The organism is uncultured Marinobacter sp. (genome assembly GCF_913055835.1).
Classification (GTDB): domain Bacteria; phylum Pseudomonadota; class Gammaproteobacteria; order Pseudomonadales; family Oleiphilaceae; genus Marinobacter.
In genome coordinates, this window is sequence record NZ_CAJXKQ010000022.1 from 1 (window position 1) to 57,105 (window position 57,105).

At 59.8% G+C, this 57,105-nt stretch carries 53 protein-coding genes; 21 read left to right on the forward strand and 32 right to left on the reverse strand.

All coding sequences use genetic code 11. The features are described from left to right. Positions 1 to 191 precede the first annotated feature (191 nt). From QZ534_RS12500 to QZ534_RS12530, 7 genes are all read right to left on the reverse strand, one after another. The gene (locus tag QZ534_RS12500; protein WP_296934801.1) at positions 192 to 2,180 is read right to left on the reverse strand and encodes an acetoacetate--CoA ligase; all 1,989 of its coding nucleotides are present in this window, start codon (positions 2,178 to 2,180) and stop codon (positions 192 to 194) included. 16 nt (positions 2,181 to 2,196) lie between these two features. Beyond that, positions 2,197 to 2,976, reverse strand: coding sequence for a 3-hydroxybutyrate dehydrogenase (locus QZ534_RS12505; protein WP_296934802.1), 780 nt, complete (start codon positions 2,974 to 2,976; stop codon positions 2,197 to 2,199). A gap of 13 nt (positions 2,977 to 2,989) precedes the next feature. Further along, on the reverse strand, positions 2,990 to 4,354 hold the full coding sequence (locus tag QZ534_RS12510; protein WP_296934803.1) for a TRAP transporter large permease subunit: 1,365 nt from the start codon (positions 4,352 to 4,354) through the stop codon (positions 2,990 to 2,992). Continuing rightward, complete coding sequence (locus QZ534_RS12515; RefSeq protein ID WP_296934804.1) at positions 4,354 to 4,992, reverse strand: TRAP transporter small permease subunit; 639 nt, start codon at positions 4,990 to 4,992, stop codon at positions 4,354 to 4,356. The genes QZ534_RS12510 and QZ534_RS12515 overlap by 1 nt, the downstream gene beginning before the upstream one ends. A 116-nt stretch (positions 4,993 to 5,108) precedes the next feature. After that, complete coding sequence (locus tag QZ534_RS12520; protein ID WP_296934805.1) at positions 5,109 to 6,161, reverse strand: TRAP transporter substrate-binding protein; 1,053 nt, start codon at positions 6,159 to 6,161, stop codon at positions 5,109 to 5,111. A gap of 323 nt (positions 6,162 to 6,484) precedes the next feature. Beyond that, positions 6,485 to 7,930, reverse strand: a complete 1,446-nt coding sequence (locus QZ534_RS12525) for a sigma 54-interacting transcriptional regulator (protein ID WP_296934806.1) — start codon at positions 7,928 to 7,930, stop codon at positions 6,485 to 6,487. Positions 7,931 to 8,039: 109 nt separating this feature from the next. Further along, the gene (locus QZ534_RS12530; protein ID WP_296934807.1) at positions 8,040 to 10,148 is read right to left on the reverse strand and encodes a 3-hydroxybutyrate oligomer hydrolase family protein; all 2,109 of its coding nucleotides are present in this window, start codon (positions 10,146 to 10,148) and stop codon (positions 8,040 to 8,042) included. Between the two features lie 358 nt (positions 10,149 to 10,506). Between QZ534_RS12530 and QZ534_RS12535 the strand changes: the two genes are divergently transcribed. After that, positions 10,507 to 11,418: an alpha/beta hydrolase gene (locus QZ534_RS12535; protein WP_296934808.1), complete on the forward strand. Its 912-nt coding sequence runs from the start codon at positions 10,507 to 10,509 to the stop codon at positions 11,416 to 11,418. An 11-nt stretch (positions 11,419 to 11,429) separates the two neighbouring features. On the opposite strand, the gene QZ534_RS12540 is transcribed toward QZ534_RS12535, so the two are convergent. Continuing rightward, on the reverse strand, positions 11,430 to 11,792 hold the full coding sequence (locus tag QZ534_RS12540) for a DUF6164 family protein (protein ID WP_296934809.1): 363 nt from the start codon (positions 11,790 to 11,792) through the stop codon (positions 11,430 to 11,432). Between the two features lie 96 nt (positions 11,793 to 11,888). On the opposite strand from QZ534_RS12540, the gene QZ534_RS12545 reads away from it, so the two are divergent. Genes QZ534_RS12545 through QZ534_RS12560 form a run of 4 tightly spaced genes read left to right on the forward strand, consistent with a single transcriptional unit; the run spans position 11,889 to position 16,386 of the window. Continuing rightward, entirely contained in the window at positions 11,889 to 13,298 is a 1,410-nt protein-coding gene (locus QZ534_RS12545; RefSeq protein ID WP_296934810.1) for a DUF2868 domain-containing protein, read from the forward strand. Then, entirely contained in the window at positions 13,295 to 14,725 is a 1,431-nt protein-coding gene (locus QZ534_RS12550) for a GTPase/DUF3482 domain-containing protein (protein WP_296934811.1), read from the forward strand. Before QZ534_RS12545 ends, QZ534_RS12550 begins: the two co-directional genes overlap by 4 nt. A gap of 50 nt (positions 14,726 to 14,775) precedes the next feature. Next, entirely contained in the window at positions 14,776 to 15,171 is a 396-nt protein-coding gene (locus tag QZ534_RS12555) for an ectoine synthase (RefSeq protein ID WP_296934812.1), read from the forward strand. 12 nt (positions 15,172 to 15,183) lie between these two features. Next, positions 15,184 to 16,386: a CynX/NimT family MFS transporter gene (locus QZ534_RS12560; protein WP_296934813.1), complete on the forward strand. Its 1,203-nt coding sequence runs from the start codon at positions 15,184 to 15,186 to the stop codon at positions 16,384 to 16,386. A gap of 189 nt (positions 16,387 to 16,575) precedes the next feature. Here the strand turns inward: QZ534_RS12560 and QZ534_RS12565 are convergent, their stop codons facing one another. Together QZ534_RS12565 and QZ534_RS12570 are read right to left on the reverse strand one after the other, a co-directional pair. Next, positions 16,576 to 17,751 (reverse strand): type III PLP-dependent enzyme, encoded by a 1,176-nt coding sequence (locus QZ534_RS12565; RefSeq protein WP_296934814.1) that lies wholly within the window; start codon positions 17,749 to 17,751, stop codon positions 16,576 to 16,578. 180 nt (positions 17,752 to 17,931) lie between these two features. After that, on the reverse strand, positions 17,932 to 18,750 hold the full coding sequence (locus tag QZ534_RS12570) for a hypothetical protein (RefSeq protein ID WP_296934815.1): 819 nt from the start codon (positions 18,748 to 18,750) through the stop codon (positions 17,932 to 17,934). A gap of 143 nt (positions 18,751 to 18,893) precedes the next feature. On the opposite strand from QZ534_RS12570, the gene QZ534_RS12575 reads away from it, so the two are divergent. Then, positions 18,894 to 19,748, forward strand: coding sequence for an initiation factor 2B (locus QZ534_RS12575; RefSeq protein ID WP_296934816.1), 855 nt, complete (start codon positions 18,894 to 18,896; stop codon positions 19,746 to 19,748). On the opposite strand, the gene hrpB is transcribed toward QZ534_RS12575, so the two are convergent. The 6 genes from hrpB to QZ534_RS12605 all read right to left on the reverse strand — a co-directional run bounded on the left by hrpB (position 19,702) and on the right by QZ534_RS12605 (position 26,431). Further along, complete coding sequence (gene hrpB / locus QZ534_RS12580; RefSeq protein ID WP_296934817.1) at positions 19,702 to 22,182, reverse strand: ATP-dependent helicase HrpB; 2,481 nt, start codon at positions 22,180 to 22,182, stop codon at positions 19,702 to 19,704. The two genes, QZ534_RS12575 and hrpB, sit on opposite strands and share 47 nt — an antisense overlap. Positions 22,183 to 22,203: 21 nt before the next feature. Further along, positions 22,204 to 22,875 carry an SCO family protein gene (locus QZ534_RS12585; RefSeq protein WP_296934818.1) on the reverse strand — a complete coding sequence of 224 codons (672 nt, stop codon included), beginning with the start codon at positions 22,873 to 22,875 and terminating at the stop codon, positions 22,204 to 22,206. Positions 22,876 to 23,019: 144 nt separating this feature from the next. Further along, complete coding sequence (gene cyoE / locus QZ534_RS12590) at positions 23,020 to 23,940, reverse strand: heme o synthase (protein WP_296934819.1); 921 nt, start codon at positions 23,938 to 23,940, stop codon at positions 23,020 to 23,022. Continuing rightward, entirely contained in the window at positions 23,937 to 24,998 is a 1,062-nt protein-coding gene (locus QZ534_RS12595; protein WP_296934854.1) for a heme A synthase, read from the reverse strand. The genes cyoE and QZ534_RS12595 overlap by 4 nt, the downstream gene beginning before the upstream one ends. Before the next feature lie 64 nt (positions 24,999 to 25,062). After that, positions 25,063 to 25,701 carry a hypothetical protein gene (locus tag QZ534_RS12600; RefSeq protein ID WP_296934855.1) on the reverse strand — a complete coding sequence of 213 codons (639 nt, stop codon included), beginning with the start codon at positions 25,699 to 25,701 and terminating at the stop codon, positions 25,063 to 25,065. Continuing rightward, positions 25,694 to 26,431: an SURF1 family protein gene (locus tag QZ534_RS12605; protein ID WP_296934820.1), complete on the reverse strand. Its 738-nt coding sequence runs from the start codon at positions 26,429 to 26,431 to the stop codon at positions 25,694 to 25,696. The genes QZ534_RS12600 and QZ534_RS12605 overlap by 8 nt, the downstream gene beginning before the upstream one ends. Positions 26,432 to 26,511: 80 nt before the next feature. Between QZ534_RS12605 and QZ534_RS12610 the strand changes: the two genes are divergently transcribed. After that, positions 26,512 to 26,715, forward strand: coding sequence for a twin transmembrane helix small protein (locus tag QZ534_RS12610; protein WP_296934821.1), 204 nt, complete (start codon positions 26,512 to 26,514; stop codon positions 26,713 to 26,715). Between the two features lie 10 nt (positions 26,716 to 26,725). On the opposite strand, the gene QZ534_RS12615 is transcribed toward QZ534_RS12610, so the two are convergent. The 4 genes from QZ534_RS12615 to coxB are packed head-to-tail and all read right to left on the reverse strand — an operon-like array spanning position 26,726 to position 31,013. Next, positions 26,726 to 27,613 (reverse strand): cytochrome c oxidase subunit 3, encoded by an 888-nt coding sequence (locus tag QZ534_RS12615; protein WP_296934822.1) that lies wholly within the window; start codon positions 27,611 to 27,613, stop codon positions 26,726 to 26,728. Positions 27,614 to 27,629: 16 nt separating this feature from the next. Continuing rightward, on the reverse strand, positions 27,630 to 28,232 hold the full coding sequence (locus QZ534_RS12620; RefSeq protein WP_296934823.1) for a cytochrome c oxidase assembly protein: 603 nt from the start codon (positions 28,230 to 28,232) through the stop codon (positions 27,630 to 27,632). 15 nt (positions 28,233 to 28,247) lie between these two features. Beyond that, complete coding sequence (gene ctaD, locus QZ534_RS12625) at positions 28,248 to 29,831, reverse strand: cytochrome c oxidase subunit I (RefSeq protein WP_296934824.1); 1,584 nt, start codon at positions 29,829 to 29,831, stop codon at positions 28,248 to 28,250. Positions 29,832 to 29,888: 57 nt separating this feature from the next. After that, a complete protein-coding gene (coxB, locus tag QZ534_RS12630) occupies positions 29,889 to 31,013 on the reverse strand; it encodes a cytochrome c oxidase subunit II (RefSeq protein ID WP_296934825.1) in 1,125 nt (374 codons plus the stop codon). Between the two features lie 203 nt (positions 31,014 to 31,216). On the opposite strand from coxB, the gene QZ534_RS12635 reads away from it, so the two are divergent. From QZ534_RS12635 to QZ534_RS12665, 7 genes are all read left to right on the forward strand, one after another. After that, complete coding sequence (locus QZ534_RS12635; RefSeq protein WP_296934826.1) at positions 31,217 to 32,545, forward strand: MATE family efflux transporter; 1,329 nt, start codon at positions 31,217 to 31,219, stop codon at positions 32,543 to 32,545. Between the two features lie 206 nt (positions 32,546 to 32,751). Then, on the forward strand, positions 32,752 to 33,402 hold the full coding sequence (locus QZ534_RS12640; protein ID WP_064229410.1) for a hypothetical protein: 651 nt from the start codon (positions 32,752 to 32,754) through the stop codon (positions 33,400 to 33,402). Between the two features lie 16 nt (positions 33,403 to 33,418). Next, positions 33,419 to 34,084, forward strand: a complete 666-nt coding sequence (locus tag QZ534_RS12645; RefSeq protein WP_296934827.1) for a methylamine utilization protein — start codon at positions 33,419 to 33,421, stop codon at positions 34,082 to 34,084. Beyond that, positions 34,084 to 36,438 carry an EAL domain-containing protein gene (locus QZ534_RS12650; RefSeq protein ID WP_296934828.1) on the forward strand — a complete coding sequence of 785 codons (2,355 nt, stop codon included), beginning with the start codon at positions 34,084 to 34,086 and terminating at the stop codon, positions 36,436 to 36,438. The genes QZ534_RS12645 and QZ534_RS12650 overlap by 1 nt, the downstream gene beginning before the upstream one ends. Next, complete coding sequence (locus QZ534_RS12655) at positions 36,435 to 37,310, forward strand: DUF3034 family protein (RefSeq protein WP_296934829.1); 876 nt, start codon at positions 36,435 to 36,437, stop codon at positions 37,308 to 37,310. Before QZ534_RS12650 ends, QZ534_RS12655 begins: the two co-directional genes overlap by 4 nt. Positions 37,311 to 37,312: 2 nt before the next feature. Beyond that, positions 37,313 to 37,762 (forward strand): group 1 truncated hemoglobin, encoded by a 450-nt coding sequence (locus QZ534_RS12660; protein WP_296934830.1) that lies wholly within the window; start codon positions 37,313 to 37,315, stop codon positions 37,760 to 37,762. A 15-nt stretch (positions 37,763 to 37,777) separates the two neighbouring features. Continuing rightward, positions 37,778 to 38,164 carry a DoxX family protein gene (locus QZ534_RS12665; RefSeq protein ID WP_008176705.1) on the forward strand — a complete coding sequence of 129 codons (387 nt, stop codon included), beginning with the start codon at positions 37,778 to 37,780 and terminating at the stop codon, positions 38,162 to 38,164. A gap of 15 nt (positions 38,165 to 38,179) precedes the next feature. On the opposite strand, the gene QZ534_RS12670 is transcribed toward QZ534_RS12665, so the two are convergent. Next, positions 38,180 to 39,976 (reverse strand): diguanylate cyclase, encoded by a 1,797-nt coding sequence (locus QZ534_RS12670; protein WP_296934831.1) that lies wholly within the window; start codon positions 39,974 to 39,976, stop codon positions 38,180 to 38,182. Positions 39,977 to 40,133: 157 nt separating this feature from the next. Here QZ534_RS12670 and QZ534_RS12675 point away from each other — a divergent pair, with 157 nt between their 5' ends. After that, positions 40,134 to 40,364, forward strand: a complete 231-nt coding sequence (locus QZ534_RS12675) for a DUF1653 domain-containing protein (RefSeq protein WP_296934832.1) — start codon at positions 40,134 to 40,136, stop codon at positions 40,362 to 40,364. Between the two features lie 116 nt (positions 40,365 to 40,480). Beyond that, positions 40,481 to 41,803: a Na+/H+ antiporter family protein gene (locus QZ534_RS12680; protein WP_296934833.1), complete on the forward strand. Its 1,323-nt coding sequence runs from the start codon at positions 40,481 to 40,483 to the stop codon at positions 41,801 to 41,803. 93 nt (positions 41,804 to 41,896) lie between these two features. Here QZ534_RS12680 and QZ534_RS12685 read toward each other — a convergent pair whose 3' ends face one another. From QZ534_RS12685 to prlC, 3 genes are all read right to left on the reverse strand, one after another. Next, a complete protein-coding gene (locus QZ534_RS12685; protein WP_296934834.1) occupies positions 41,897 to 42,088 on the reverse strand; it encodes a hypothetical protein in 192 nt (63 codons plus the stop codon). A gap of 40 nt (positions 42,089 to 42,128) precedes the next feature. After that, a complete protein-coding gene (locus QZ534_RS12690; RefSeq protein ID WP_136630982.1) occupies positions 42,129 to 42,383 on the reverse strand; it encodes a YheV family putative zinc ribbon protein in 255 nt (84 codons plus the stop codon). Positions 42,384 to 42,560: 177 nt separating this feature from the next. Continuing rightward, positions 42,561 to 44,606 carry an oligopeptidase A gene (gene prlC / locus QZ534_RS12695; RefSeq protein ID WP_296934835.1) on the reverse strand — a complete coding sequence of 682 codons (2,046 nt, stop codon included), beginning with the start codon at positions 44,604 to 44,606 and terminating at the stop codon, positions 42,561 to 42,563. Positions 44,607 to 44,818: 212 nt separating this feature from the next. On the opposite strand from prlC, the gene QZ534_RS12700 reads away from it, so the two are divergent. The 5 genes from QZ534_RS12700 to QZ534_RS12720 all read left to right on the forward strand — a co-directional run bounded on the left by QZ534_RS12700 (position 44,819) and on the right by QZ534_RS12720 (position 49,963). Beyond that, positions 44,819 to 45,355: a gamma carbonic anhydrase family protein gene (locus QZ534_RS12700; protein ID WP_296934836.1), complete on the forward strand. Its 537-nt coding sequence runs from the start codon at positions 44,819 to 44,821 to the stop codon at positions 45,353 to 45,355. A gap of 66 nt (positions 45,356 to 45,421) precedes the next feature. Then, complete coding sequence (locus tag QZ534_RS12705) at positions 45,422 to 45,667, forward strand: hypothetical protein (protein ID WP_296934837.1); 246 nt, start codon at positions 45,422 to 45,424, stop codon at positions 45,665 to 45,667. Further along, a complete protein-coding gene (gene mdoH / locus QZ534_RS12710; protein ID WP_296934838.1) occupies positions 45,660 to 47,771 on the forward strand; it encodes a glucans biosynthesis glucosyltransferase MdoH in 2,112 nt (703 codons plus the stop codon). The genes QZ534_RS12705 and mdoH overlap by 8 nt, the downstream gene beginning before the upstream one ends. Beyond that, complete coding sequence (locus tag QZ534_RS12715) at positions 47,768 to 49,318, forward strand: sulfatase (RefSeq protein ID WP_296934839.1); 1,551 nt, start codon at positions 47,768 to 47,770, stop codon at positions 49,316 to 49,318. The genes mdoH and QZ534_RS12715 overlap by 4 nt, the downstream gene beginning before the upstream one ends. A gap of 189 nt (positions 49,319 to 49,507) precedes the next feature. Next, a complete protein-coding gene (locus QZ534_RS12720; RefSeq protein WP_296934840.1) occupies positions 49,508 to 49,963 on the forward strand; it encodes an Hsp20/alpha crystallin family protein in 456 nt (151 codons plus the stop codon). A gap of 41 nt (positions 49,964 to 50,004) precedes the next feature. Here QZ534_RS12720 and QZ534_RS12725 read toward each other — a convergent pair whose 3' ends face one another. The 8 genes from QZ534_RS12725 to QZ534_RS12760 form a co-directional block, all read right to left on the reverse strand. Further along, on the reverse strand, positions 50,005 to 50,322 hold the full coding sequence (locus QZ534_RS12725) for a PA4642 family protein (protein WP_296934841.1): 318 nt from the start codon (positions 50,320 to 50,322) through the stop codon (positions 50,005 to 50,007). A gap of 113 nt (positions 50,323 to 50,435) precedes the next feature. Then, a complete protein-coding gene (locus tag QZ534_RS12730; RefSeq protein WP_296934842.1) occupies positions 50,436 to 51,269 on the reverse strand; it encodes a flagellar motor protein MotB in 834 nt (277 codons plus the stop codon). Between the two features lie 4 nt (positions 51,270 to 51,273). Beyond that, entirely contained in the window at positions 51,274 to 52,047 is a 774-nt protein-coding gene (locus QZ534_RS12735) for a MotA/TolQ/ExbB proton channel family protein (protein WP_202346270.1), read from the reverse strand. 55 nt (positions 52,048 to 52,102) lie between these two features. Continuing rightward, a complete protein-coding gene (gene aroE / locus QZ534_RS12740; protein ID WP_296934843.1) occupies positions 52,103 to 52,930 on the reverse strand; it encodes a shikimate dehydrogenase in 828 nt (275 codons plus the stop codon). After that, complete coding sequence (gene hemF, locus QZ534_RS12745; RefSeq protein ID WP_296934844.1) at positions 52,923 to 53,849, reverse strand: oxygen-dependent coproporphyrinogen oxidase; 927 nt, start codon at positions 53,847 to 53,849, stop codon at positions 52,923 to 52,925. The genes aroE and hemF overlap by 8 nt, the downstream gene beginning before the upstream one ends. 8 nt (positions 53,850 to 53,857) lie before the next feature. Further along, a complete protein-coding gene (locus QZ534_RS12750; RefSeq protein WP_296934845.1) occupies positions 53,858 to 54,430 on the reverse strand; it encodes an L-threonylcarbamoyladenylate synthase in 573 nt (190 codons plus the stop codon). A 44-nt stretch (positions 54,431 to 54,474) separates the two neighbouring features. Then, complete coding sequence (dprA, locus tag QZ534_RS12755; RefSeq protein ID WP_296934846.1) at positions 54,475 to 55,617, reverse strand: DNA-processing protein DprA; 1,143 nt, start codon at positions 55,615 to 55,617, stop codon at positions 54,475 to 54,477. 71 nt (positions 55,618 to 55,688) lie between these two features. Next, positions 55,689 to 56,705, reverse strand: coding sequence for a LysM peptidoglycan-binding domain-containing protein (locus QZ534_RS12760; protein WP_296934847.1), 1,017 nt, complete (start codon positions 56,703 to 56,705; stop codon positions 55,689 to 55,691). Positions 56,706 to 57,105 lie beyond the last annotated feature (400 nt).

The window sequence follows — 57,105 nt, forward strand, 5'->3', positions numbered from 1 at the left end:
GGGCTCCGCCATCCATGGCTCCGCACAGTTTTGGAAGGCCTCACCCGCCCCGCTTATCCGACTGCTCAGTGGTATTCCACGGCCAATTTCGAGACCCTAGCAGGCTAGTTATTGTCAACAAAATCACCCGCAAACAGTAGGTCGGATTAGCCAACGGCGTAATCCGACAACCACCCTCAGATTTCAGCCCTTCAATCGGGCAACAACCCAACCTCAGCCAACCGCTCCCGAATATGATCCAACGCCTCAGGATTACCCAGGGCATCCCGGTTGTCCGCCTTTTTCGAACCGTTGATCAAACGGGCCACTGCCAGCTCCACCTTCTTGCCACTGCGGGTGTACGGAATGTCGTTCACCTGCACAATGTGCCGGGGAACGTGCCGTGGGCTTGCCCCCTCGCGGATTCGGCTCTTGAGCTGTTTCAACAGGTCATCGGTGATGGCCTGGCCATCGGCCGGAACCACCAGCAACACCACTTCCACATCGCCGTCGATCTGGCGTCCCACCACGAGGCTGTCTTTAACCTCGGCGACGGTTTCGACCTGGCGGTAGATTTCCGCGGTGCCGATTCGAACGCCGCCCGGGTTCAGGGTGGCGTCAGAGCGGCCGTAGATGATAGCGCCGCCGTGTTCGGTGAATTCGATGAAATCACCGTGGGCCCAGACACCGGGGAAGGTGCTGAAGTAAGCGTCCTTGTAGCGTTCGTCGCCCGGGTCCTGCCAGAAGCTGACCGGCATGGAGGGCAGCGGCTGGCGGCAGACCAGTTCGCCCCGGCCTTCGCTGACCGGCTGGCCGTCGTCGCCGTAGGCCACGGCATCAACACCGAGGAAGCGACACTGGATCTCGCCGCGACGAACGGGCAGCAGCGGCGTTGAGCCCACGAAGCAGCCGCAGATGTCGGTGCCACCGGCAATGGAGCCGAGCAGGGCGCCGGGGGCGCCGTCGGTGTATACCCAGTCATAGTCTTCCGGTAACAACGGTGAGCCGGTGGAGAACACCACCCGCAGCTTGCTCTGATCCAGGGTTTTTGCAGGCTGCAGTTCGGCCTTGCGGCAGCCGGCAATAAATCTCGCGCTGGTGCCGAAGTGGGTGACTTTCTCTTCCGCCACGGTGTCCCAAAGGAAGTTCAGGCTTGGATAACCCGGCGAGCCATCCACAGTGATCACGGCCGCCCCGGTCATCAGGGCGGAGGCCTGCCAGTTCCACATCATCCAGCCACAGGTGGTGAAGTACAGGAAACGGTCCTCGGGCCCCACGTCGCCGTGCAGCATCAGTTCCTTGGCGTGGTTGACCAGCAGGCCGGCGTTGCCGTGAACGATGCACTTGGGCTTGCCGGTGGTACCGGAGGAATACAGGATATAGACCGGGTGATCCGGGGGCAGCGGCGTAAACGAGGGTGCATTCCCTGTGCCGTAGGCCAGTACGTCTTCCCAGGTGGAAACCAGGTCTCCGGCAATCGGAGCCTCGTCCGGCAATTGCTGGACACTGACCACTGATTTGAGAGTAGGCAATCCGGCAATCAGCTCTGCGAAGTCCTGCTGGCGGGCGAATACCTTGCCGCCGTAGCCGTAGCCATTCACCACGATCAACGCTGAAGGTTCAATCTGGCCAAAGCGGTCAAGAATGGCTCCGATGCCGAAATCGGGGGAGGCAGAACTCCAGATGGCCCCCATGCTTGTCGCAGCCAGCATACCAACAAGGGCTTCATAGCCGTTGGTAACAACACCGGCCACACGATCACCCTGCTGAATACCCTTGTCACGCAGGAAGGCTTCCAGGGCGCCCGCGTCCGCTTTGAGTTGAGCGTAGGTCCTACGTAGGACCGGGCGGGTTTCGCAGTAGGCCACCACCGCTTCCCGGTCGGCATGCTCACCGTCCGCCAGCCGGAGCAGGTTGGCGGCAAAGTTCAGCTTCATGCCCGGGAACCATTCGGCGCCCGGCATTTCCCGTTTGCCCAGTACTTTTTCAGCCGGGGTATCGCAGATCAGGCCGCAGTAATCCCAGACTTTCTGCCAGAAGGTCTCCAGCTCATCAATGGACCACTGGTGCAGTGCGTGGTAGTCGGCAAACGGTCCAAAGCCCTGCTGCTCGAGCCATGACTTGAACTGGCCCATGCGGGAATTGGCCAGGGTGTCCTCCGACGGAGACCAGACTACCGGTGATTGTTCTTCATTGCTCATCCATATCTCCTGAATGTTACTGCATATGCCAGCCGTGACTGACCACGATGGACTGGCCAGTCAAAGCCGCAGAGGGGAATGCAGCCAGATGAACCGCCAACTCTGCCACGTCTTCCAGAGTGGTAAATTCGCCGTCCACAGTGTTCTTGAGCATAACTTTACTGATCACTTCCTCTTCGGAAATGCCCAGCTCCCTGGCCTGTTCAGGAATCTGCTTGTCCACCAGAGGCGTGCGCACGAATCCGGGGCAAATTATGTTGCTCCGCACCCCGTGTTCCGCACCCTCTTTCGCCACCGCCCGGCAGAGCCCAAGCATGCCGTGCTTGGCGGCCACATAGGGCGATTTCAGAGGTGATGCTTCCAGAGAATGCACCGACCCCATGTAGAGCATCGTGCCGCCGCCGCTGTCATACATGTGCTTCAGAGCGGCGCGAGTCACCAGGAAGGCACCATCGAGATGCACATTCATGACTTTGCGCCAATCGGAATAGGCAAGCTTGTGCACCGGGTCGATATGCTGGATGCCCGCGTTCGCGATGGCGATGTCCAGGCCACCCCACTGTTTAACCACATAATTGACGTTTACGTCAACTGCAGATTCGTTGGTGACATCCATTTCGAGGGCGATGGCGGTGCCGCCGGCCTGCTCAATGGCGGCGACCGTTTCCTGTGCCGTCTCAAGAGTCAGATCAGCCACAGCGACCTTGGCCCCCTCACGGCCATAAGCCTCGGCAATGGCCCGACCGATGCCACGGCCAGCACCGGTAATCAGGGCAATCCGGTTATCCAGACGCATTATTATTTTCTCCTTAGTCGTAAGCCACGCTCGGCAGCCAGGTCGCGATTTCCGGCACCACGAACACGATGGCCAGAGCTACCAGCTGGATGATGATGAACGGAATAACGCCACGATAAATATCGGTGACCTTGATCTCCGGCGGCGCCACACCCTTGATGTAGAACAGCGCGAATCCGACCGGCGGCGTCAGGAAGGATGTCTGCAGGCACATGGCAAACAGGATGGTGAACCACACCAGATCAAAACCGAGCTGCTGCACCACTGGTGCCACCAGCGGAAGGATAATCAGGGTGATCTCGACCCAATCCAGGAAGAAGCCCAGCAGGAAAACACCAAACAGGATGGTAAGCACAACGCCGTAGGGTCCGAACGGCAGACCCAGAAGGGCATCTTCAATCACCTGGTCGCCACCCAGGCCCCGCAAAACGACAGAGAACGCGGTCGCACCGAGGAAGATGGCGAAAATAAACGCAGCCGTTCGGGTGGTCTGCTGCATGGAGGAGTTGAGTACGTTCAGGTTCAGCCGGCCAGACATCAGGGCCAACAGCAGAGCGCCCAGGGCACCCACACCGGAAGCTTCCGTTGGCGTAGCTATACCTGCAAAGATGGAGCCCAACACACCCAGAATCAGCGCGGCTGTTGGTACCACGGCCTTTGCAACTTCCCAGACGATGGCCCAGCTCACTTTCTCGGTACCCGCCGGCACCGGCGCAATGTTCGGTTGCAGCATCGGGCGGATAATCGCGTAAGCCACGTACATGGCACCGAGCATCAGGCCGGGGAAGAAGGCACCCATGAACAGATCACCGACCGATGCTTCGGGAACCGCCAGGCGATCCGCCATCAGAACCAGCATGATGGAAGGGGGAATCAGAATACCCAGGGTTCCCGTGGCACAGGCCGTACCCACGGCAAATCCCTTGTCATACTTGTTCTCCATCATCACAGGCAGAGACAACATGCCCAGAAGCACCACAGAGGCACCGATAATTCCGGTGGTCGCGGCCAGCAATACGCCGATCACGATAACTGTAACGGCATAACCACCACGAACAGCGCCGAACAGCTTCACCATGCTATTCATCAGGCGCTCAGCTACACCGGACTGGTCAAGCATAATGCCCATGAAAATAAACATGGGCAGGGCGACAAGGGTCTCGCTGCTTACCACCTTCCATATTCGTTCGGGCACAAGACCCATGGAGGACTGGTAATCGAACCAGAGATTGGCACCGAAATTCTCAACAGCAACCACACCAACAACGGTCCAGATAACCGCGGTGCCACCCAATACCCAGGCAACCGGATAACCGGTCATCAACAGCGCCCCGAACGTGAGGAACATGCCAATTACAAATAGGGTTTCAAGCTCCATCAGGACGCATCCTCTTTCTTGTTCTCACCGGATTCGACCCGGATTGGCTTCGGAAAGCCGAAAAGCAAAGCGGTAACTTTCAGCAGACGGGACAGGGCCGCAACAATCAGGAGGCCGAACGACAGCGCCAGAATGCCCTTGAGGATCCAGCGGTAGGGAAGTCCCGCAGGTGCCTGACTGGTCTCGCCCTGCTCCCAGGAGCTCACCGCATAGGGAATCATTTCGTAGACCGCCAACACCAGAAACGGCAGCAAAAGTAACACCAGTCCAAACAGTTCAATCCAGGCCTGGCCCTTGAGCGAGAGGCGCTCATGGATGACATCCACCCTGACATGATCATCGGTTACCAGGGTGTAGCCGAGCCCCAACAACCATCCGGCCCCGGCGAGGTGCCACTGGACTTCCTCCAGAGTGACCGAGCCCATGCCAAAGGCATAGCGACCGACCACCGCGTAAATGATCACGCCTGTGACCACGAACCAGAGCCAGGACGCACTTTTACCTATCGCAGAAATCACACCGTCCAAAACCTTGCTCAAACGGGTGGTAGGAAACTCGGTGTGGTGATGAATAAATTGACCGGCGTCCGACGCCGACGCATGCACCTCGGGCGGAGAGCCTTTATCAGACACTGCCATACAACAGTTCCTCGTTCAGAAAGCCTGCCGTGAAACAAGGATGGCCCCGCAGGGCCATCCAGACTAAATCGAAGAGCACCGGAACCGGGTCCGGTACTCAGGGTCAGCCCCGAACCTTACAGGTCCGCCGGTACATAAGCCCGGGTGTCCCACACCTTGTAGGATTCCATGAACTCCTGCTGGCTTTCATAGACCCGCTTGAAGTCGGCATCTTTAGCCGCCTCTTCCTCAAGCACTTCCTGGGTTACTTCCTTCAGCTTGAGCAGAACGTCTCGGGGGATCTGGTCGGCCTGAACGCCCTTGTCCTGGAACTCGGCCAGAACCTTGCCGTTCTTGTACTCGCCTTCAGCCAGGCCGCGAGTGGTCGCCGCGGTGCAGGAAGCCTCAACCAGTGCCTTCTGGGCTTCAGTGGCACGATCCCACTCGTCCTGGTTGATCAGCATGTACTGGGCGGTGAACTGCTGGTGCCAGCCCGGGAACAGGTTGTATTTGACCACCTGGTTGAAGCCGAGGATCTGGTCGATTGCGGGCATGGAGAATTCGGTGGCATCGATGGTGCCCTTCTCCAGTGCCTGGTAGAGCTCGCCGCCGGGCATCATGGTGACAGAAGCGCCCAGTTTCTCGAGAACCTTGCCACCCAGGCCGGCGAAGCGGATCTTCAGGCCCTGGTAGTCTTCCAGAGTTTCGATGGGCTCAGAGTACCAGCCCGCTGTTTCGGGCCCGATGATACCGCACAGCTGTGCGTGTACGTTGAAGCCCTTGTTGGCATAGGTTTCCTGCAGCATTTCATGGCCGCCACCGTAGTAGTACCAGCCGATGTAGGCCGGTGGCTTCATACCGAAGGGAACAGCGGCAAACAGGGGAATCGCAGGCACCTTGCCCTGGTCATACCCGATCCAGGTGTAGCCGGCAGATACCTTACCGTCTGACACGGACTGCAGGATGTCGAACGGCGGAACCAGCTTGCCCGGCTCATAGACACGGACCTGGATGCTGCCATTGGAAGCGGTGGTGAGGTTGTCTGCCACCCAGGCAGCGGGAGAACCGAGGCCCGGAAGGTTGGTAGCGAAGGCTACGGGCATCTTCCAGCGCAGATCGTCGGCAAACGCAGAGCCCGTGGTGAGAGCGATCGCACCGGCCACACCGGTGAGAGCCTTGAGAAGTTTCATTGGCAAGTCTCCTAGCATTGTTATTGTATCTGGCCTGGCGCGGATAGCCGGGGCCTGATCTGAGTATAGTCAGAGAACGCAGGAACAGACGGACAAGATAAATCTGTGGGTCCAACAGTTAGCGTCAGTCTTGTTCTCTGCATTGTTCTGACGTCCTGCACACCGGAGATTGCAGGCACTGTGCCAGAATACTTTTTATATTCTATTTCAATGGCTTGGAGAAAAGGCCAGGAGAGGGTGCGCCCTTAAATGTCCGGAAACCAGGACACACTAAGACCTCAGTCGTACGTAATTGTACGGACAACAGGACATGCGTCCGGATTTCAGGACAGTCGGGCCAGTTTTTCGTAAAGTACCGATCTGGAAATGCCCAACAGCTTCGCCGCCCGGGTGCGATTGCCACGGCTGGCAACGAGGGCTTCCTCGATGGCATGGGCTTCAGCTTCTGCAAGGGTCTGCGAAAGCGGCCGGACTGGTTGCGGCGTCAGGGAGGATACCGGGCGATTTCCATTGCGCGGCAAGACCTTGAAGATTGCGTCTGCATCCAGCAGGCCGCCCTCCTCGCCCATGGTCAGGGCCCGTTCAAGCACATTCCGAAGTTCCCGGATATTGCCCGGCCAGTCATAACTTCCCAGGGCGGATACACCGGCATCGGTAATTTCACCGCGCAGCTCAAGCCCCTCACAAATCTCTTCCAGCAGGGCCTCACACAGCACCCCGAGATCGGCCAGGCGGTCCCTCAGCGGTGGAATCGGAATTTCGAGAACATTAAGGCGGTAGTAGAGATCCGACCGGAACTCACCGTCGGCAATCATGACTTCCAGATTTCGACTGGTGGCGGCAATTACCCGGACATCCACCGGAACCACCTTGTTGGATCCCAGCGGCTCAATCTCGCCTTCCTGAAGCGCACGCAACAGCTTCGCCTGCAACGGCAGCGGCATATCACCCACTTCGTCGAGAAACAGCGTGCCACCATTGGCAAGTTGGAACTTGCCGTCCCGGGTACGACGGTCGGCACCGGTGTAGGCTCCCGGCGCAACCCCAAAGAACTCGGCTTCCAACAGGTTATCCGGAATGGCTGCGACGTTGACACCCACAAACGGTTTCTCGGCCCGGACCGAGACCGTATGAATGGCCTGGGCCAACACCTCTTTGCCGGTGCCGGTTTCCCCCAGAAGAAGCACCGGCATGTCGCGCCCGGCCGCCAGACGAGCCCTTCGCTTTACTTCCAGCGCCGCCGGACTTGCCCCGACAAAGTCGCCAAGGCTGTAGCGGGTGCCCCGGGACTTCTTGGCCAGAGCCTTACGGGCCGCCGCCAGGTCCTGATGCAGCCGCCGGTACTTGGACACCAGCGGTGTCAGAGGTTGCAGGTCGTCGTAAAGGACAAACGCAACCCCGCCCACGATCTCGCCGTCATCGTCAAAATAGGGTAGACGGGTCACAACCAGCTGCTGCTGATTGTGCTCCATGATATCCAACAACAGAGGCTTGCCGGTTTCCACGACCTCCGGCATACGCGTCTGGGGAATCACCTGACGCACCGGCTTGCCGATGACCCGTGACGGATCGCCGAGGCCAAGCAGATGGGAATAACTGCTGTTGATCCAGGTAATCCGGGCATTCCTGTCGACCGCAATCGCACCGGCACTGGCCTCCTCGAACATCGGAAACAGCGCTTCGATCAGGTCCCGGGTCAGGCCACTCTTGTTCTTGTCGGAAAACAGCTCTGTCATGTACCGCGCACCAACGGGTCGAATGTCGTTCATGGTATTAACCCTGGCACCCGGCAGGCCGGGTGCAGTCACGGAAGTATATGGGGCCCCCGTACCGGGGGCAAACGAAGCCGGCCCGATAACAGGCCGGCCGGTGGCACGTTTATTCCGGAATCCGGACCTGGTCGTCTTCAAAGACAATCCTGTCTGCGGCATCCGGTTCGGCATTGATCGCCGGCAGATTGACTTCCGCCAGCGGTGTCGCGATGTCGCCCCGAGGCACAGTGCGAACCACCTGGCTTGGCGGCAATGCCTGCTTCTCGGTCAGCTTGGCCCAGACCAGATCCAGCGCCTGGAAATAGTAGTGGTGCAGCGGCACATAGCGGTCAGCAACGCCCGGGAAACCATTAAGCACATCCAGGTGGTGGGCGTTGAGGATCTCGTAGTACCGGAGGTTGCTTTTCTTCCCTTCCACTCGCTGGTTCAGGCCAAAATAGGGCCTGGACGTGTGGTTGATCGGCAGGATCGCATCGGCACGACCGGTGACAAAGACTGTCGGCTTGCCCTGCAGATCACCCGAGGCACGGACCTCGGCAATACCCCCGGCAATGGCCGCTGCCAGCTCGGCATCGGCACCTTCCAGATCGGCTCCGCTAATGGCGTCGCTGCCCTGGGCAAGGCTACGAAGGCACAAGAGTGCATCCAGGCCGTAGTCCAACTGATTGGTGCTTGGTGAAGCACTGGCAGGCAGGTTGGTGGGCTGACCATCGGCGCCATCGTACACGATATTCACCCCGGCTGACGGCGGGATGCCGTTGCTGACCGAGAACAATGCCGCCTCTGCAGCGGGCGCCAACTGGGTCACGGCTCCGGCGGAATCGGTTGCCGCCAGACTGAGCTCACAGACCCGATCCTCGACACCGGTCCGGCCATAGGCATTGGCATAGGTCATGGAAATGCTCTGAGCCACCGCCAGACCAAAGTGCACGGGCGCCAGCAGATTCTGCTCAGGCTGAATACCGAACTCTTCGTTCAGGATGCGCAGCGCGTCGGTAGCCCGGTCATCCAGAGTGGCGCCGCTCACCAGGCCCTTGTTGGCCAAGGAATTACAGATATTCTCGCCAATTGCGGGGGGATTGAAGGTGGCATTCAATGGCGCATCGTCCCGGATCGCCGGTGCCTGATTGGCACAGCCCTGATAAACGGCAAGAGCCGTGGTGTAATCCAGCAGGCTGCGGCTGTGCTCGGTAATAACCGGGCCTTCGCCCTGGCGAATGGTGAAGCTTCGGTCCACCTGCGGGTTCACGTTGGGCTCGGACACCGCAACACCGTCAATCAGTCCGCGCGTGTCCTGCTCAGCAGCGCGAACGGAAGAACCACCGCCATTGGACACACTGGAGGCAATAACCACGGTATTTTTTGGATTGATGGTCAGCAACGTTTCGCCGTTGCCCAATTCCCGACCAAACTTTTCGTTGAGCACGTAAAAGCCGAATTCAATGGACTGCAACACATGAAGGCCCCAGTCCGCTTCCGGGTTGGCTTTGGAGTGGGCGTGCTTGTAGGCAAAACGGTCTGGCCAGGCACTATTGAAGTCTGCGCGCTGTTGCTCCGTCAGGTCAGCCCGGAACTGCACTGGCTCATCCGCAGACGTAAGCGTGCCGTCAATGCGCTGGGCGTTGTTGGTGGCCAGGTTATGGGAGCCGGTCCCGGTGCCCTTGTCCGTGTAGACAACGGCACACCCTTTTTTAAGCCCCCATTCGCCGGCGGTGCCAATCGCGCCATAGATGCCACGGGAGCCGGAAGACGGCGCCGTCACCATGCAGGGGCGATCAGGATCAAAACTATCGGGCACCTGGGCCATGACCGTCACCGGCACGTCGGTACCCGGCACCGCCATGTAGGCAATGTATTCGTCGCCCGGAATCAGGCCTTCACCGCTGGTACCCACCTGGGGGCCAAAGAACGTGCCGTAGCCGCCGCCGGGAGCGGTATCCACCAACGCGCGGTAATTGTTGTAAATCGCCAACCGACGGAGTTCTGCAGTTGTAGGGTTCAGAGGGTCTGCAAATGCAGGTGCGGGCGAAGTGGCCAGGCCGCTGGCACCCAGGCCTGCCGTCAACAGGTCATCGGTAACACCGTCGTAGCTGGTCTGGTTTATGTCGCCCTGGATAAAGTCAGGGATCTCGTTGAAGGGTGGTTTTCCATCCTTGCAGGCAGTGAGGGTCATCCCCGTGGCGCCGATCAGGGCGCAGAGCATTATTCGTTTCATGATCGTTCCTTGTTTGTTGTTGTAAACGAACAGACCAGGCCTCGAGCCAGGCCCCGGGAACGCCATGCGGATCCTGTGCCAATTGGCTATGTTACTGATTTATATAAACTACATTTACCACTTACTTGAACTTGAAAGAATTATTCCGGATTTCCGGACAGCGCTGCGACCTGCAATCATCGAAAAGCACGTCCATTGCGTGCTTTGTACAGATTGTCCTTAAATCCGGACACTGTACTGAATGTCGGACAATGGAGTCCGAACAATGTAATCCGACCCGCACCGACATCCATCACTATCGGCCCGTCGTAACTCTCTCGGAACACTTCAATCCGCCTGAATGAAAAAGGAGATCCCAGTGCCCGGTTACCGAACAGGGGCCAGATGGGGTGGACTGGCCGGGGTCATTGGCAGCCTGCTGGTTCTGGCCGGCTGCGCGACCCACCACAATGGACCAGAGAGCGCGGCGTTACCGGTAGAGCAGTCTTTTCAGGTAGAGCGCAATGTACAGTTCTCCCCCGATAACTGGCCCGAACGCCTGTTTGCCGATCTTTACCTGCCAGAACATAGCGCCTCAGAGCGTCGGTATCCGGTGGTCCTGATGGTTCACGGGGGTGGCTGGCAGCGACGGTCCCGGGAAGACATGACCTGGATCGCGGAAGAAGTGGCCGGCCGCGGTTTCGCGGTGCTGAACATCGACTACCGGTTTGCACCGGAATACACCTTTCCGGCGCAGCTGCACGATCTACAGATGGCCCGCCAGTGGTTGAACGAGCATGCCGACGAGTACCACCTCGACCGCGAGCAAGTCAGCGGTTTTGGGTTTTCATCCGGCGCCCATCTAATTGCCCTGCTTGCGGTGGTGGCAAGCTCCGACAGCGAGCTGAACCAACCCTATGGCGGGCCGGAGTCCCGGTTGCAAGCTGTTGTCGCCGGCGGACTGCCCTCCGACCTCATGGCGTTTGGTTCGGGCAAGCTGATCCGGGAATTCCTGGGTGGAGAGCAGCAGGAGATGCCGGACACTTATCGAAAAGCCTCACCGATCAGGCATATCACGGCAAATGCACCGCCCTTTTTCCTGTTTCACGGCACCGTGGATATGCTCGTACCCTTCAGCCAGGCCGAACGTTTCCGGAACGTTCTCGCGAGTCATCAGGTATACAGCGAACTTTACGAAATGCACCTGCGAGGCCATGTCACCAGCTTTCTGACGGCCGGCGATGCGGTTGACGAGGCAATCGCGTTCCTCGATCGCAAGAAAAGTCACTGATTTCCAGAACGCTACCCGATCCGGATGAACGGCAGCAGGCTCAGGCCCATGATCACCAGAATGGCAATACAGGCCGCCAGGGTCCGGATTGGCCGCTGCCTGAGCATGAACCAGAAACCGCCGGATTCACCCCGGGCCAGGTGCTCCTCGTAAGCCCGCCGCTGGGTTTCATAACGTTGCCGCTGATACTCGTCCAGCAGCGCCCTGGCCCGGGCCGCCTCATCGTCGTCGTGCACCCAGAAACCGCCCATGCTGATGCCCCAGCGGCTTGGCGGCGTTTCGTAATAGGGCACTTCGTGGGCATCGAACAGAGCCCGGATTTCCTCGGCCTCGTCATCAGGTACATGGCGCAGGTTCATCAGATGATGGGGCATGGACTCTCGTTGTCTGGTATCAGGTGCAGGTCTCCCTATATCCTAGCACTAAAGCCCAAAGGGCCCGACAGACCGAATTCGACACCGGAACCCTGAATGACCGACAGCCCCCTCCGATTGCTGCTGGAATTTGACAGCCAGGTGCAGCGGGACAGATCACAGCCTCCCACCTTCCTGCATCGCCGGGACCGCAAGTTCGCACTGGTGTGTGAAGAGCAGGGCGTGGCCCCGAACGCCGCCCGCTGGCTGGCCCACCTGAATCGACTCAGCGGACCTCGGTCCACCCCTGCATCCACCGACCGAACCCTGGCAACCTGGCGTCGGGTTGCTGCTGGTTTTTCCGCGGTCGGGTTGATTGCAGGCGTGCTCACCATGGCCGGCCTGCTGTTCTACGATGGAGGCCAACGCATCAACATCACGGTTTTTCTGGCCTTCACAGCTCTGCACCTGGTGCTCGCCCTGTTCACCACCCTGCAATCCCTCGCGGGATGGCAGCCCTGGCGCTGGCTGGGGCGGCGGCTCGGGGCCGAATCTGGCCCTGGAATGTTCAACAAACTCCAGCCACTCCTGATGGCCAGGGCGGCGCACCTGGGCGGTACGGTTTTCGCCACTGCCGGTTTGATCACCCTGCTGGCCATGGTCGTTGTTCAGGATCTCGCCTTCGGCTGGAGCACTACACTGGACACCGCTGCCGCGCGCTATCACGGATTGATAAGCACGGTCGCCACCCCCTGGGCCTGGGCCTGGCCGGCAGCCGCCCCGGATCTTGCCCTGGTCGAAGCAACGCGCTTTTTCCGGGCCGGAGACCCGGCGGCAAGTCCCGACCCGGCCCTGTGGGGCCAGTGGTGGCCATTTGTCACCATGCTGTGGACAGTTTGGGTGCTGTTGCCACGTCTCATTCTCTGGGGCCTGGCCGCAGGGCAGACACGACAGAAGGCCCGTCGCCTGCTGGCCAGTCATCCGGCCATGCACGCCCTGATGTATCGCATGGAAACACCCGCCCTGGACACCGGTAACAGCCACCATGATGCCGACGACCTGCCGGACACCAGCGCCCGAAGCAATGTGCGGCCACTGCCCGACAGTGACATTCTCCTGTGCTGGGCGGGCGCCGGGGAACCGGAATTGCCAGAGGCCCTTCGGTCAGGCAAACAGCTCGTGCTTCCGGCCGGCGGCAGCGCCAGCCTGTCAGAGGACGACCAGACGCTCCGCCGGATCGCGGGGCAGCTGAACAACCGTTCCAATGCGGTCATTCTGCTGGTGCGCTGCTGGCAGCCCCCCACTGGTGAACTGCAGGATTTCCTGGAGACAGCCCGTGGCATCTGGCCCAATGGCTCCCGGGTCGCGCTGGTTCCCCTGGCCGCGGACAGCAACCAGGAGCCCGATGCCCACCAGGTTCAGCCCTGGCTCCGTTTTGCCGAGCGGGTTGGAAGTGAGTTTGTTCAGGTATCGTTGCCCTCCTTCCAGCTGCGGGATCCCTATTCAACGGTCGGGAAACAACCATGATTCAAGCGCCCACGTTTGCCGTAGTCGGGCACCCGAACAAGGGCAAGTCCAGTGTCGTGGCCACCCTGTCCCAGAACGATGCTATTGCCATTGCCCTGGAACCCGGCACCACCAGCAAGCACCAGGCCTATCCGCTGAAAGTGGACGGGCAAACCCTCTATACCCTGGTGGACACCCCCGGTTTCCAGCGTCCGCGCCGGGTACTGGAATGGCTGGAGGCCCACAGTGTTTCCGCCTCCGACCACGGGGACACAGTCAGAGCCTTTGTTACCCAGCATCAGGGCGATGGCCGGTTCACCGACGAGTGCGAGCTTCTGATGCCCCTCATTGAGGGTGCCGGGATCATTTACGTGGTGGACGGCTCGGTGCCCTACAGCGCCGAGCACGAGGCGGAAATGACCATCCTGCGCTGGACCGGCCGCCCGAGTCTGGCATTGATTAACAGCATCGGCGCCGACGACTACAGCGAAACCTGGCAGGCCGCACTGGGCCAGTTCTTTCAGGTTGTTCGCCGGTTCGACGCTGTTCGCGCCCCGTTCGAACAACATCTGGGGCTTTTAAGGGCGTTCGGACAATTGGAACCCGACTGGGAAGCGCCACTGGAGCAGGCCACTCACTACCTGTCCGCCCAGCGTCAACAGCGCCGCCAACAGGCCGCCGCACTGATCGCCAGGGCACTCGAGGACATGATGTCGTTCCAGGAGAAACGCACCCTGACCGCTGGCCAGGCTGCCGGGACCAGTGACGATTCGCTGGCGGACCAGCTACGAAGGAACTGGTACCGCCATCAGAGGAAGCGGGAACAGACCCTCCGTGTGGATATCGAACACCTGTACCAGCACCAGCGTATCCGCCGTCAGGAAGCCGAACTGGAGTGGCACAGTGAGCACGACCTGTTCTCGGAAGACAGCCGCAAAGCCTGGGCTGTCAGCAAGCGCTACCTGGCCACCGCCGGCTTCGGCGCGGGCGCCGTCAGCGGTGCCGGTATCGACGCACTGACCTTCGGCTCCTCCCTCGGAACCGGCGCTCTGGTGGGCGGCCTGATCGGTGCCGCCGGCAGTTATTTCTACGGCGATAGGCTGGCGCTACCAGCGCTGAACATCGGCGTGCTCCGGGACGGATTGAAAACCGCCACCTTCGGTCCTGTACAGGACAGCCAGTTCGGCTATGTTGTATTAGGAAGGGCGGTGGATCACTGGTGGCACATCTCCCACCGAAATCACGCTGGCCGCGACCTGTTGGACCTTGAGCCGGCAGACCATCACTGGCTCGAACGCCTGGAAAAATCGAGCCGGCAACAGATTCAGAAAGCCTTCGACAAAAGCCGGAAACGGCGCCCTCTGGATGAACATCAGCGGGAAAAATTCGCTAACTCGATCGAACAGGCCATGACCGTTTACGACGATTGGCGGTTGAACCGCAACTGAAAACGATGTTTATACTTAAAGGCTATTCCATCACAAAATGAGGAATGCGAATGAAAATCGTACGAGTGCAAGACATCATCGGTACCGAGCGTGAAGTCCACGGACCGGGCTGGACCAGCCGCCGTATGCTGCTGAAAAAAGACGGCATGGGGTTCTCCTTCCACGAGACCATCATACCGGCCGGCGCCGAACTGAACCTCTGGTACAAGCATCACCTGGAAGCTGTCTACTGCGTTGCCGGTAACGGCAAGATCCTGGACAAAACGACCGGTGAAACCCACGAAATCACCGACGGAACCCTTTACGCACTCGACAAGCATGACCAGCACACCCTTTACGGTGGCACCGAGGACATGCGCCTGATCTGTGCCTTCAATCCGCCGGTAACCGGCCGTGAAGTCCACGACGAAGACGGCGCCTACCTGCCTGATACCGGCGAAGACTGATTCGTTTTGACCGTGGCTGAACACCAGGCCGCGACCACACCGCCACCGCCAGCCAAGCTGCTGCCGGTGGCGGTGTTGCTTTGGCTGGCCGGCGTTTACCTGCGCATACCGGTACTGGTCGCGCCACCCCTGGCGCCATTCATCAGCGACGAGCTGGCACTGACCCAGGCCCTCACTGGCGCCCTGACCACCCTGCCTATCCTGATGCTGGCCATCGGCTCCATGCCCGGCTCCCTGGCCATTGCCCGGATAGGACCACGCAATACATTGGCGCTTGCCATGGTCATCATGGTTATTGGCTCCGCCGGCCGCGGCCTGGTGCCCGACACCTTCACCCTGATGCTCGCCAGTGCCGTCATGGGCCTGGGTGTCGCCATGATGCAGCCCGCTCTTCCGGCATTGCTGCCTCGGTGGCTGGAACCCCACCATCTGGCTCTCGGCTCCGCCATCTACATGAACGGCATGCTGATGGGCGAATTCATCGGCGCCGGCATCACCCTGCCCGTACTCATGCCCCTGCTGGACAACAGCTGGCGGGCCACCCTACTGGCCTGGTCCCTGCCGGCCCTGCTGGTTGCTGCCGCGCTTTACCTGCCCAGACGCGACCGGGCCAGACCGGTAGGCAAAGTCTCCTGGCTGCCGGACTGGAGCAACCCGCTCACCCTCAAAATCGGCCTGCTGCTGGGCCTCTCCGGCTCCATGTTCTTCGGCCTGAACGCCTACATGGGCAACCTGATGGAGCAACAGAGCCAGTTCGACAAGCTCTCCGAAGCCCTGTTCTGGTACAACATCGCCCAGGTCTTCGCCTCCCTGACCATGCTGAAAATGGCCCGCTACTGGGTCGGGCGTCGCTCGGTCATCATCGTTACCGCCGGCATCAGCATCCTCGGCACCCTCGGCGCCATTACCTTCACCGGATGGTGGTCCATCGCCAGCGCCACCCTGATGAGCCTCACGGCCGGCATACTGCTCATCCTCCTGGTCGCCCTCCCACCCCAGGTAGTCTCATCCTCGGAAACAGGCCGCCTGTCCGCAGGCACTTTCCTGGTGGGCTACACCATGGCCTTCTCCGTGCCCATGCTCGGCGGCCTCATCGCCGACTGGACCGGCGATGCGAGACACGCGATCCTAACCATCATCGCCTACAGCCTCCTGGTCCTGCCCCTGGCCTTTACCCTCGACCTGAAACGAAAAAAGGACCAGCCCGAAAGCTGATCCTTTAAACGCTGAAAACGGGGTCAGAAGAAAGCGTTCTTCTGACCCCTAATCCTCGCGGACTCCCCGAATAAAGCCCGAGCGGCCGTGGAGTGGGGAAGCTTTTTCTGCCGGGAAAAAATGTCTGAGCGAAGCGAGTTGTTTTTCCCAGAAGAAAAAGCTTCCCCGCTTCGCGGCCAGACTCAGAACTTAAATGTAGTAGTCCTTCAACGGAGGAAACCCGTTAAACTCAATGGCGCTATACGTCGTGGTATAGGCACCGGTAGACAACCAGTACATCCGATCCCCGATGGCCAGATTCAACGGCAACGGATACTTGTGGTGCTCGTACATGATATCGGCACTGTCACAGGTCGGCCCGGCAATCACACAGTCCTCGCCTTCGCCCGCCTTCTCCGTCCAGATCGGAAACTTGATCGCCTCATCCAGCGTCTCGATCAAACCCGAGAACTTGCCCACATCGGTAAACACCCAGCGGTGCAGGGCAGTGCGGGATTTACGGGAAATCAGCACCACCTCACTCACCAGAACGCCGGCGTTGGAAATCAGCGAACGGCCCGGCTCGATGATGATCTCCGGCAGATCGGCGCCGAAATCCTCGTGCAGGAAACGGGCAATTTCCTCGGCGTACACCTTCAGCTCGTTGGTGCGAGTGATGTAGTTGGCCGGAAAACCGCCGCCCATGTTGATCATCTTCAGCTCGATGCCGTCTTCTTCCTTCAGGCGCTCGAAAATCACCTTCACCTTGTTCAGGGCCGCGTCCCAGGCACCGATTTCCCGCTGCTGGGAACCGACGTGGAAAGACACACCATAAGGCACCAGGCCCAGGTCACGGGCCAGAATCAACAGATCCATGGCCATGTCGGTCTGGCAGCCGAACTTGCGGGACAGCGGCCAGTCGGCCGTCAGAGTACCCTCGGTCAGGATGCGCACGTACACTTTCGAGCCCGGAGCCGCCTTGGCGATGTTGCGCAGGTCCGCTTCGGAGTCGGTAGCGAACATACGCACGCCCTTCTCGTAGAAGGTACGAATGTCCTTCGCCTTCTTGATAGTGTTGCCGTAGCTGATCCGGTCACCGCTCACGCCCAGGGCCATCACCTTGTCCAGCTCGTACACCGACGCGATATCGAAACAGGCACCCTTGTCACGCAGCATGGTCAGTATCTGCGGCGCCGGGTTGGCCTTTACCGCGTAGTACACCTTGGCGTAGGGGAAACCCTCGATCAGCTCGTCGTACTGACGGTTAATCGTTGCGGTATCAATCACCACAAACGGGGTTTCCTTGCCGTCGGCAAAGTCCTTGATGCGCTTGAACGTGTCGGCTTCGTAGTAGTCGGCGATGTTGGCGTTAGCGGCTTCGGTCATGGGTGGTGTGTCCCTCCACAGGGCAAACAGGCATAAAAAAAGGCGCCACAGCAAGGCTGCAGCACCCGTCAGATGGCGCGATCATCGGGCTTTTTTTCAGGCCCGGATATGAGCATATCTACCCATAAGTAATGAACGACGAAAGCAACGCCAATGGCATGAAATCGTGCGGGAAAAGTCTCAGACAGCCACCGGCCAGAGTGGCGTCGGCTCCGTGGGCCCATCCGGGTCTTCCGGCGCAGTCTGTTCGCGAAGATAGCCCAGGATGGCCTCCTGCAATTCGGTACCCTGACCGAGTCCCTGATTGCCAAAAAGCCGGTTGAACTCCAGGACGTAGGGATAGCCTTCCACCAGGGCAATATCAAACCCTGCGTGATCAACACCCAGCTCCCGGGCGAGCCTCAACGCCAGATCGGTCATTACCGTTGGAACCGGACTGGTATCAATGCGACCGCCGCGGGCCACGTTATTGTAAAAGCCCTGATCAGCCTGGGTGCGCCAATAGGCCGTCAGCACCCTGTCACCGACCACCACAATACGGGCATCGCGGTCCAGAGGCAGGTATTCCTGAGCGTAGAGCACATCGGTCCGATCGCAGTAGCGGCGCCAGTCCTCGCGGGTTTCGATCAGCCAGACGCCCTCGCCCATGCTGGCCTTCGGTAGCTTTGCCACGAACGGATGAGACATGGTGTCCCAGATCATATCCCGTTCCACCGGGCCATTGGCCTCGATCATCGTCCAGGGTGCGTGCTCCGGCGCGACCGCCTGGAATGCGCGGGTCATTTCAACCTTGTCGTGGCCGATGCGGTAGCTGGCTTCGCTTGGAAACACCCGGCATTTGAGACCGTGCACCAGGGCATTTAGCTGCCAGTATTCGGGGAACAGTACCCAGTCTGCCTCCCGCAACAGTTCTTTATGACGCAGAAACTGGTCTGGCTTGAGAACGGTGGTGTTGGGAAAGCCCAGGGTCCGGAAAATATCGAAGGAAACAAGGTGCATGGATACTGCGCACTCGAGGGTTGAATTGCGCGTATTTTATACAGGGCTGGGGTTCTGGCAAGCGGTATTTTCACTACCCGTTAATCACGAAAAAGCCTTGATCCTGCTACCCTTGAATCAAGCGAGGCAAAGGGACAGAGAGAATGCAGGGACTTGATCCCAGGGCACGGGCTATTCTGGCCGGGGTACGGAAAGATTTGCAGTCTGGTGCCACTCAGCTGGCACTGAATACCCTCGGCGAACTCTTGTCCTACCTGGACGAGGTCAGGCCGGATGTCAAGACCGTTTCCCGGCTGCTGGCAGAGCTCCGGGCTGCCCGCCCGAATATGATCGTGATTGGCAACGCCCTGGGCATGGTCGATCAGCGGTTGGCCAGAGATCCGCGTGCCGCGCGACAGGCTCTCCTGGACACACGGAATCAGTTACAGAACGCCACCACCACCATTGCCCGGTCCGCCCGCGAGCAATTGCCGACAGCCCCCGTGATTATGACCCACAGTGCCAGCTCTGTGGTCCTGGCGCTATTCCGGAGCATGGCCGAAGAACACCAGTCATTTTCTGTCATCTGTACCCAGAGCGGCCCGGGATTCGAGGGCCATTCCCTGGCCCGTGCCCTCGATGATCTCTCAGTACCCGTCATGCTGATTACCGATGCCCAGATGGGCCTGTTTGTCTCCGAGGCTGATGTGGTGGTCACTGGATGCGATACCTGGCTGTCCGACGGCTATTTCATCAACAAAAGCGGCACCCACCTGCTGGCCCTGGCAGCCCGGGCCGCCGGAAAGCCCTTCTGGGTTCTGGCCGACAGCTTCCGCAACAGCGACGCAGACTCCGGGGCGGTTGAACTCGAGGAAATGCCGGTAGACGAACTCAACGCCCCTGAAGGCAAATGGATAAGCCCCCGGAACGTCTACTTCGAGTTGGTGCCGCACTCGCTGGTCAGCCAACGGATCAGCGAGCAGGGCGTTTTTTCGTGCCCTGCTGGGCCTCGGCGGTGAAGGGATCTTCCGGCCAGGGGTGCTTGGGGTATCGGCCACGCATGTCCTTGCGTACCTCGGGATAGGCGTTGCGCCAGAAACTGGCCAGATCCGCGGTAACCGCCAGAGGCCGCTGGGCCGGTGACAGCAGATGGATCACCACCGGTACCCGCCCGCCGGCCACGGCCGGGGTTTCTGTCCAGCCGAACAGGGCCTGCAGCTTGGCCGCCAGAACCGGGCCATTGTCGGCGGTGTAGTCCAGGCGCACCCGTTGTCCGGTCGGTATCGTCAGGTGCGTTGGCGCCAGGGCTTGCAGCTGCTGCTGGGCCGGGTAGTCAAGCAGACTGTTCAGCGCCAGCAGCAGGTCAACCCTAACCAGATCGGACCAGCGATTCATGCCAACCAGAAAGGGCCCAAGCCACTGTTCCAGATTTTCCAGCAGGGAAGTATCGGTTGTGTCCGGCCAGCCATCTCTCGGGAAAGTTTCTGCGAGCAACCGCACGCGGGCCCGCCACTGGCGGCTGTCGTCATTCCAGGGGAGACTGTCCAGACCCTTTTTCCGGATGGCGTTGACCAGGCCCTGTTGGACCAGTTCCGGATCCACATGGGCAATCGGTGTTTCCTGCAGCACCAGCTCACCCAGTTTTCGCACGCGTCTCGCCACGATCCTGCCCTGGCTGTCGTCCCAGAGCGCCTCCTCGGACTCGTGAATGTGATCAGACAGGTCCAGTTCCAGATCCGGGATATCCACCGGAGCAGCCAGGTAAATGCTCGCTTCCCTGGCCCGACCGTCTAGCTCGGCCGCCACCAGCCAGTCGTTCCGGGCCAGGGGATCATCCTCTCTCAGCGCCGCGCCTTTGCCATTGCTGAGCTGATACCTTGGCGCCTTGCCGGGTCGCCGGCGGGCAATACGATCCGGATAGGCCAGGGCCAGCAACCGCCCAACCTCCGTCTCCGACGGTACCTGCGTGTCAGCCGGCTGCGATCCGGAAATCCGGCTGGCCGACTGGCGCACGGCCTTCAGCCGGGCGACATCCTGGGCGCGATCTCGTCGCTCCCCGTAGAACACTCGAACCCGCTCGTGCATATCTGCTCCGGCGCCGGGGCCAAGAAGGTCCCGCTCTTCGAGCAGGGCAGCCAGTGCAGCGGCAGGCCCTCCAAGCCCGACAGCGCTGGCTCTCAGCACCATATGGGCCAGGCGCGGGTGGATGCCCAGTGCACGGGCCGCTTTGCCGTGATCCGTGATCGCTCCGTCCGTATCGAGCATGTCCAGCCACTGCAGCAAGGTCACCGCCTGTCGCCAATGGGCCGCCGGGGGTTCGTCGATCCAGGCAACGGCCTTGGCCTCCCGGGCGCCCCACTGGGCCAACTCCAGGACCAGCGGCGCCAGATCAGCCTCCAGAATTTCCGGAGGCGTGTAATCGGCCAGTCCAAACTGTTCCGATTCGCTCCACAGTCGGTAACAGATTCCCGGCTCCACCCGACCAGCCCGGCCCTTGCGCTGCTCCGCGGAGGCTTTGGATACCCGGCCGGTCACCAATCGCGTCATGCCACTGTTGGGATCAAACACCGCCCGGCGCTGCTGGCCACTGTCGATAACCACCCGGACCCCCTCGATGGTCAGACTGGTTTCAGCAATGGCTGTGGCCAGCACGACCTTGCGTTTGCCCTCAGGCGGCGGTGAGATGGCCTGATCCTGCTGTTCCGATTTCAGGTTTCCGTAAAGCGGTGCGATCAATACATGGTCCGGAAGGTTTCCCCGGAGCTGCTGCGCAACCCGGCGGATCTCTCCGGCACCGGGCAGGAACACCAGCAGGGAACCGGCTTGGTCCCTCAAAGCGTCCTGGACCACCGTCGTTACCTGATCCACCACTCGGCTGTTGCGGGGCGCCGGTCGGTAAAGCACCTCTACCGGGAACGCCCGCCCCTCGCTGGTAATGACCGGGATGTCTCCCAGCACCCTGGCAATGGGTGCGGTATCCAGGGTGGCCGACATCACCAGCAGTCGTAGATCCTCCCGCAGGGCCTGCTGGGATTCCCGAACCAGGGCAAGACCAAGATCGGCCTGCAGCGAGCGCTCGTGGAATTCATCAAAGATGACCGCCGCGTAGTCCTCCAGCATCGGATCGGCCTGGATCAGTCGGGTCAGGATGCCCTCGGTCACCACTTCAATGCGGGTACCAGCAGACACCCGCGTGTCCAGCCGTGTGCGATAGCCGACGGTCTGGCCTGGGTTCTCGTCGAGTTGCCGCGCCATGAATCGCGCCGCAGACCGGGCCGCCAGGCGACGGGGTTCCAGCATCAGGATCTTGCCATCACCTCGCCAGGACGCATTCAGGAGAGCGAGGGGCACACGGGTGGTTTTGCCGGCACCTGGCGGGGCCTGCAGGAGTACAGTACTGGTTTGGTCCAGGGCTGCTTGCAGCTCTGGGAGAATGGCATCGATCGGGAGCATCGGTTCCGGGCTTTCAGGGCGTCAGGAGCTTACCCGGTCACGGTTGGCCTTCGCCCATTGATAGATCCGCTCGAAAGTCTCGGCCAGGTTGTGCGGATTATGGGGCGGCTGGATCACCGCAGCAAGTTCGCCATCGGGATTCAGCAGGGCGAAGTGGCCACTGTGATCCACCAACAACTCGCCGTCCACCTCCCGGTGCACAAATACCGCACTCAGGCTTTTGGCCAGTTCCCGAAGGGTCTCTAGATCACCGGTCAAACCGTGAAAGTTCTCACCGAAGAAATCAGTATAGGCTTTCAGCTTTTCCGGGGTGTCGTGTTCGGGATCCGCACTCACCAGCAGGTAATCCGGCTGGGGCAGTTCCTTCGAAAGCAGCTTGTCGGTCTGGCGCAGGTTGGCCATGGCCGCAGGGCAGATATCCGGGCAATTGGTGTAGCCGACGAACGCAAAAGTCCAGCGGCCCCTCAGGCTTTCCCGGGTGACCGTTTCACCGTTCTCATCCGTCAGCGTGAACTCTGCCAATTGCCGAGGCTGATCATAGACATAGGTATTGAACTCCGTCAGCTCAGGCGCCGGAATCGGTTCCTCGTTGCCCACCAGGAACACCTGTCGTCCGACAACCAGTCCAAAGATCAGAACGACGATTAACAGCAGGAAAAACAGAGTGAGGCGAATAGAGCTGGAAGTTTTCATGGACCGTCCAATTCAAAGGTCAGATAAGCGGGCTGGGATGGCTTTCCGAAACCGTGCGGAGCCAGGGATGGCGGAGCCGAGCGTACACGGACGTATTCACAGCGTGTTTCGGAAAGCCATCCCAGCCTGCGTCAACTCTCTGACTCAGAAGAATACAAAATGATCCACAAGCAATACCACAAACAGAGCCATGAGGTAAGTGATGGAATACTTGAAGGTATTCAGGGCTACCCGCCGGTCATCACCCTTCAACAGCCGCACAGCGTACTGCAGGAAGCGCAGGCCAAGGGCGAGGGCGCCCACCAGGTAAATTCCGCCGGACATGCCCGTGACAAAAGGTAGCAGGCTGACCGCCAGCAACATCAGCGTGTAAAGCAGAATGTGCAGCTCGGTGAACTTGTTGCCATGGGTGACCGGCAGCATGGGAATGCCCGCCTTGGCGTACTCTTCCTTGCGGTGGATGGCCAGTGCCCAGAAATGCGGCGGAGTCCAGGCAAAGATGATCAGCACCAGCAGCAGGGCATGGCCCTCGACCTGGCCGGTGACGGCGGTCCAGCCCAGCAGCGGCGGCATGGCACCGGCCAGCCCCCCGATAGTGATGTTCTGGGGCGTGGCCCGCTTGAGAAACAGGGTATAGACACCGGCATAACCGACCAGGGAAGCCAGGGTCAACCAGGCAGTGAGGTGGTTCACCTGCCACATGAGCACCGCCATGCCCACGCTGGCGAGAATGGCCGCAAACAGGAAGGCGTCCATGGGGGCAATCTTGCCGGTGGCTACCGGCCGCTTGCGGGTCCGGGCCATAACCGTGTCGATTTTCTGGTCCACCACATGGTTGACCACCGCGGCCGCGCCCGCCAGAAGGGCAATACCCAGATTACCCCATATCAACACGCCCCAACCGGGCACGCCCGGCGCGGCCAGCAGCATGCCGATCACCGAGGTGAGGATCATCAGCGCGACCACCCTGGGCTTGGTCAGCTCCAGATAGTCACGCCAGGAAATGGATGTGTTGGAATCGCTCGCAATAGCCTGGGCCGGCAGTGCTTCCACTTGCTCGCTCATGCCGTAACCTCCTGGTTCATTGTTGTTGTATGTGGTGCCTTGGCGCTATGTGGCTTCGGTAACAATTGATGCTGCCAGATCAGGTGAATCACCGACAACAAAAGTCCCGCTCCCATGGCGTTGTGGGCCACGGCGATGGACAGGGGAATATGGAAGATGACATTGGCCAGCCCCAACAGGATCTGGGCACTCAAGACAACGGCCACCAGCTTGATGGCGGGGTCCAGTCCCGTATCCCCGCGTCGCCGCCACATCAGTGCCAGCAATGCCGTGAAATAGACCAGCACCACCATGGCACCGAGCCTGTGGGTAACATGGATGGCAACCCGCCCGTCTGCCGTGAGCTGGCCACCGAGATAGTTGGGGCCTACGTGCTGGGTGACATCAAAGCCGTGGCGGAAATCCATACCCTCGGGCCACCACTGTCCCTGGCAGGTGGGCAGGTCGGTACAGGCAACGGCCGCGTAATTGGCCGCTGTCCAGGCTCCCAGCGCAATCTGCATTACCACCAGGAACAGTCCGCCATACAGCCAGGGGCGGAAACCCGCCAATGCAGTCGTTGGCGGTGGCTCCTGATCCCGTTTTTGCCTGGCCTGCCGTCGCAATCGAAAAGTCAGCAGGGTCAACAAGCTCAGCGTGGTAAAGCCACCAAGAAGATGCAGTGCCACCACTTGCGGCCATAATTTCAGGGTCACCGTCCACATGCCAAAGGCGCCTTGCAGGATGATAAATCCGGCAATAAACAACGGCAGCTTCACAGGAACACCTTCTCGCCGGTGGCGAACGGCATAGCCCGCCAACCCGAAAACCACCAGTCCCAGGGTTCCGGCGGCGTAGCGATGGATCATTTCGGGCCAGCCTTTATGCACATCCACCGGCGTATCGGGAAAACGCGCATTCGCGATAGCAATGTTCGATTCGCTCTGGGGCACCGTGAGAAAACCGTAGCACCCCGGCCAGTCAGGACACCCGAGCCCCGCGTGCACCAGGCGGGTCCAGGCACCCAGCATGATCACGACAACCGCCAGTAAAACGGCAAAGGTTGCCCACTTTGCCATCTTGTGGGCTGCCGTGGATGGGGAAACAGGTGACTGATTCAAGGCTGACTCTCCGCTCTGGCCATTAACCGATCTGCGACAGTTTGAGCAGGTGTTTCAGGTCCTCCAGCATATCCTTGCCGGTGTGCTCGGAACCGTAATGCATCATCACGTTGCCAAACGGATCAACCAGCAGGATGCGGGGCTCGGCTTCAGGGTTGATGCCGGGTGGCCAGTTGGGCTGGGTACCGGCCGCAGGCACGAGACGTTCCATGGAGCTGTATTCGGAAGACCACCGCGCCTGGAGATCCGAAGGTACACTGCCGAGTGCCGCTGCCCGGGAGACGCGATTGGCGTTCTTGCCGAGGGCAATATTCACCTGCCGGGCCAGGTAGAGCAGTTCTTCACACTGGCTGCCACACTGTCCAGCGGACACGATCATCAGCCAGTCCGGGTCAGCTTTATCCGGACCGAAGCGCTCCGCCAGCGGTGTGCCGGAAGCCGTTTCAAGGTTGAGTGTCGATACCGGCGCCACGGGCTGGAGCAGAACGCCGTTGTTGGTGTGACCCGCCGGGTTCAACCAGCCGGTGTAGAACATGATGGTTGCGACAATCATGGGCCCAAAACCGAGCGCAAACAGCAGGAACGCTGTGCGGCGGCCCCGACGGGCCTGTTCCGGGGTTGGCCCTTCGTTCTTTTCCTGGTCGGATATCCGGTTAGCCATTGTCATTGTCATTATTGGCTCCTGTCTTTCGATAACTCGCCACTACCGTCAATATAGTCAGCGCCACGGCCAGCGCAAACCACTGCGTGGCATATCCGTAATGGGTTTGTGGTCCCATCATGTCTGGCTCCCAATCCGCCTGGTAAGCCCCCGGCTGGCGCTCCCCTGAAAGTCGTACGATTTTGCCGGGAAGTTCCGGGATCTCCTGCCGCGCAGCCCGCTCAGAGAGACTTTGTACCCGCCGGGGCCATTGACCCTCTGCCTCCGGCTGATCCATCAGGACTGGGGGTACCGGGTAGTCGCTGATCCGGCCTTCCAGCGTGAAAATGCCTTCAGGCGTTGCCAGTTCCGGAAGCTGGTCCCGGGTGCGCGGTGCCGGAACCCAACCGCGATTAACCACCACCGGCGGCCCTTCCAGAGGACGAAACTCTGTCAGGACTTCATAACCCGGGATGCCATCACGGGTCCGGTTGTCCAGCAGCCAGTTTCGGCTTCCGTACATACCCGTCAGTGTCAGAGGCCGACCACGGGTCAGATCACCGGACACCATGTCCTGCCAGGCCCGGCTTTCAGCTTCCTGCTGCCACTGGTTCAGCAGAAGCTGTTTTTCTTCCGCCCGATTCAGCTGCCAGACACCGAGGCCTATAAGTATGGGCAGGAAGACGCCGCTGAAGACCAGCAACCGCCAGTCAAACTGCCATTGACGGTGTTGGCCCTGCGAATCAGACATGCTCTGCTATAGTGACCTCAGCAAGACCGGAACCTTTTCCGCCCCATACATTCACAACACCCATAGAAACAGGAGCTCTCATGCTCAAGGCCGTAATCGTTTTTCTGATGCTTGCCGTTGTGGTGAGCCTGTTCAGTGGCCTGTTCTTTCTTATCAAGGATGGCGGCAAAACCCATCGGGTCGTGAACTCTCTGGCGGTGCGGGTCGCGCTTAGCATACTGCTCCTGGCGATCATTCTGATCGCGCTTTGGCAGGGCGCCCTGACACTTAACCCGACGCCCTGATCCTTGAACCTCAAATAATGTAAACAAAAACAAACAGGCCAAGCCAGACAACATCCACGAAGTGCCAGTACCAGGCCGCCGCCTCAAAGCCAAAATGCTTCTCGGCCGTAAAGTGTCCCTTGTTGATGCGTACAAGCATGATGATCAGCATCAACGAACCCAGCATCACATGGGCGCCATGGAAGCCCGTCAGCATGAAGAATGTGCTGCCGTATATGCCGGAACTGAGGGTCAGATCCAGATCCTGATAGGCGTGCATGTACTCGTAGCCCTGTACGAACAGGAAGACCAGTGCAAGAGCAATGGTTATCGCCAGCCAGAGCTTGGTTTTCGCCCGGTTACCCACTTTCAGGGCATGGTGAGCCACCGTAATCGTGAATGACGAGGTGACCAGCAGAATGGTGTTCATCAACGGCAGGCCCCAGGCGCTAATGACTTCCTTGGGGCCAGGGTAGGCTTCAGGATTGGGGTTGTTGATCAGTGGCCAGTTGGCCGAAAACCCCTCCCACAACATGTTCGTGCTGCCTTTGTCGCCCTCACCGCCAAGCCAGGGCACAACGAACACGCGAACGTAGAAGAGGGCGCCGAAAAACGCCGCAAAAAACATTACCTCTGAGAAGATGAACCAACTCATGCCCCAGCGGAACGAGCGGTCCATCTGTTCGCTGTACAACCCAGCCCGGCTCTCTTTAATGACGTTTCCGAACCAGCCAAACAGCATATACGCCATGATCAGGGCGCCAATCAGGAACATGATCCAGGCGCCTGTCGTGCTCTCACCCTGCTTGCCATTGACCATGATGGCGGCCACCCCGTAGAGGGTCACCCCAAGGCCAACGGTCGCTATGATGGGCCACTTGCTTTGTTCCGGAACGTAATAGGTCTGGTTTTCCGCCATGACAGTCTCCGATGGCTTATCCGTTATCGTTTGTTGTTGTGTCTTTCCGGGAAGTTTGCGTTACCGCCGGCTGCTTGCCCTGGTCATACAGCGTGTAGGACAGCGTGAGCTTGGTGATGTGCTCGGGCAGGTCCTTGTCGACGATGAAAATGAGCGGCATTTCGGTGCTTTCACCGGCCTCAAGCGGTTGCTGGTTGAAGCAGAAGCACTCGGTCTTGTGGAAGTACAGTGTGCCTTCCGAAGGTGCCAGGCTTGGGACCGCCTGCCCGACCATGGCCTCGGTTGTCGGATTTTCCGCATAGAAGTTCACCGTGGTCGGCTCCCCGGGATGCACCTCCACGGAACGCACGACCGGGCGAAACTTCCAGGTCATCCCCGGGCCATTGGACGCAAGAAACTGGACTTTCACCGTGCGGGTCATATCCGCTTCGGCCACCTCGGTGGACTCGTACCGGCCACCGGTCTTGCCGTTGATCCCGGTAATCTCGCAGAACACGTCGTACAGGGGCACCATGGCAAACCCGAAGGCAAACATGCCGACAACGCCGGCCAGGCACCAGCCCACCACCCGGGCATTGCCCCGGGGTGCGCCTGAGTTGTTCACCTGTTGGTCTGTCATGGGCCCGCGCTCCGGTTACTTCACTTCCGGGGGAGTGGCAAACGTGTGGTATGGCGCCGGTGAGGACACAGTCCACTCAAGGCCTTCAGCGCCATCCCAGGGCTTGGCAGGAGCCTCCTTGCCACCCTTGATGCACTTGACCACGATCAACAGGAACAACAGCTGTGTGGCACCGAACATGAAGGCACCAACGCTGGAAACCATGTTGAAGTCCGCAAACTGGAGTGCGTAGTCGGGAATACGGCGCGGCATGCCCGCCAGGCCCAGGAAGTGCATCGGGAAGAAGGCCAGGTTCATACCGATAAACGACAGCCAGAAATGGGTCTTGGCCAGGGTTTCGTCATACATGTGGCCGGTCCACTTGGGCAGCCAGAAGTAGGCGGAAGCAAAGATCCCGAAGATCGCACCCGGTACCAGTACATAGTGGAAGTGGGCAACCACGAAGTAGGTATCGTGGTACTGGAAGTCAGCCGGCGCGATGGCCAGCATCAGGCCGGAGAAACCACCGATGGTGAACAGGATCACGAAGGCCACCGCAAACAGCATGGGCGCCTCAAAGGTAAGAGAACCCCGGAACATGGTGGCCACCCAGTTGAACACCTTCACCCCGGTCGGTACCGCAATCAGCATGGTGGCGTACATGAAGAACAGCTGACCCACGATGGGAATACCCACGGTGAACATATGGTGCGCCCAGACCACGAAGGAAAGCAGGGCGATGGCGCCCACCGCATAGACCATGGAGGCGTAGCCAAACAGCGGCTTTCGGGAGAACGCCGGGATTATGTGGGAAACCGCCCCGAAGGCCGGCAGGATCATGATGTACACCTCGGGATGCCCGAAGAACCAGAACACATGCTGGAACAGCACCGGGTCACCGCCGCCGGAGGCGTCAAAGAAGCTGGTGCCAAAGTTGATGTCCATCAGCATCATGGTGACCACCCCGGCCAGTACCGGCATTACGGCGATCAACAGGAACGCGGTGATCAGCCAGGTCCAGACGAACAGGGGCATTTTCATCAGGGTCATGCCCGGCGCCCGCAGGTTCAGGATGGTGGCGATCACGTTGATGGCGCCCATGATCGAGGAAATACCCATGATATGGACGGCAAAAATGAAGAAGGTGGTACTGGGCGGCCCATAGGTCGTCGACAGGGGCGCGTAGAAGGTCCAGCCGAAGTTGGGCGCACCACCTTCCATGAACAGCGTGGAGACCAGGATCAGGAAGGCGCAGGGCAGCAGCCAGAAGCTCCAGTTGTTCATCCGCGGCAGTGCCATGTCGGGCGCCCCGATCATCAGAGGCAACATCCAGTTGGCCAGGCCCACAAAGGCCGGCATGACCGCACCGAAGACCATGATCAGGCCATGCATGGTGGTCATCTGGTTGAAGAACTCGGGCTGCACAATCTGCAGACCGGGCTGGAACAGCTCTGCCCGAATGACCATGGCCATGGTTCCGCCCAGAAGGAACATGGCGAAACTGAATATCAGGTACATGGTCCCGATATCCTTGTGGTTCGTGGTCAGCAGCCAGCGGCTGATGCCTTTGGCCGGGCCGTGATGATGATCCTGGGCGTGGGTATCTGCAACCGCACTCATGAAAACCCCCGTTACCGCCATTTATTGTGGCTGGTGATATCTGTTATCTGGCGATGATTACTGCTGGTTCTTGTAATCAAAAATTTCTTTCGGAGTGACCATTTCACCGGTGTTGTTACCCCAGGCGTTCCGCTCGTAGGTAATCACCGCCGCCAGGTCCACTTCGCTCAGCTGGTTGCCGAAAGCCTGCATTGACGTTCCGGACTTGCCGTTCACCACAATGTCGATGTGGGCCGCCATGTCCTGGGTTGCAATAGGGCTGCCCTTCAGCGCGGGGAAGGCCGGCGGAGCACCGCTGCCATCCGCCTGGTGACAGGCGGCGCAGGCGGTCTGGTAGGCTTTTTCGCCGCGCTCCATCAGCTCGGCCATGGTCCAGTCTTTCTGGGTCAGCTGGCGTTCACGTTCGGCCGCTTCTTTCTTTTCGGCAACCCAGGCGTTGTACTCCTCCTCGGGAACCGCCTCGACAACGACCGGCATGAAGCCATGGTCCTTGCCGCAAAGCTCGGTGCACTGACCGCGATAGATACCGGGCTCGTCCACACGGGTCCAGGTCTCGTTGATAAAGCCGGGAATGGCATCCTTCTTGACGCCGAAATCCGGCACCCACCAGGAGTGGATAACATCGTTGGCCGTCAACAGGAAGCGCACCTTCTTGCCCACCGGAATCACCAGCGGGTTGTCCACCTCCAGCAGGTAATTCTCGCCCTTGGCCTGACGGTTCTCGATCTGATCCCGTGGTGTGGAGAGGTTGGAGAAGTAGCCAAAATCCTCATTAATGTATTCGTATTGCCACTTCCACTGATAGCCGGTGACCTTGATATCCACTTCCGATTCCGTGGTGTCATACATATCGACCAGGGTCGCCGTGGCAGGAATCGCCATAACAACCAGAATGACAAAAGGTATGATGGTCCAGAGAATCTCGACCAGGGTATTTTCGTGGAAGTTGGCCGGTTTGGCGCCCTGGGATTTTCGATGGGCAAAAATAGACCAGAACATGACTCCGAAAACCACGACGCCAATGACGACGCAGATCCAGAGTATGGTCATGTGAAGGCTGAAAATTTCATTACTGGTGCCGGTCACCCCCGGGGTCATGTTCAGTGTCCAGTCCGCCATGGACCAGGCGGGGAACATCAGACCGCCTAAAAGGGCACCTGCCCGCTGAGCGTGCACGCGCATACTGTGTCTCCACAGAGTGTTATTCTTGTCGGATTTTGCGTTATCCCACCGGTATCACTGGCGCTCGCATACACCAGAAAAACCAGAGTGGAAGCCTGCTTACGGATACCTCAGATTCGAGTATAGACACAGATCAAAAAAAGACTAAAAAATCGGCTAAATCCAAAAAAGCTAACCACGGAATTTTAAGACTTAAAAAGAATATGACTTTTAACCTCCCGGCGACCGACCGGCGACTATGGGCTTTGGCCTGGCCGTTGATGCTCACCAATCTCACTGTGCCTCTGCTGGGACTGGTGGACACTGCCGTGCTCGGGCATCTGGAAAGCCCCGAATATCTGGGCGCCGTTGCCGTGGGCGCCAATCTGTTCAGCATCCTGTACTGGACCTTTGGCTTCATGCGGATGGGCACGACCGGCCTGGCGGCCCAGGCATGGGGCAAGCGCGACAGCTTCAGCCAGGTGGCTCTACTGCTGCGCTCGGTCTTGCTGGCAACGGGGATTGGCGTGCTGCTGATTCTGTGTCACCAGCCGCTGATCCAGACAGGTCTGACCCTTATGAATCCCAGTCAGGGCGTTACCGAGCTGGCGGCCGAGTATGCAGCTATCCGGATCTGGAGCGCGCCGGCCGTTCTGTGCCAGTACACGCTGGTTGGCTGGCTGATCGGCACCCAGTTTCCCCGGGGCCCCATGATCATGCTGATTGCCGCCAACGGCCTGAACATCGTGCTGGATATACTCTTCGTTACCGTGCTGGGCTGGAACAGCAGAGGCGTGGCCATCGCCACGGTGATTGCCGAGTACGGTGCCGCCACGATCGGATTCCTGATCGTGTTGAGTCGGATGCCTGAAGGCCAGACACTCACCCGCGCCCTGTTCGGCAAACTGGAGGATTACCTGAAGATCCTCCGGGTGAATCGCTACATCATGGTTCGCACCATCGCCCTGTTGCTGGTGCTGGCATTCTTTACCGCCCAGGGTGCCCGCCAGGGCGACACCATCCTGGCGGCAAACGCGGTTCTGATCACCTTTCTGCTACTCATATCGAACGCCCTGGACGGTTTCGCCAATGCCGCCGAGGCGCTGATTGGCGAAGCCGTGGGAAAAGGCAGCCGACGCCAGTTCCGGGTGGTCTTCCGCAGTGCCCTGAGATGGTCACTCTGGGGCGCCCTGTTGCTCACCATTGTTTTTGTGGCCGGCGGACATTGGCTGATCTCGCTGCTTACCGGTATCGAAGAGGTCAGAGCCACCGCCTGGCGTTACCTGCCCTGGTTATGGCTGCTACCGTTTGCCGCAGTCTGGGGTTTCCTTCTGGACGGGGTGTTCATCGGAGCCACCCGGACCCGGGACATGCAGAACACCATGCTGTTCTCGGCCCTGGCCGTGTTTGCACCGGCGTGGTGGCTGACCACAGGCTGGGGCAATCACGGGCTCTGGTTCGCGCTGATTTCCCTGATGGTGGCGCGGGCCGTGAGCATGGGCTGGCTCTGCTGGTCCCACACCCGTCATGGCCGGTGGTTCGAGAGCCAGTGACGCAGATTCAATCTGTAACATTACGGCCGTGTATTTTCGCAATGGCGGAAAAGCAGGTGGAAAAATCTCGGCTACACTTGTCTGGACAGGCAGGCACGTTGTGGTAGCCAGCCCTCCTCTCCTGCCCGGGAACTCGTTGCTATCAGTTGCTAACAACGGGAGGCGCCTTGCGACCTCAATTCGTTCAGACATCGGCATCTCCTGAAATGACACCACAGGTAGTCCTAGAGATTATTGACCAGGCGCGGCGCAAGGAGGCCCGCTCCGGAACCTTCCTCCGGCAACTCCACGAAAAGGTTGCCGCGCTGCCGTCTGCGGTCACTATCGAGGGCTACCAACCCGCCACCTGCCTGTTCCAGTTTGTGGTTGAATACATCGAAATGGCTCCACGTCTGATCGAGTGCGTGGAGGCCTGTGCCCGTGAAGCGGGCAAAGCCGATCTGTTCGAACCATTCGTGAATGCCGCGATCCGGTATTTCACCCAGCCGTCGGCACTTCTTGTTCGCTATGACGGTCTCGATGGCCTGCTGATTCGTGCCTATCTATGCCATCGGCTGATGGAAGAGATGTACGAAAACAACCGGTGCACGAGAGCCAGCGAAATCGTGGATATAGAGGCAACTCGTGCTAACCTGCTGGCCCATCAGCTGATAGGCGAGCCCTTTGCCAATGAGCTGGACGACTCCATCACCGTAACCGTGTTGCAGATAGCAGGCACGCCGGACTACTACGAACTGAACCTCGACCCGTTTGTCGAGCAAGTGAACAACGCCGCCTGGGACTGGATGCGGCATTACTGGGAAAATCTGTTGGTAAGGAATCACATTCGATTTTCCCTCGGTTCCGGCCTGGCCTGACAGGTTCAGAGGTTTAATGAGAGTATCAGCGATTGCAGTAGTGGCGGGCCTGTTGATGTCTGCCATGGCGGTGGCAGCCAACGCGTACGAGCTGTCCCTGACCGTCACCCTGGATGGCAGCACCGAGCCCGTGGCCAATGCCGTGGTTTCCATAAAAGACGGGCGCAAGCCCGAGCCGCTTTCCACCGAAATTTACCAGCAGGATCGCGCCTTCCATCCGCAGGTTCTGGTGGTCCCCGTCGGCTCAAGCGTGGATTTTCCGAACCGCGACAACACCCAGCATCACGTCTATTCGTTCTCGCCGGCCAAAACCTTCAACATCGAACTCTACGCTGACCGTCCGGCAGCGCCCATCGTTTTCGATGAACCAGGCATTGTTGAACTGGGGTGCAACATTCACGATCACATGCAGGGCTTTGTGGTGGTCACCGATACCGCCGCCACAGGGCGGACGGATTCCTCTGGCAAGGTCACCCTGTCCATCGCACCTCAGAGTACCGAAGGCGGGCAGAACAAGGTGGCAATTGATATCTGGCACCCACGATTGCCAGATAACACCCGCCCGGTCACCCGCGAGATCGAACTTGGCACCGGGCGGGCAATGGTAACCCTCAACCTTGAGCCCGAACCTGCCGCAGAAAGTTCACTGGACCGTCTTCAGCAACGCTTCCGGGAGCTTTGATGGGTTTGGCGTCTCGTCTCGGATTCCGCGGCCGACTGATTGCCGCCATGATTTCACTGGTGGCCCTGGTCAGTCTGGTGATCGTGGCCCTGCTGATGGTGTACCTGTTCGAGGATGAAAAAAGCCGGGCCCTCGAGCAACTGGCCATCGGTGAGCGGCTGACCAACGAAGTCATTGACCGGCGCACCGAGCTGGAACTGTCCCGGCTCAGCGTCGTGGTTCAGGATTTCGGCTTTCGCTCCGCCATTGCCAGCCGCGACCCGGCAACCATCGACAGCGCCCTGGAAAACCACAGCGGCAGGGTGGGCGCCGACTTTGCACTCTTGCTCGACAGTCAGGGGGAACCCCTGGCCTCAACCCTGCAACGACCTTTTCCTGAAATAGCTTCGGAACAGCTGGTAAACGCCCGCCGCAACGGTTTTACCCGGGCACTGAGGGCCATTGACGGCCGGGGCTTTGAGGTTCTGGTAATCCCGATCGAGGCGCCCGGTCTGCGGGCCTGGCTGGTTACCGGTTTCGCCATGGACCAAGCCCTGGCCGAAGTAATCGCCCGGCTCAGTGGGACTTCGGTGATTTTCCGGGCAAGATCGGACCAGACAGGCAGCCTGAGCAGTTTTGCTGCCACCACCCGTATCGATGACAACCTGGAACAGGAACTCGCCGGCGCCTCCGGTGGCGCCAATTTTATCGAAAGCGCCGGCTATTTCACCCGCATTATCAACCTGGGCAAATCCGAGCCCGCCGCCATTCAGGCGGTGCTGCTGATCAGTCGTGATGCCACGCTCCAGAACTACTACCAACGGGCGGTGGAGATTTCCCTGCTGGTGACCGCCATCCTGATTTTCGCCATTCTGCTTGCGCTGGTTATTGCCCGGAACCTCGGGCGCCCGGTGTTGCAACTGGCAAGCTACGCACGGGCCATCGGCGAGGGTACTACGCCCCAGGCACCGGCAATCCGGGCTGGCGGCGAACTGACCCAGCTCCGAAACGCCCTGCGCGATATGCTGTCTGGCCTTCGGGAACGGGAAGCCCAGATCCGGTATGCAGCAACCCATGATGATGTCACCGGGCTGAAGAACCGTAACGCCCTGATGCAGGAGGCCGCCGACCTTTTTGATAGCCGCGGCCGGGGCACCCTGGTGGGCATCCGGCTGAACGACCTCTCCGACATCAACGATACCCTGGGTCTGGAGTTCGGTGACAAAGTCCTGATTGGCATTGCCAGGCGACTACAGCAGGCACTCCCGGATGCCCGTATCCTCGCCCGCACCGGCGGTGGGGAGTTCCTGGCCCTGATTCCTTCACTGCCACCAAGGGAGGGCAACCACAGGATCCGGGAACTTCACGACCTTATCGAATCCCCGTTGCAGGTGGACCAGACTCCCTTCTCCCTCCGGGTCACCGTCGTCACCATGGAACTGCCGGAAGATGCCTCTGATACCGATGCCCTACGACGGAGGCTCAACCTTACCTTCGAGCAGGCCGAGGCCCACCCCGAAGCCTTCACCCGCTACAAGCCCGGGCAGGATGAAAGTCATCTCCGGGAACTGAAGCTGGTTACCGATCTGCACACCGCAATCCTGGATAACGGCTTGCACATGAACTACCAGCCCAAACTGAACAGCCAGACCGGCGAGCTGGTGCAGGTGGAGGCCCTGGTGCGATGGGTTCACCCCGAGCTGGGTTTTATCTCCCCGGAAGAGTTCATCTTTCTTGCCGAACAGTCCGGGCAGATCCACGATCTGACAGCCCATATCCTCCAGCGGGTGGCCAGCGATGCCCGGCGATGGCATGAGCAGGGTGTTGACGCAGGGGTGGCCATCAACCTGTCCGCCATGGACCTCACCTGGTCCGCTCTGACCAGACATATCGAGGAAACCTTTCACGACTGGCATCACGGCCTGGAGCAGGTCACTCTGGAAGTCACTGAAAGTGCCCTGATGGAAGATCCTGAAGAAGCCATGGCCACCCTGAACCGGCTCCGGGAGCTGGGCGTGACCTTGTCGGTAGACGATTTCGGTACCGGTTATTCCTCGTTGTCCCAGTTGCGCAAGCTTCCGGTACAGGAGCTGAAAATCGACAAATCGTTCGTACTGAGACTGGATTCCGAGCCCCAGGACCAGTTGATCGTGAAGTCCACCATCGATATGGCCCACGGCCTGGGGCTGAAAGTCGTGGCCGAAGGCATCGAGAACCTGGAGGCCTGGCGCCTTCTTCAAAACTGGGGCTGCAACCTGGGCCAGGGCTTTTATCTGAGCCGTCCGGTCGCACCGGAGGACCTGCCGGAGACAGCCCGTTCCCTGGCTGACCGCCGCAACGAATTGACCCAAACCAACCCGGAGTATTCAGAATGACAGCTAGACGTCTGATGGCCCTATCCCTGGCGCTGCTGATAGCACCCGCCGCCATGGCCGACATCGGCAGCCGGATCTGGGCCACAGGAGGCGTTACTACCATAGAGGGCAGTGCCGGCGGCGGCCTGGTGCCCTGGGCCCTGCTGGGAAGTTACGCCAGCGACGAAGAGTGGGGCGGCACCCTGGCCCTGAGCCGGGCCGAAGTGGACGATTACTCGCTTTCGGTGACCGGCGCCGGGCTGAACTGGAATAACCGTCTGGAAATCACGATCGCCCGCCAGACCCTGGATCTGGACAGCCTGGTGTTTACCCTCAAAGACGGCTTCGGCCTTGAGCAGGACGAACTGAACCAGGACATTTTTGGCGCCAAGGTGCGGCTCGCCGGTGATGTGCTTTACACTCCCTGGGGCCAGTGGTCTGCGGGCATTCAGTACAAGCGCCAGCGGGATTTCACCGTGCCCTCGGCAATCGGCGCCCGGGATGACAGTGGCACCGATGTTTATGTCAGTGGCAGCAAGCTGTTCTTCGCCGCGGTAATGGAGCGCAACCTGCTGGTTAACCTGACCGCGCGGGCAACACGGGCCAATCAGGGCGGGCTGCTGGGCTTTGGCGGTGACCGAAACAACAGCCATGAGCTGATGATGGAGGGCAGCGTCGGGCTTTTCCTCAACCGTCAGTGGCTGGTGGGCGCCGAATACCGGCAGAAACCGGACAATCTCGGCTTTGCCGTCGAGGATGACTGGTGGGATGTGTTCGTCGCCTGGGTTCCGGACCGCCGCCTGGCGGTCACCGGCGCTCTGGTCAACCTGGGTGACGTGGCCACGCTGGAAGATCAGCAAGGTCTGTATCTTTCGCTGCAGGGGAGTTTCTGATCATGGCAAAACGGAACCTCAAGCTTCTGATCACCAGCCTGCTGCTCGGGGTGGCAATGATTCTGGGCGGCTGCCAGAGTATGAGCAGCCAACCTGATGCATCCCTGTATCAGCAACTGGGTGAACGGGAAGGCATCGCCAACGTGGTGGAAGACCTGCTGTACCTGATCGTCGAGGACGATCGCATCAACCAGCAGTTTAAGGGCATGGATGTGGCCCAGTTCCACCACAACCTGACGGACCAGCTGTGCGAACTCAGTGGTGGGCCCTGCACCTACACCGGACGGGAGATGCGCGAACTCCACGCCGACATGGCCATCACCGACACCCAGTTCAATGCCCTGGCCGAGAACCTGATCCTGGCGATGGAACAGAACGACATTCCCACGGGCGCCCAGAACCGGCTGATCAAGCAGCTGCTGCCGCTGTACCCTGACATTCGCAATCTATAAACGGAGAACCATACCTTGCTCGAAAACGCTGATCTGGGAAAACTGATTATCCGCCTGACCCTGGGTGGCCTGATGCTGTTCCATGGCATAGCGAAACTGCTCAACGGCATCGGTTTTATTGAAGGCGAGCTGGCCAGCCACGGGCTGCCGACCTTCCTGGCCTACGGCGTGTATGTGGGCGAAATAATTGCGCCGCTGATGGTCATCCTTGGCTATCAGACCCGGATCGGTGCGTTGCTGATTATTTTCAACATGCTCTTTGCCATCATCCTGGTTCATGGCAACGAACTCCTCAGCCTTGGACGCAGCGGCGGCTGGGCGCTGGAGCTGCAGGGCTTCTTCCTGTTTACGGCGGTGGCAGTGATCTTCCTCGGACCGGGGCGGTACAAGCTGAAGAACTGAAAAATCCGGGGGACTTCAGGTGCCGGGCACAGTCGCTGGCCTGAAGTCCCTGGCCACCATAACCCGGTTACGGCCGGACTCCTTGGCGGCGTACAGTGCCTCATCGGCCTGACGGATCAGCTCCTGGGGCTCCATGTCCGAGTCTGGTACCAGGCAGGCAACGCCCACGCTGATGGTAAGGCTGACTGGCGCCACCCCCTCGCCGGCATGGACCTGGGCACGGGCCACCGCCAGACGCACTCGCTCGGCAACCCGAACCGCACCCTCTTCCGGCGTCGCCGGCAGCAGGATGCTGAATTCCTCGCCGCCGTAGCGAGCCAGCAGATCGCCGGACCGCTGGACTTCTGCGGCGCAAAGAGCGGCGACCTCGGTCAGACAATCGTCGCCAACCAGGTGCCCCAGCTCATCGTTTACCCGCTTGAAGTGATCAATATCCAGTAGCAACAGGCTCAGCGGATGACCGTGTCGCTGGGCCCGCTTCCATTCATCCTGCAGTTTTTCATCAAACCGTCGACGGTTAGCCACGTGGGTCAGCCCGTCGGTGAGGCTGATTGCCCTGAGCTGCTCGTTGGCCCGTTCCAGTTCGTCGGTACGCTCCTGAACCCGCAGCTCTAGAGTCAGGTTGGCCTGCTGCTGGATTGCCAGCGCCTGTTCCTGCGCCTCATGGCGTTTGCGACGCTCGAGATTGATCCGATAGGCAAGGGCAAAGGACAGCAGAACGACCTCCAGCGCCACGCCGATTTGAGGCATGAACTCGGTGAGGAAGCTGCGAGGCATGAAACCGAGTTTGCTGACCGCCAGAATCAGGTGGCCAATCAAAAGCGGCGTCCAGGCCAACACGTAGAAGCCGCCAAGAACCTGGCCCTTGCGCCAGACCAGAAAACCGATGAGCCAGGCCGCTGGCGTAACCACTGCCGCAATGCCGCTAACCAGCACGATACCCGTCTGATAGCTGCCAAACAGACCGAAAACGAGGCAGGCAAATACCACTGTCAGAACCCACTGCAGGAACCGGTAGCTTTTCAGGCTGTAATGCCGAATGTTCAGGAAACGTATGGCGAAAATAATGGCGGAGAAGAGGGCAGCACAGATAACCGGAATGGTGAAATACTGGTTGATACCAGGGGCATTTGGCCAAAGCCACTGGAACAGCAGGCCATTGAAGTTGAGCTGAACCAGCCCGGTGAACACTACGGTCAACACGTACCAGAGGTAGGTGGAGTGGCGCACGATGACGAACAGAAAGAGATTATAGAGCGCCATCGCAATGATGATGCCCAGAAACATCGTCTGCCACCCGTAGGAAAACTGCTCATTGGCGAGGAATTCGGCCGAGGGTGTCACTTCGACCGGAATCTGGACGGATCCGAGCGTTTTTACCCGAACGAAAGCCGTGACCGGCTCGGTATTCGACGGCACCAGGAAGACAAAGTTGCGATGGTGGATCGGGCGACTCTTGAACGGCAGGGTGTCACCGGTATGGTGGGTCTGGATCAGCTCACCATTGAGCACCCAGTGCACAGACACCTCATCCAGCAACGGATAGCCGATCTCCATCACCCGGTTCGCAGGTTCTGGGGGAATCTCGATTTTTAGCCAGAAACTGCCATCGCTGAAACCGCGATTGAACACCTCGCTGGAGCCGGATCTCTGCCACTCGCTGGGCGGCAGGGCGCGAACGTCTTCCAGTGCCAATTCATCAGCGGGCGCTTCCAGCCAGTCGAATGCAACGGGAGCGGCCTGAACAGGCACGCTGGCCAGACATGCCAGCGAGAATACAATGAGAAGGACGCAGTATAACTGCCGCACCATAGCTGTTTCCGGTTTCCGGGCCCGTCCTGGTGTTCTACACTTTCAGGCCCTGACTGAGTCGTACGCATCCCTGCAATTTTTCCAGTTTAGACGGTTGCGAATGCTACGTCCTCCGTAACGACAGGGCCAGCATAGACCGAATCCATTGAGGCCAATAATGACCGAACGCAAGAACGAGATACGTCCGGGGAAATACCGACACTACAAGGGCAAGGATTATGAAGTCCTCGGCGTTGCCCGGCACAGTGAAACCGAAGAGCAGATGGTGGTGTACCGCTGCCTCTACGGTGACTTCAGCCTCTGGGTGCGTCCTCTGACCATGTTCCGGGAAACCGTCGAAGTCGCCGGTGAGCAGGTGCCCCGCTTCGCCCGCCTTGACGAAGCCTGACCGTTACACAACCACTTTGACTACCGCGCCCATTTCCTGCACATTACCGCGCTTTTCATGATGCCGGCCCTCACAAGGGGCCGGAAAGACCATTAATTCCTACCCGGAGTTTTGCCATGAATGCCGTTGTCGCTGCGGTTGCCATCATGCTCGTCCTGAGTTTGTGCCGCATCCACGTTGTTGTTGCCCTGATTATCGGCGCCGTGTCCGGCGGCCTGATTGCGGGATTGTCCCTGGAAGCCACCATCGAAGCCTTCAATAACGGCCTTGGCGGCGGTGCTACCGTGGCACTGTCCTATGCCACCCTCGGCGCTTTTGCTGTTGCCATCGGCAAATCCGGGTTGGCCCACGCCCTGGCCGACAAGGCTCTTGCCCTGGTCGGCCGCCAGGAAGAAGGTGCCGCCGTAAACGGCGTCCGCTTCCTGATCATCGGTCTGCTGCTGGCCATTGCCATCTCGTCCCAGAACATCCTGCCGATCCATATTGCCTTTATACCGCTGGTGGTGCCGCCCCTGCTGTACGTGATGGCCAAGCTGAACATGGACCGCCGCCTGGTCGCCTGCGTGCTGACCTTCGGCCTGATCACCCCCTACATGTTCCTGCCGGTCGGCTTTGGCGGCATTTACCTGAATGAAATCCTGCTGGCCAAGATCAACGCCAATGGCGTCGATGCTTCCGGCCTGAGCGTCATGAAAGCCATGGCCCTGCCGGCATTGGGCATGCTTTGCGGCCTGCTGATTGCGGTCTTTTTCAGCTACCGCGGTGGTCGCAGCTACAATCTGGAAACCATCACCAGAGCCGAACGGGTAGACACCAGCTACAGCCCACGCACCCTGGTGATGGCCCTGGCGGCCATTGTTACCGCTTTCGTGGTGCAGCTCTGGCTGGGTTCGATGATCCTGGGCGCCCTGGCCGGTTTCGTACTATTCAACCTGTCCGGGGTGGTGCGCTGGAAAGAGGCCGATGACCTGTTCACCGAGGGTATGAAGATGCTGGCGATGATCGGCTTCATCATGATCGCGGCCTCGGGCTTTGCCGAAGTGATGCGGGAAACCGGCGAGATCGCCACCCTGGTGGACAGTTCCGTGAGCGTTATCGGCGAGAACAAGGCCATGGCCGCCCTGCTGATGCTGGTGGTGGGTCTGCTGATTACCATGGGTATCGGTTCGTCCTTCTCCACCATCCCCATTATCGCCGCCCTGTACGTGCCCCTGGCCCTGCAACTTGGCTTCAGCCCGCTGGCCATCGTGGCCCTGGTCGGCACCGCCGGCGCCCTGGGCGATGCCGGCTCCCCGGCCTCCGACTCCACCCTCGGCCCCACCGCCGGTCTGAACGCCGACGGCCAGCACAACCACATCTGGGATACCGTGGTGCCGACGTTCCTGCACTACAACCTGCCGCTGCTTGGCTTTGGGTGGTTGGCGGCTATGGTTCTCTGAGCTTGGAGTTTGCCGTCCCTTGTAGCCTTCGTGTTGAGGGGAATTGCGAGGGGGCCGGATTATTTTTCCCTTGGAAATGGCAACTCGCTGCGCTCAGACATCAATTTCCGGCGGGAAAAATAATCCGGCCCCCTCACATAAGAACTCACGGATATCGCTGAAAAGACCTTGTCCTAAAGAAATATCTTTTGAGTCAGGTAGAGAGGGTGTGGGTGTGCTTTTCTGGCGGGGAAAAGATGTCTGAGCGAAGCGAGTTGCTTTTCCCCAGAAGAAAAGCATTCCCATGGCCTCTCCGCCCGCAAACCTGCAGGCTAGGAAGAACAGCTTACTCGTCGTCGGCCGAAGACTTGAAGAACACGACCTGCTTGACCGTGTGATCGTCCTCGTTCTTGCGCTTGTTCACCCGGGTCTCGAGCTCCGGATTGGCCGGTTGCTCGGAGTCCGACATCGCGTCGGTGAAGCCACAGGCCACGCATTCGCGAATCTGCTCATCATCGTCGGTGGTGTACATCATGATCTTGTCCATCTCCGCACAGCGGGGACAGACGGCGCCGGCGATAAAGCGTTTTGGACTCGCCATAGTAAAACTCCCGTAAGTTTGGGCAGTGGTTGTCGGGTTACGGCCGTTGGCCTAACCCGACCTACGTTAGTCGGCTCTGTCCTCCCGCCAACATCCTGTAGGTCGGATTAGCAAAGCGTAATCCGACAAAAGCCGTGTAGGTCGGATTAGCGACGCGTAATCCGACACCATTTCGTCTCAGGCAGCCTCATCCGTGATGCCGGTTTGTTTCAGCAGCGCATCCACTTGTGGTTCCCGACCCCGGAAGGCCTTGAAGAGTTCCATGGGCTCCTGCGAACCGCCTTTCTCCAGGATATTGTGGAGGAATGCCTTGCCGGTTTCCGGGTCGAAGATGCCTTTTTCCTCGAATAGGGAGAAGGCATCGGCCGCCAGCACTTCTGCCCACTTGTAGCTGTAATAGCCCGCGGCATAACCACCGGCAAAGATGTGCGAGAAGGAGTTGGGGAAGCGGTTGAATTCCGGGGCTTCCACCACGGCAATCTCGCTACGGACCTTGCGGTGCATGTCCAGCGGGTTGGTGGGCGCTTCATCGGTGAATTCCGCGTGCAGGCGGAAGTCGAACAGGGAGAATTCCAGCTGACGTACCATGGCCATGCCGGACTGGAAGTTCTTGGCCGCCAGCAGTTTCTGCAACAGATCTTCCGGCAGCGGCTCGCCGGTTTCGTGGTGCGAGGCGATCAGGCCTAGGGATTCCGGATTCCAGCACCAGTTTTCCAGGAACTGGCTGGGCAGCTCGACGGCATCCCAGGCGACACCGTTGATGCCGGACACATCCAGCACGTCCACCTGGGTGAGCATGTGATGCAGGCCGTGGCCGAACTCGTGGAAAAGGGTGGTCACTTCGTCGTGGGTCAGCAGCGACGGCTTGCCATTCACCGGCGGTGTGAAGTTGCAGGTCAGGAAGGCCACCGGCAGCTGGAGCTGGCCACGGAGGTTGCGCCAGCGCACCCGACAGTCGGCCATCCAGGCACCGCCACGCTTGCCCTGGCGGGCATAGAGGTCGAGATAGAACCAGGCCAGGGGTTCGCCGTTGCGGCTGATGCAATACGCCGTGGCGTCCTCGTGCCAGGTTTCCACTTCGGGCTTCGCCTCAATCTGTACGTCGAACAGCCTCTCGGCCACACGGAACAGGCCGGGCACCACCTTGTTCACGGGGAACCAGGGGCGCAGGGTTTCCGGGGAGATGTCGTAGCGCTTCTGACGGAGCTTTTCGCTGTAGTAGCCGATATCCCACGCCTGCAGGTCTTCCACGCCGTACTCGTCCTTGGCAAAGGCTTTAAGCTCGGCAAACTCTTTCTCGGCCTGGGGCTTGGACTTGGCCGCCAGCTGGTTCAGGAAGCCCAGCACTTCGTCGCTGCTGCGGGCCATCTTGGTGGCCAGGGAGCGCTCGGCGTAGTTGTCAAAGCCCAGCAATTTGGCCTGGGCATGGCGGCGCTTGAGGATTTCCGCCATCACCGGGGTGTTGTCCCACTGGCCGGCATCCGGGCCCTGGTCGGAGGCGCGGGTAACAAACGCCTCGTACACTTCGCGACGCAGGTCCCGGTTGTCGCAGTAGGTCATTACCGGGTAGAAGCTGGGAAAATCCAGGGTGATCACATAGCCGTCCAGCTCTTTCTGTCTGGCCGCCTGTTTGGCGCTCTCGATCGCGGTTTCGGGGACGCCGGCGAGTTCATCCACATCGGTGATGTGTTTGTACCAGTGCTGGGTAGCGTCCAGCACGTTGTCGCTGAACTTGTTGGACAGCTCTGAAAGCTCCCGGGACAATTCGGCGTACTGCTTTTTCTTGTCTTCCGGCAGGTCCACACCGCCCAGATGGAAATCCCGCAGGGTGTTTTCCACGGACTTGCGCTGGGCTTCGTTCAGGTTCTTGAAATCGTCTCGCTCGGCCAGCTTCTTCCAGGCGTTGCAGAGGGCCGCATTCTGGCTCACCTCGGTACTGTACTCGGTGAGCTTTTCGAGGCAGTTCTTGTACACCTTGCGCAGTTCGTCGTTGTTCATAACGCCGTTCAGGTGTGAAATCACCGACCAGGCATTGCTCAGTTTGTCGTCCAGGGCCTGCATCGGCTGGGCAAGGGTTTCCCAGGTGGGCTCTTCCTGCTCGGCCAGCTGGCTGATCTTCATCCGGTTTTCACTGAGAATCTGGTCGATTGCCGTTTCCATGTGCTCGGTGCGGACATGGTCGAACTTCGGCAACAGGTCGTCAGTCAGTAGCGGGTTATTCATAGGTCCCCTTCTCAGCTAGTCGAATCTTGGGTAGTTTGATCTATTGAACCCTTGGGGCTGGCACCTGTGGGAGAGTCCGTTCCAAAACACGCTCCTTGCGGCACATCCCTGTGGCGCTTGGCTGTCGCCATCCATGGCGACAGACAGTTTTGGAACGGACTCTCCCACAGGCGCCCCGGGCCTACGGGTAAATTCTCAACAGGTACTATGTAATGACGAATATACGTTCACACAAGGGTAACGCGCCACATTTTGGGGAACGGGCGTGGGTCGATCCAAGTGCGGTGGTGATTGGCAATGTTAAAACCGGCGATGATGTTTCCATATGGCCGATGACCGTGGTGCGGGGCGATATGCATCAGATTCGCATTGGCCACCGCTGCAGCATCCAGGATGGCTCAGTTCTGCACATCACTCACGCCAGTGACTACAACCCCGGCGGTTATCCGCTCACCATTGGCGACGATGTTACGGTGGGCCACAAGGCGTTGCTGCATGGCTGCACCGTCGGCAGCCGTGTGCTGGTGGGCATGGGCTGCATCATTATGGATGGGGCCGTGGTGGAAGATGAGGTGATTGTTGCAGCAGGCTGTCTGGTGCCGCCCGGTAAGACCCTGGAATCCGGGCATCTCTATGTGGGATCGCCCTGCAAAAAAGCCCGGGCGCTGACCGATAAGGAGCGGGGGTTCTTCAAGTACACCGCCGCCAACTACGTCCGCCTGAAGGATGAATATCTTAACGATCAGTAAACCAGTGGTCTGAAGTCTGAGCGGTAGCCGTATGTTTCGGGGTAATCCCGCATCCCGGAGATCCTTGTGGATACATTGGACGAACCGTTTGACAGAGCATTGCTGTACCTGCGCGCCGCAGGCCATGAGACCGGTCCGGAAACCCGGGCACGATTGCACGGCATGCTGCGGGCGAACAGGGCCGGAAATCCGGCCTTGAGTAACGGGCAATTGCTGGAGCTATTGCCCCACTGGTTTGCCCTGCCCGATCCCCATCCGGTTCGCCATCTGCCACCCATCACGCGGGCCAGTATCGGGTATCCCCGTGAATAGTGCCGGGTCCTGGCGCCCGATTGCTTTGCGGCGGCGCTTCCTGCTTGTTTTCCTTGTGGCCACACAAACCCTGGCCGGCATGTTTCTGTTTGCCCAGACCGTTCCGGATCAGGCCGCCACGGGAACAACGGCCACAGTACTGACGGTTTTCGGGGTGCTGTTTGCCTGGATTGGCGTGGGTTTCTGGACCGCGGTTTTCGGATTCGTCGCGCTTCGTTTCGGGGGCGACCCCTTGAGCGTATCCAGCCGTGTCAGGCCCAGTGGGGCCGCCGCGCCGCTCTCTGCCCCAACCGCGGTGGTGATGCCCATCTGCCATGAACCGGTTCAGCACACCTTCAATGGTTTGAAGGGGATCATCCAGGATCTTGAGCAACAGGGACACGCGGGCACCGTGGATTTCTTCGTGCTTTCGGACAGTCGCGACCCGGACATCTGGCTGGAGGAGCAGGCGACCTGCGAGCAACTGCGTCGGGAATTGGGTCCCGACCAGCAATTGTTCTATCGACGGCGCAACATCAACCTGAATTACAAGAGCGGCAATATCGCCGATTTCCTGCGCCGGTGGGGGCGTCGCTACCGCTATATGGTGGTTCTGGACGCCGACAGTCTGCTCAGTTCCAACTGCATTACCCGGCTGATAGAGCTCATGGAAGCCCGCCCCGAGGCGGGAATTATCCAGACCACACCCCGCCTGGCCCGGGCAGAAACACGGTTTGCCCGCCTGCAACAGTTTGCCAACCGGTGTTATGGCAGGCTCTACAGTGCCGGGCTGGCAGCCATCCAGTTGGGGGAGGCCACCTACTGGGGACACAACGCGATCATCCGGGTGGCTCCGTTCATGGCCCACTGTGGTCTGCGCAAGCTTCGGGGGCCCGGGCTGTTCAGGGGGCCGGTGCTCAGCCATGATTTTATCGAGGCTGCCCTGATGGGCCGGGCAGGCTATGAAGTCTGGCTGGAACCGGCCATCGCCGGCAGTTTCGAGGAATCACCACCAACCCTGGAAGACGATCTGATTCGCGACCGGCGCTGGTGTCGTGGCAATCTCCAGCACATGTGGTTGTTGGCAACCCTGGGCGAAATACGGCTGGCCCACCGGATGGCTCTGGTGACCGGCATTCTGTCCTACCTCGCTTCGCCCCTCTGGTTGGTTTTCCTGGGACTTTCCGGCTATGTGGCGCTGGCCGGACCGAATACTGGGCCGGCATTGCCGGGGGTAATGGCAACCACCGAAACCGGCTCTGGCGCGGGCATTCTGCTGGTCGTGGTAACGGCGCTGCTACTTTTCGGCCCCCGGTTGCTGGCCGTGATCGACCACGGGCTGGCCGGGCGAACCTCCAACTTCGGGGGCCTGTTCAGACTCTGTGGCAATACCTTTCTCGAAACACTCACGGCACTGGCACTCGCACCGATCCGGATGCTGGTTCACACTCTCCACGTGATCCGGGCTCTGCTGAATCTCAGGGTGGGCTGGCAGGGACAGAACAGGTCTGGCGGTCTCAGCCCCGGCCTCAGTCTCCGGCACGTTGGTCTGCTTCTATTTTCAGCGGCCGCAGGCCTTGCGCTCATTCACCAGCAGGCGCCGACGCTGACACCCTGGGCGCTGCCGGTGATGGCACCGGTGCTTCTGGCACCGGCCCTGGCCTGGTGGCTGGCCCGAAGGCCGGGTAAAGGCACCTGGCTGCAAGTGCCTGAGGATGGTCGAACCACAAGAGTGATTGAACTGGCCGACGCCGCACCCCAACTTTGCCGAAATCCGGGTCGGTTGAGCTGGTTCGAACAGGCAGTCCTGTCGCCGGTCTTTGCCCGCGTCTCCCGCGATGGCCGGCAGCCGGCGACCGGTAAAAAAGCACGGGCGCTGGAGCGGTTGGTCAATCGTTGTGCCGCGCAGGGCAAAAAGGGCCTGACTTGCCAGGAACTCAACCTTATCTGCAATCATCCGGAGGCCCTCGAAGCCCTGCATTGGCAGGCCTGGTATGCCACTCCCGAATCGCCCTGGCGAGCCCTGTTGGCTACCATGGCACAATCGGTTGAACTCGCTACCCCGGAAAGGGGTCCCTTGCCCCGTCGACGGAAAGAACTGGCCTGGCTGGAGACAGCTTCGTGATACTGGTCTGGCTGCTGGTTCTGAACGGGCTGTTCCTGCTTCCCTCCGTGGCATTGCCCGGCGATAATCCATGGCTTTCTGTGGAAGCTCTGGTTGTCTGGGCCCTCATTTGCGGGCTCAGGGAGCCGGAACAGAGGTACCGCATTTCACAGGCACTGGCTGCCCTGTACGGGTTGCTGGTTCTTCTGGTTCTGGCAGATACCCTGGTTCGGGAAAGTTTGGGCCGCGGGCTGAATCTGTACCTGGAACTGGGTCTGCTGGATGCAGCCTGGAACCTGCTGGATACCAACCTGGGCGCCGTTTGGGCAGTGCTAGCCCTCGCCGCTATGGCAACCGTGCTTGCCGGGGTGGCCTGGCTGTTTCACTACGGGCTGGAACGGCTGGCCCATCACTCCCCGGCGCGCCTGGGCAAACCCCTCTGGCTGGTGTCCGGCCTGTTCCTGGCCGGGGCCGTAACCCCATGGATTGGCAGCCCGGCGCTGGCTTTCGTTGCCAACCAGGCCTCCCTGATAACTCACACGCATATGACAACGCGGAAGTTTGCGGCCGAGCTGAACACCCAGCCCGGTCAACAAGGCCGGGCCACACCAATGCCAAAGCTCGCGCAAACCGATGTGATTCTGGGGTTTGTCGAGTCCTATGGCGTCTCGACGGTTATCGACGAGCGTTACCGTTCCATAGTCAACCCGGGGCTTGAAGCCATGGGCCGGTCACTCGAAGCGGCCGGGCTGACGGTCGCCACCGGCCGGCTGCAATCGCCCATCCAGGGGGGCCAATCCTGGTTGGGCCACCTGTCCGTACTCAGTGGCCAGTGGATCCACAACCAGCTTGCCTACGAGACGCTGCTCAGCAGCGGCTACGCCACCCTGATCGATGACTTCCGCAGCACCGGGCACAAGACCCTGGCCGTCATGCCTGCGATCACCCAGGCCTGGCCCGAGGGCCGACTGTTCCGGTATGACCGGATCTACGATCACGATGACCTGGATTACCAGGGGCCACCGTTCAACTGGGTCACCATGCCCGATCAGTACACCTGGCACCGGTTTCAGGCCATTCGCGAAGCCCATCAGGGGCCACTGTTCGCCGAACTGGCCCTGATCAGCAGTCATGCCCCGTGGGTGCCGGTCCTGCCGGTGCTCGACGACTGGCAAAACATCGGCAACGGCGAGGTATTCCGCCAATGGGAGGGCGCCGGCGAGGCTCCGGTTTCGCTGTGGCGCGATCCTGACAGGGTCCGCGAACATTACGGTCAGGCGATTGCCTACGCCCTGGAGGTGGCCGGGGGCTTCGCTGCCCACTACCTGCGCCAGGACGCCCTTATGATCATCCTGGGTGACCACCAGCCGGCACCACTGATTACGGGGGAGGACGCCAGCCGGGATGTCATCGTTCATGTCATCAGTGCCGACCCCGCACTGGTAAAACCCTTCCTGTCCGGAGAGCTACCGGGATTTCGACCCGGCATCCGGCCCGATCCGGAAACCGCCGGTACCACCATGAGCCGTTTCCGCCCGTTCCTGCACCGTCATTTCGGTGAACTCTGAACCCGACTTGACCCTGGTCAAAATTCCATCAAACCCACCCTTGAAAACATCCCTGGTGCACCTACATTCGAAAATAGCAGAGGTTCACGGATAACCATCCGGCTGGCGCCACCGGCATGGAGCTGTTCCGCGATCGAAGCTGATGTTCACTTATTCAGATTCGTTTCGTTTACAAAGGAGGGATGCTTTATGAGCAATCTTACCCGCTGGAATCCGGTTAATGAGTTCGAAGACCTGATGAACCGCTATAACCGCATGTTCGGCCTGACCCGTTCAGGGAGCGAGCGCGAAGGCAAAGACCTTTTCAGCCGCAGCGACTGGGCTCCGGCCGTAGACATCAAGGAAACCCCGGAGGCCTTCACCATTGAGGCCGAGTTGCCGGGAATGTCGAAGGAAGACGTAAAAGTAACGGTACACGAGGGCGTTCTGAGCATTCAGGGTGAGCGCAAAACCGAAGACGAAACCAAGGACAAAAAGCATCACCGGATTGAGCGTTTCTACGGTAGCTTCCTGCGCCGCTTTACGCTGCCGGACAACGTCGATGAAAACAGCGTAAAGGCAAACTTCAAGGACGGTATGCTGACCCTGACGCTCCAGAAAGCCGAACCAAAAGAGCCCAAGGCGATAGAAGTCGACGTGCAATAAAGGTCGACAACCTCAGGTTACAACCGACGACCGCGCCGGGATCAATTCCCGGCTGCGGCGGTTTGCCTGGCACCCGCCTTTTCCAGTGCCCTGGCATAATCCACACTGCGACGATGCCGCGAGATCAGGTCCAGAATGGTTTCGCCTTCGGGGCCAGGGGCATTGAGGTCCCGGCCTTCAGCAATGAAAAATCCGATAAAGCGTTCGAAATCGTCCGCCCGCATGGCCTGGTAGGCTTTCACCAGGGCATGGTAGTCGGCATTCTCGGCAGCATCCCAGGGGCGGATATCCAGAAAACTCCTGACCCGCTCATCGCTCCATTCCTCGCCAATCACTTTCGGCTTGTCCGGTCCACTCATGTTTGCTCTCTCGCTTCACTGTGCCAGTCAATTCTCGGACGCACAGTATAAAGCCCTGAAAGCAGTACAGTTATATGGATTGCGCATGAGAAGCTGCACACCGGCTATAAGACTCAGGGCATGATTTCGACAGGCAGGTCCCCGGTGGGCACTTCGTCGTTGCATTCAGGATTGCGGATGGCTATTTCTACCCGCCGGTTCAGGGCACGATTCTCCGGCGTGTCATTGGGCGCAAGCGGGTTGGTCTCGGCGCGCCCGGCCGCCACTACCCGCTCAGCCGGTACCTGGCGGTTCATCACCAGCTCATGCACCACGGACACGGCGCGAGCCGCAGAAAGGTCCCAGTTCGAACGGTAGCGGTCACTGGAAATGGGCCTGTCATCGGTGTAGCCGGATACCAGCACATCACCGGTACAGGCAGACAGCACGTTAACCACTCGTTCGATGATCGGGATCATCTCGGGTTTTATGGCCGCCTCACCAGATCGGAAAGTAGCCTCCTCCGAGAAGCGGATGACCACCTGGTTCTGGTCGTAATTGACACTCAGGGCCTCGGAGGCCACCTCCGATTCCAGTTCCCGGATCATACGGCTGGCCAGATCAATCACACCTCCCGGAATCTGGGTGGGCGCAGCCCCCTCCGCCCGCTCATCAATGAACTCGGGTTCCCTGGTCTGGGACTCTGTTGGTTCGGGGAGGGAGACTGTCTCTGATTCAATTATGGTCAGCGGCGAGCCACCAATATCCTCCGCGAGGACATTGCTGGAGCCAAAGGCGACCGCCATGGAATTGGCCATGGCCCGGTACTTCTCAACGTCCATTTCGGCAAACGACAGCAGCAGGATAAAAAAGGTCAGCAGCAGTGTGGCCAGATCGGCAAAGGTAACGATCCAGGCCGGCGTCTGGTTCTGCAGACGCTTCCTGTTTTTCTTCTGGACCAGTTCCAAACCCTCAGGCCTCCCGCTCCGGCGCCAGGCCGGTGCGCTGCTCCGGGTGGACAAACGAAGACAGCAGTTCGGTCATCACCCGGGGGTTCTCGCCGCGCATGATGTTCTTGATGGAGGTAATGATCAGCATCTGGTTCCGGGCCTCGTCCTCCGCTTTCAGTTGCAGCTTGTCGGCCAGGGGAAGGGCAATCAGTTGGGCAATAAACGCACCGTACAGGGTGGTGAGCAGGGCGATTGCCATGGCCGGACCAATGGAAGAAGGATCGTCGAGGGTATTGAGCATCTGCACCAGGCCCACCAGGGTGCCGAGCATACCGATGGCCGGGGCCGATTCGCCGATACCCCGGAACACGCGTTCAGCCACTTCATACCGCTCGGCGGTCTGCTGGGTTTCCTGGGCCAGCGCCTCCTCCACCAGTTCCGGCGGGTGGCCGTCAACACAGAGATTGATAGCCTTCTGAAGGAACTCATTATCCGTCTGGTGGTTTTCCAGGCCCAGAATGCCCTCTTTACGCACCACCATAGCCAGTGATCCCACTTCCCGGATCAACTCTGCCGGCCGCGCCATGCGGTCGGTAAAGGCTGCCGACATGGCCAGGCGAAAAGCGCTCATTACCGAGGCCATTCGGAACTTGATCAGGGTAACGGCAAAGGTCCCGCCCACCACAATGGCAAGCCCGGGAAGATTCAGGAACGTCAGGAAGGAGGCATTGGCCAGCATCGCCAGAATGACGATCAGGACACCAGCCACAAGCCCCACAAGGGTAAGAATATCCATCGAAAATCCCTACGGAATGTTGACCCTGAGCATAGCCCAATCCGGGCGCCCCGGCTCAGTCGTTACGCAATTCCTCAATGACAGGGCGGGTGGCAGGGCTGATACCTCGCCAGATCCGGAACGATTCCGCTGCCTGTTCTACCAGCATACCAAGCCCGTCATGAACGATCTGTGCGCCCTGTTCAAGCGCCCACTGATTGAACGTAGTGGTCTGCAGGGAATACATCATGTCGTAGACCACCGTTTGCTCATCAATCACTTTCGGCGACAGCGGGGGCAAATCGCCCTGGAGGCTGGCACTGGTGCCGTTGATGATCACGTCAAACGGCTCACCGGGCTGCTCGAATCCGCAGGCGGCAAGCACGGTCTCGCCGGCCACGGGTATAAACAGGTCAACGAGGGCTTCCGCCTTGGCGACCGTCCGGTTGGCAATGGTAATCGAGGCAGGATGCTCCGCCAGGATCGGACCCAGAACGCCACGGACCGCGCCGCCGGCGCCCAGCACCAGAATGCGGGTCGCCTTCAGCGCGACACCGTGATTGGCAACCAGATCCCGGACAATCCCGCACCCGTCGGTGTTGTCAGCGGTGAGCCGGCCATCGTCATCCAGGTACAGGGTATTTGCTGCGCCGGCATTCTCGGCCCGCTCGGTGCGGCGATCGGCCAGCCTCCAGGCCTCTTCCTTGAACGGCACGGTCACGTTCAGGCCCTTTCCGCCACGCTCAAAGAATTGCTTCAAAGTGCCGGCAAAATCATCCAGCGGCGCCTGGATCGCCGTGTACTCGACCGGTTCCCCAGTCTCGCTGGCAAACAGGCTGTGGATCCTCGGCGATTTGCTGTGGCTGATGGGGTTGCCAACCACCGCGTAGAGCTCGTTAGTCATCTTGGGTCTCCAGCCAGTTGCGACCGGTCAGAAAGTAGTCGGTAAGACGGGCTTCTTCCGAGCCGGGCTCGGCGGTCCGGTTATAGTCCCAGCGCACCAGAGGCGGCAGGGACATCAGTATGGATTCCGTCCGGCCGCCGGACTGCAGGCCAAACAGGGTGCCCCGGTCATAAACCAGGTTGAATTCCACGTAACGCCCGCGGCGGTAGAGCTGGAAGTCCCGCTCACGGTCGCCGAATGGGTGGTCCATGCGGCGGCGAACAATGGGCTCGTAGGCATCAATATAGCTGTCACCCACGGCTTTCATCAGGCCGAAATCCTGCTCGAAGTCGCCGGTGTTATGGTCATCAAAGAACAGCCCACCGACGCCCCGGGGTTCGTCCCGGTGTTTCAGGTAAAAGTAGTCGTCACACCAGTCCTTGAAACGCTTGTAGGTGCCTTCTCCAAAGGGTTCGCAGGCGGCTCGGGCCGTTCTGTGCCAGTGCACACAGTCCTCCTCGAAACCGTAGTAGGGCGTGAGGTCGTAGCCACCACCAAACCAGTACACCGGCTCACTGTTCTTTGGCGTGGCAATAAAAAACCGGACGTTGGCGTGGGAGGTTGGCACATAGGGATTGTTGGGATGGATAACCAGCGAAACACCCATGGCCTGCCAGGGAGCACCGGCCAGATGGGGACGGTGGGCCGTGGCGGAGGCCGGCATGGTGTCACCCATCACATGGGAGAAGTTGACACCACCTTTCTCGAACACCCGGCCTTCGGTGATCACCCGGCTGACACCGCCACCGCCTTCCGGCCGGTCCCAGGAATCCCGGATGAAGGATGCGCCATCATCGATGGCCTCCAGCCGGCTACAGATAGATTCCTGCAGGCCCAGCAGATACTGCTTTACCGCCTGGCTATCGGGTTGCTGTGCCATAAACGCTCCTAACGAAGTTGCTGACCGCTGACAATATCAATAATACGGCTGGGTTTGCGATTGCCGCCCAGTGCCCCGGGCACTATCCAGTCGAGCTGATCGCCAAAGTACCCCCTCACCTGCCAGATATGCCGGGCTGGCTGACGCCCGGCCGGATTGCAGGATGTCGAGACCAGCGGCATTCCGATGGCATCACAGAGAGCCCGCACCACAGGATGCTCGCTGACCCGCACCGCAATGGAGCTATGGTTTCCGCGCACCCATTCCGGAATCTGGCGCTCTGGGTCCGGCAGCAGACAGGTCACCGGGCCCGGCCAGTGGCGCTCGGCCTCGGCTTGAAGCGTTTGAGGCAGGGGGTCGAGCAGGAAGCGGATCTGGTCAACGGACGACGCCACCAGAATAACGCCTTTCTCGACCGGGCGTTGTTTCAGCTCCAGAATGCGCTCTACCGCCTCCTTGTCCCAGGGATCACAACCCAGGCCCCAGACAGCCTCGGTGGGATAGGCGATAACACCGCCACTGAAAACCGTGCGGCGGGCACAGTGTAGTTGCCAGTCAGAAAGGGGGCGGGAGTGGGCCATACTGCTCTTGTCAGAATCGATCAGGGTAGATGGTTACACCAGATTCAGGCGATTTTCTGGAAGCCTCCCGGTGCCGAACTGACCAGGCCCTGCAACTCAAGAAGCAACAGGGACTGCATGAGCTGATCGGCGGGAAGACCGGTTGCTGAACTCAGTGCGTCGGTTGATTGTGGATCATACCCTAAAGCCTCGAACACCGCGATTTCCCGACTGTCCAGGCCGGCGAGAGGCCCTTTGTCATGGCGCTTTGGTTCGGGCTCTGACGCCGGTTCAGGCGTATGCAGCGGGGACCACCAGGCGCCCAGTTCCTCCAGAATGTCATCCACCGTTTCCACCAGTCGGGCACCCTGCTTGATCAGATGATGACAGCCCCGGGCAACCGGGCTATGCACCGAGCCGGGGATGGCGAACACTTCCCGCCCCTGTTCCAACGCCATCCGGGCCGTGATCAGGGAGCCACTGCGCAGACCCGCTTCCACCACCAGCACCCCACGGCTCAGGCCGCTGATAATCCGGTTGCGCTGGGGAAAGTGCGCGGCTCTTGCCGGTGTGCCGGGGGGATACTCGGAAATCATCAGTCCGCTGGCGATAACCCGCTCACCCAGGCGCCGATGCTGGTGGGGGTAGATACGGTCCAGGCCGCAGCCGATCACCGCTATGGTGGGGCAACCGGCATCCAGTGCACCGGCATGGGCAGCCCCATCGACACCCAGTGCCAGACCGCTGGTCACCAGCAATTCCCGGGTACTGAGTTCCGAAGCAAACCGCCGTGCGTGGTCCAGACCGGCTCGAGTGGCCTTGCGGCTACCGATAATGCCAATCTGGTCCCGGGCCATAAGCCCTGTATCACCCCGGGTGTAAAGCACCAGGGGCGCATCGTGAATGTGCCGGAGCTGCTCCGGGTAATCTGGGTCCGGCCAGGTGAGAATGCCGATGCCATGCCTGGCGCATTGGTCCTGTATGGCCCGGACCTCACGAATGGCCGGATGGGACAAATCCTGCTGCTGCCAGGCCTGAATCGCGTTTATGGCGTCCGCCGCCAAGCCCATGGCCCGCAAGGTTGCGGCATTCATGGAGAGCAGTTGGGGCAGGTCAGGGAATTCTGTCAGCAGTTCACGCCGACGGGTGCGGCCGAGGTTTGGCAGGCAAGTGAGAAACAGCCATTGGGCTGAGGCAGAGGAAAACACGGCATCGTCCTTGGAAACAACGAGGCCGGACCGTCCTGGTCCGGCCGATTTGTCTATCGGTAGTCAGTCACTCAGGGGTTGGTGACCTTGTCACCCACTGTCAAAGCACGGGTGGCCTGAAGTACAAGACCGTAGCTCATCTTTTCGTAGGCCTGGAACACCATCAGCAGCCCGGCACGCTCTGAGGGCAGCTCGATGGTTTCTCCGGTCACCGGATCACGTACCAGATTGCCGCTTTTCAGAACGGCCATCACGTTGCCGGCTTCCAGCCCTTCCCGGGTTCCACGGTTGATGGCCACCACATCGAACTGACCGATCTGGCTGACGCCACCGTCGACAGAGATCATCTGTCCTTCAATATCCTGATCAGGAGCGCTGGGCACGAAGCTGGTGGTCAGACGGCGGTCTTCGCTCACCATCAGCCGGTCGCCGATGCGAACTTCTTCGTTGGAGCTGGTCAGATTCACGGTCAGCACGTCGCCGTTTTCCCGGGCCACATCGCCACGGGCAATACTACGGGCTTCAAGGCCAAGGAACTCGCCCGTTTCCGGATCGCGGAATTCCTTGCTGCGACGGAAGATCCCTACCTTGTCCGCAGGCTTCTCACCACGAGCGTAGAGCTTGTCGCCGGCACCCGTGATGATCCGGCCATCCTCACCTTCGAGAACGTAGGGAGCACCATTGATCTCTTCCGGGCTGACAATGCGGGTGTCGGTGAGGAAGCTGCCGATGGCATCCAGCGGAATGGCAGGGATGGGCGTATCAATAGGCTCGGAGCGCACCTTCGGCGACAGCTTCACCACATCGTTGCTGGCAACCTTGGTAATCCGGGGTTTGCCATCGATATAAACCAGGGCAAGGCGATCACCGGGGTAAATCAGGTGAGGGTTGGCGACCTGCGGGTTTACATGCCATATTTCCGGCCAGTACCAGGGGTTATTCAGAAAACGGGCCGAAATGTCCCAGAGGGTGTCACCCTTAACTACGGTGTAACGCTCGGGATGATCGGACCGCAGCTCCGGTGCAGCATGGGCCCAGGAGGTTAAAAGCAGCGTAGTTGCTGCCAGAGCGTACAGCAGTTTCCTCATTGTGTAAGTCCTTGATCGCGTGCCTTGATTCTTTGCATTCTGTTGGGATGCAGTCAGTTTCCTGCAGCTTATTACGTTGTTATTCCAGTTACTATAGAAGAAGTCTCGCAAATTGTGATGTTATCTTTTGTTCTTCCAGTAAATTCTATCCCGCCGTTGAAAGATTTTAACTATTAACTGATCAGTTTGTACTCAATCGACGAATTGTTGGATAATAGTCTTATAAACGTTGATAACCCCGCCAGCCGTTGAAAGCTGGGGTTCTGCCCCGATAATAGTAGAGGCAGGGCGAAAATTTGCGCAGTACGCTGTCGCATTTCGGAGATCAGTTTCACACTGTTACAAAGAGCAGCAAAGTCAAAAGAGACGTCGGCATAATTCTGCAGGCGTCCCGACATAC

What these genes read in the sequence shown, in the direction of transcription:
- QZ534_RS12500 (WP_296934801.1), bottom strand. Translation starts at nt 2,180, where the DNA reads ATGAGCAATGAAGAACAATCACCGGTAGTCTGGTCTCCGTCGGAGGAC.
- QZ534_RS12505 (WP_296934802.1), bottom strand. Translation starts at nt 2,976, where the DNA reads ATGCGTCTGGATAACCGGATTGCCCTGATTACCGGTGCTGGCCGTGGC.
- QZ534_RS12510 (WP_296934803.1), bottom strand. Translation starts at nt 4,354, where the DNA reads ATGGAGCTTGAAACCCTATTTGTAATTGGCATGTTCCTCACGTTCGGG.
- QZ534_RS12515 (WP_296934804.1), bottom strand. Translation starts at nt 4,992, where the DNA reads ATGGCAGTGTCTGATAAAGGCTCTCCGCCCGAGGTGCATGCGTCGGCG.
- QZ534_RS12520 (WP_296934805.1), bottom strand. Translation starts at nt 6,161, where the DNA reads ATGAAACTTCTCAAGGCTCTCACCGGTGTGGCCGGTGCGATCGCTCTC.
- QZ534_RS12525 (WP_296934806.1), bottom strand. Translation starts at nt 7,930, where the DNA reads ATGAACGACATTCGACCCGTTGGTGCGCGGTACATGACAGAGCTGTTT.
- QZ534_RS12530 (WP_296934807.1), bottom strand. Translation starts at nt 10,148, where the DNA reads ATGAAACGAATAATGCTCTGCGCCCTGATCGGCGCCACGGGGATGACC.
- QZ534_RS12540 (WP_296934809.1), bottom strand. Translation starts at nt 11,792, where the DNA reads ATGCCCCATCATCTGATGAACCTGCGCCATGTACCTGATGACGAGGCC.
- QZ534_RS12545 (WP_296934810.1), top strand. Translation starts at nt 11,889, where the DNA reads ATGACCGACAGCCCCCTCCGATTGCTGCTGGAATTTGACAGCCAGGTG.
- QZ534_RS12550 (WP_296934811.1), top strand. Translation starts at nt 13,295, where the DNA reads ATGATTCAAGCGCCCACGTTTGCCGTAGTCGGGCACCCGAACAAGGGC.
- QZ534_RS12555 (WP_296934812.1), top strand. Translation starts at nt 14,776, where the DNA reads ATGAAAATCGTACGAGTGCAAGACATCATCGGTACCGAGCGTGAAGTC.
- QZ534_RS12565 (WP_296934814.1), bottom strand. Translation starts at nt 17,751, where the DNA reads ATGACCGAAGCCGCTAACGCCAACATCGCCGACTACTACGAAGCCGAC.
- QZ534_RS12570 (WP_296934815.1), bottom strand. Translation starts at nt 18,750, where the DNA reads ATGCACCTTGTTTCCTTCGATATTTTCCGGACCCTGGGCTTTCCCAAC.
- QZ534_RS12575 (WP_296934816.1), top strand. Translation starts at nt 18,894, where the DNA reads ATGCAGGGACTTGATCCCAGGGCACGGGCTATTCTGGCCGGGGTACGG.
- hrpB (WP_296934817.1), bottom strand. Translation starts at nt 22,182, where the DNA reads ATGCTCCCGATCGATGCCATTCTCCCAGAGCTGCAAGCAGCCCTGGAC.
- QZ534_RS12585 (WP_296934818.1), bottom strand. Translation starts at nt 22,875, where the DNA reads ATGAAAACTTCCAGCTCTATTCGCCTCACTCTGTTTTTCCTGCTGTTA.
- cyoE (WP_296934819.1), bottom strand. Translation starts at nt 23,940, where the DNA reads ATGAGCGAGCAAGTGGAAGCACTGCCGGCCCAGGCTATTGCGAGCGAT.
- QZ534_RS12595 (WP_296934854.1), bottom strand. Translation starts at nt 24,998, where the DNA reads ATGGCAAAGTGGGCAACCTTTGCCGTTTTACTGGCGGTTGTCGTGATC.
- QZ534_RS12600 (WP_296934855.1), bottom strand. Translation starts at nt 25,701, where the DNA reads ATGGCTAACCGGATATCCGACCAGGAAAAGAACGAAGGGCCAACCCCG.
- QZ534_RS12605 (WP_296934820.1), bottom strand. Translation starts at nt 26,431, where the DNA reads ATGTCTGATTCGCAGGGCCAACACCGTCAATGGCAGTTTGACTGGCGG.
- QZ534_RS12610 (WP_296934821.1), top strand. Translation starts at nt 26,512, where the DNA reads ATGCTCAAGGCCGTAATCGTTTTTCTGATGCTTGCCGTTGTGGTGAGC.
- QZ534_RS12615 (WP_296934822.1), bottom strand. Translation starts at nt 27,613, where the DNA reads ATGGCGGAAAACCAGACCTATTACGTTCCGGAACAAAGCAAGTGGCCC.
- QZ534_RS12620 (WP_296934823.1), bottom strand. Translation starts at nt 28,232, where the DNA reads ATGACAGACCAACAGGTGAACAACTCAGGCGCACCCCGGGGCAATGCC.
- ctaD (WP_296934824.1), bottom strand. Translation starts at nt 29,831, where the DNA reads ATGAGTGCGGTTGCAGATACCCACGCCCAGGATCATCATCACGGCCCG.
- coxB (WP_296934825.1), bottom strand. Translation starts at nt 31,013, where the DNA reads ATGCGCGTGCACGCTCAGCGGGCAGGTGCCCTTTTAGGCGGTCTGATG.
- QZ534_RS12635 (WP_296934826.1), top strand. Translation starts at nt 31,217, where the DNA reads ATGACTTTTAACCTCCCGGCGACCGACCGGCGACTATGGGCTTTGGCC.
- QZ534_RS12640 (WP_064229410.1), top strand. Translation starts at nt 32,752, where the DNA reads ATGACACCACAGGTAGTCCTAGAGATTATTGACCAGGCGCGGCGCAAG.
- QZ534_RS12645 (WP_296934827.1), top strand. Translation starts at nt 33,419, where the DNA reads ATGAGAGTATCAGCGATTGCAGTAGTGGCGGGCCTGTTGATGTCTGCC.
- QZ534_RS12650 (WP_296934828.1), top strand. Translation starts at nt 34,084, where the DNA reads ATGGGTTTGGCGTCTCGTCTCGGATTCCGCGGCCGACTGATTGCCGCC.
- QZ534_RS12655 (WP_296934829.1), top strand. Translation starts at nt 36,435, where the DNA reads ATGACAGCTAGACGTCTGATGGCCCTATCCCTGGCGCTGCTGATAGCA.
- QZ534_RS12660 (WP_296934830.1), top strand. Translation starts at nt 37,313, where the DNA reads ATGGCAAAACGGAACCTCAAGCTTCTGATCACCAGCCTGCTGCTCGGG.
- QZ534_RS12670 (WP_296934831.1), bottom strand. Translation starts at nt 39,976, where the DNA reads ATGGTGCGGCAGTTATACTGCGTCCTTCTCATTGTATTCTCGCTGGCA.
- QZ534_RS12675 (WP_296934832.1), top strand. Translation starts at nt 40,134, where the DNA reads ATGACCGAACGCAAGAACGAGATACGTCCGGGGAAATACCGACACTAC.
- QZ534_RS12680 (WP_296934833.1), top strand. Translation starts at nt 40,481, where the DNA reads ATGAATGCCGTTGTCGCTGCGGTTGCCATCATGCTCGTCCTGAGTTTG.
- QZ534_RS12685 (WP_296934834.1), bottom strand. Translation starts at nt 42,088, where the DNA reads ATGGGAATGCTTTTCTTCTGGGGAAAAGCAACTCGCTTCGCTCAGACA.
- QZ534_RS12690 (WP_136630982.1), bottom strand. Translation starts at nt 42,383, where the DNA reads ATGGCGAGTCCAAAACGCTTTATCGCCGGCGCCGTCTGTCCCCGCTGT.
- prlC (WP_296934835.1), bottom strand. Translation starts at nt 44,606, where the DNA reads ATGAATAACCCGCTACTGACTGACGACCTGTTGCCGAAGTTCGACCAT.
- QZ534_RS12700 (WP_296934836.1), top strand. Translation starts at nt 44,819, where the DNA reads ATGACGAATATACGTTCACACAAGGGTAACGCGCCACATTTTGGGGAA.
- QZ534_RS12720 (WP_296934840.1), top strand. Translation starts at nt 49,508, where the DNA reads ATGAGCAATCTTACCCGCTGGAATCCGGTTAATGAGTTCGAAGACCTG.
- QZ534_RS12725 (WP_296934841.1), bottom strand. Translation starts at nt 50,322, where the DNA reads ATGAGTGGACCGGACAAGCCGAAAGTGATTGGCGAGGAATGGAGCGAT.
- QZ534_RS12735 (WP_202346270.1), bottom strand. Translation starts at nt 52,047, where the DNA reads ATGGATATTCTTACCCTTGTGGGGCTTGTGGCTGGTGTCCTGATCGTC.
- aroE (WP_296934843.1), bottom strand. Translation starts at nt 52,930, where the DNA reads ATGACTAACGAGCTCTACGCGGTGGTTGGCAACCCCATCAGCCACAGC.
- hemF (WP_296934844.1), bottom strand. Translation starts at nt 53,849, where the DNA reads ATGGCACAGCAACCCGATAGCCAGGCGGTAAAGCAGTATCTGCTGGGC.
- QZ534_RS12750 (WP_296934845.1), bottom strand. Translation starts at nt 54,430, where the DNA reads ATGGCCCACTCCCGCCCCCTTTCTGACTGGCAACTACACTGTGCCCGC.
- QZ534_RS12760 (WP_296934847.1), bottom strand. Translation starts at nt 56,705, where the DNA reads ATGAGGAAACTGCTGTACGCTCTGGCAGCAACTACGCTGCTTTTAACC.